The sequence below is a fragment of the Streptomyces sp. DSM 15324 genome (assembly GCF_001514285.1).
In the GTDB taxonomy this organism is placed as follows: Bacteria; Actinomycetota; Actinomycetes; order Streptomycetales; family Streptomycetaceae; genus Streptomyces.
Genome location: NZ_KQ949035.1, coordinates 1 through 56,511, shown reverse-complemented (window position 1 = coordinate 56,511; position 56,511 = coordinate 1). Strand labels below are relative to the sequence as shown.

Sequence of the window (56,511 nt, the reverse complement as noted above, 5' to 3'; positions counted from 1 at the left end):
CAGCAGGTCAACACCGGTTACGGCTGTGACGGCGGGTACGCTGGGAAGATGCTGGCCCGGGCCGACTTCGCGCAACCCGTGCCCGACGGCGTCAGCCCCTTCGACGCCGCCCCGCTGACCTGCGCGGGCGTCACGACGTACAAGGCGCTGAAGGTCGCCGGCGTGCGGCCGGCGCAGCTCGTCGCGGTGTCCGGCGTCGGCGGGCTCGGCCATCTCGCCGTGCAGTACGCGAAGATCGCCGGCGCCACCGTCGCCGCGATCGACGTCACCGACGAGAAGCTCGACCTGGCCGCCGAGCTCGGCGCGGACATCCTCGTCGACGCCCGCAAGGACGACGTGGGCGAGGTGCTCAAGCGGTACGGCGGCGCCCACGCGGCGATCGCGCTGGCCGTGGACGAGGCCGCCTTCTCCGCCGTCCATTCCGGTCTGCGGCGCGGCGGCAAGCTGGTCATGGTCGCCCTGCCCGCGCACGGCACGGTCCGCCTTCCCATCTTCGACACGGTCCTGGGCGGCACCTCCGTCATCGGGTCGATCGTCGGCACCCGCCAGGACCTCGCCGAGGTGTTCCAGCTGCACGCGGCCGGCCGCACCCGGGTCATCCACGAGATCCGCCCGCTGGAGAGCGTCAACGAGTCGATCGAGGCCGTGCTGCGCGGTGAGGTCAAGGCCCGGATCGTCTTCGACCTCGGGGCGCACCGGTGACGACCGGCGAACGGCCGGTCGTGGTCGGCGTGGACGGCTCCGCGCCGAGCCTGCACGCCGTGGACCGGGCCGCCGACGAGGCCGCGCTGCGCCGGGTGCCGCTGCGGGTGGTGTACGCCTCCCTCTGGGAGCGCTACGAGGGCACGGCGCTCGCCGGCGACCACAAGCCCGCCGAGGAGGTCAGGGCCGACGACATCGTGGCGGTGGCCGCCCGCCGGGCCCGCGAGCGGCGGCCGGAGCTTGCGGTGTCGGCCGAGGTGGTCGCCGAGGAGCCCGAGTACGTCCTGGTGCGGGAGGGGCGCGCCGCCTCCGCGCTGGTGCTCGGCACCCGGGGCCGCGGCAGCGTCCGCGAGCTGCTCCTCGGCTCCGTCAGCCTCGCCGTGGCCGCGCACGCGCACTGCCCGGTGATCGTGGTCCGCGGCGCCGGCGACGGCGTCGGCGCGGGGACCCACGGCCCGGTCGTGCTGGGCGTCGGAGCGCACGGCAAGGACTCGGCGGCGGTGCGCTTCGCCGTCGCGGAGGCGCGGCTGCACCGGGTGCCCCTGGACGCCGTACGGGCTTGGCGCTGCCCCGCGAGGGAGAGCGTGGAGCACCCCCTGCTGAGCGGGGAGCCGGCGCGCCTGCACGAGGAGCACGCCGCCGAGGCCCTGGAGGAGGCCCTGGCGGACGTCCCGGCCGACGTCGAGCTGCGCCGCCGTACCGTCGAGGGCCCGGCCCGTGACGTCCTCCTCGACGCCGCCCGGGACGCCGGCCTGCTGGTGGTCGGCGCCCGGCGCACCCACGGCCACCTCGGGCTCCAGCTCGGCCGGGTCGCCCACGGGGTCCTGCACCGGGCGGCCTGCGCCGTCGCGGTGGTGCCCGAACCGGAGTGATGGGCGCTCAGAGAGCCGCCGCGTGATCGGGGACGTACGTCCGCAGATCGCGCGGCGAGCGCTGGTAGCCGGTCGACGGCGGCCGCTGCGGCAGCTCCAGCACCGGCGGCGGCACCTCGTGGTACGGCACCGTCGACAGCAGATGGGCGATCATGTTCAGCCGGGCCGCGCGCTTGTCGTCGCTCTCGACGACGTACCAGGGCGCCTCGGAGATGTCGGTGTGCACCATCATCTCGTCCTTCGCCCGGGAGTACGCCTCCCAGCGGCTGATCGACTCCAGGTCCATCGGCGACAGCTTCCAGCGCCGCAGCGGGTCCTCCAGCCGGCGCCGGAACCGATCCTGCTGCTCGGTGTCGCTCACCGAGAACCAGTACTTCCGCAGCAGGATGCCGTCCTCGATCAGCATCCGCTCGAAGATCGGGCACTGGCGCAGGAAGAGCTCGTGCTCCTCCTTCGAGCAGAATCCCATCACCTGCTCGACGCCGGCCCGGTTGTACCAGGACCGGTCGAACAGCACGATCTCCCCAGCGGCCGGCAGATGCTCGACGTACCGCTGGAAGTACCACTGGGTGCGCTCGCGCTCGGTCGGCTTCGGAAGCGCTGCGATCCGGGCCACGCGCGGATTGAGGTGCTCGGCCACCCGTTTGATCGTGCCGCCCTTGCCGGCCGCGTCCCGCCCCTCGAAGACCACCACCAGCCGGACGCCGTTCGCCCGCACCCATTCCTGGAGCTTCACCAACTCCGTCTGGAGACGCAGCAGTTCCTTCTCGTACACCTTGCGCGGCAACTCCGCCGCCTTCTTGCCGGACATGGACGTCACGCTACCCGCCCGGGCGCCGGCCGGCGGGACCATCGGCGCGGGCAGGGGCCGACCGGCCCCTGCCCGCGCACGTCGCCGCGCGCGACGATCGAAGGGTCCCGCGCGGTGTCGTCGGACGCGGGAGCCGATCGTGGAGGAGGCGAACCGTCATGGCAGACAAGGTGCTGGTCACGTACGGGACGACCAACGGTTCGACGGCGGAGATCGCCGAAGCGGTGGCCGACGTACTGCGCAAGGGCGGGCTGTCCGTCGAGGCGCGCCCGGCGCGCGACGTCGCGAGCGTGGCCCCGTACGACGCCGTGGTGGTCGGCGGCGGGCTGTACGCCGGGCGCTGGCACAAGGACGCCCGCCGGTTCGTGCGGCGCCACCGCCGGACGCTGGCCGGACGCCCCGTCTGGCTCTTCAGCAGCGGCCCGCTGGACCCCTCGGCGTCCGAGCGGGACATCCCGCCCGTACGGGGGGTGCGGCGGGCGATGACGGGCCTGGACGCCCGGGAGCACATCACGTTCGGCGGGTGCCTCGAAGAGGGGGCCAAGGGCCGGGTGGCCAGGATGATCCTGCGCTCGGGCAAGGGCGGCGACTACCGGGACTTCGCCGCGATCGAGACCTGGGCGGACGGGATCGCCCGCGAACTGAACCGCTCGTAGGGCGTTTCGACCCATCGCCGCATCGCCGCATCGCCGCATCGCAGCATCCACACACCCGCACATCCCCGCATCGCACATCCCCGCATCACACCTGCACGCAACCGCGAAAGGACGTGACGGCCATGGCCGCCGAGCAGACACCGACGCAGGTCACCGAAGGACCACCCGCCGGAGATCTGGGCCGTCGGCTCGCCGCGCGGCGGGCCGTGCTCGGACTGTCGCTGGGGGAGACCGCTGAACGGGCCGGCATGGCCCCCAGCTACCTGGCCCATCTGGAGCGGCATCCCGGAGCCGCCCCGAACCGGGGCGCCCTGCTCAGCCTGGCGGGCGTGCTGGGCACCACGGTGTCGGCCCTCACCGGTGGCCACGCCGACCTCCCGCCCGGCACCGGACGGGCCGGGCACACGCCCGAGTTCACCGAATTGACCCGCACCGAGTGCGGTGATCTGCTCGCCACGCACGGCGTCGGCAGGCTGGCGGTGCCCACCGCTCAGGCGCCGGTGATCGTGCCCGTCAACTACAGCGTCGTCGACGGCTTGATCGTCTTCAGGACCGCGCGGGGCGCGACGCCGTCCCTGGCGGCCGGCTGTCCCGTCGCCTTCGAGGTCGACCGCATCGACGACGTGTTCAGCGAGGGCTGGAGCGTCCTGGTGCGCGGGCACGCCCGCATGGTGACCGACCTCGGCGAGGCACAGCGCCTCGCACGGCAGGTCCACAGCACCCCGTGGGCCGGCGGCCGGCGTGACGTCTGGGTGCGGATCCAGCCGTACGCCGTCACGGGGCGCCGCATCGGCCCGCTCGCGGTGCCCGAGGCGCCCGTGGGATGACACGGAGACGGAGCGACACCGCGGGGGATCGGTGCCGCTCCTGTACCCAGGGTCGTACGGAAAGTCCCGTCGGCCAAGTGCCGAACGTCCCGCTCCGGACGCCGGACGGCCCCCTGGCCGGTCGCGCCGGACGACCGGGCCCACCGGTTCCGCCCCGGTTCGCCGGGCACTACCGTGGCACATGATCGGACCGGTGGGTGTCCGGCGTGGTCAGGGGACCTGGAGGAGCGCAGGTGGGAAGCCCCGAGGAGGCCCGGGTTCGGCTGCCTCAACTCAGGCTCGACGAACTGCTGGAGGAGCTGCAGGCACGGCTGGACGCCGCCCGCGGCACCCGGGACCGGGTGCACAGCCTGCTGGAGGCGGTGCTCGCGGTCGGCCGGGAACTGGACCTGGAACAGGCGCTGCGCAGCATCGTGGAGGCGGCGGCGGTGCTGGTGGACGCCGAGTACGCGGCGCTCGGAGTGATCGGCCCCGACGGCAGACGACTGTCGGCGTTCCACACCGTCGGGGTCGGCGAGGACGAGATCGCCCGCATCGGCCCCTACCCGGAGGGGCACGGCATCCTGGGTGAGCTGATCCGCAACCCCGAGCCGCTGCGGCTGGCCAAGCTCTCCGAGCACCCCGCGTCGTACGGCTTCCCGCCCCACCACCCGCCCATGAACACCTTCCTCGGCGTCCCGATCCGGGTCCGCGACCAGGTGTTCGGCAATCTCTACCTGACCGAGAAGCGGGGCGGCGGCCAGTTCGACGAGGAGGACGTCTCCGTCACGCTCACCCTCGCCGTGGCCGCCGGTGTGGCCATCGACAACGCCCGGTTGTACGCGGAGTCCCGGCTGCGGGAGCGCTGGCTGGGGGCGAACGCGGAGATCACCCACAGTCTGATGTCGGGGGCCGAGCGGGCCGAGGTGCTCGGTCTGATCGCCGGGCGGGCCCGCGAGATCACGGGTGCGGCGCTGGCCGTGGTCGCCATGCCCATGGAAGAGACGGGATCCCTCACCGTGGAACTCGCCCTCGGCGCGCAGGCGGAGGCGCTGCGGGGCCTGGTCCTGCCGGCCGGGGGCAACCTCATCGGCGAGGCCTTCTCCACGGTGACCGCCGTGATCAGCGCGGATGTCACCGAGGACGAGCGCATGTCGGCGGGCCCCCTGCGCCTCACCGGGCTCGGTCCGGCGGTGGCCGTCCCGGTGGGCACCGGGGACAGCGGCGCACGCGGTGTCGTCCTGCTGGTCAGGGCGTCCGGGGACACCCCGTTCACCGAGAAGGAGACCGAGCCGCTCCAGGTGTTCGCGGGGCAGGCGGCGATCGCGATGGAGCTGGCGGAGCGCCGCCAGGACGCCGAGCGGATCGCCGTTCTCACCGACCGCGACCGCATCGCCCGCGATCTGCACGACCTGGCGATCCAGCGGCTGTTCGCCACCGGTATGACGCTCCAGAGCGCGGGCCGTTTCATCGAGCATCCCGAGGCCTCCGAGCGGGTCGCGCGGGCGGTCGACGACCTCGACGAGACCATCAAGATCATCCGGTCGACGATCTTCGGCCTGCGCACCCGTGACGGCGCCGGCGGCACCGGGCTGCGCGCCCGCGCCGTCCGGGTGGTCGGCGAGGCGGCCCCTGTCCTGGGCTTCGCCCCCAGCGTGCGGATGGAGGGACTCCTCGACACCGACGTCCCCAAGGAGGTCGCCGACCATGTCGTGGCCGTCCTCTCGGAGTCCCTCACCAACGTCGCCCGCCACGCGCGCGCCGACCGCGCCGAGGTCGTCCTCGCGACCGACGGCCGCGAGGTGCGCCTGTCGGTCACGGACAACGGCGTGGGCATCCCGGACGGCGGCCGCCGCAGCGGGCTGCGCAACATGGCCGAACGCGCCGAACAACTCGGCGGCACCTTCGAGCGGACGCGGCCCGCCGAGGGCGGCACGTCACTGCTGTGGCGGGCACCGCTGTAGCTGTAGCTGTAGCTGTAGCCGTGGCCGTGGCCGTGGCCCGGCGGTCCTCGTCGGGGCCGGTGACTCAGCTGATCACCCGGTGCGCGGCGCGCTCACGCCAGGTCCACCCAGGTGCCCGTCGCGGCGGACCGGGTCATCGCCTCCAGCGCGGCGGCGCTGCGCACCGCGTCCGTGAGCGTCGTGCCGTACGGCGTGTCCTCGGCGATCGAGCGCAGGAAGCGGTACGCCTCCACGACCTTCAGGTCGTCGTAGCCCATGGCGTTGGCGGCGCCGGGCTGGAACGCGCCGTACTCGCCCGCGCCGGGGCCCACGTACACCGTGCTCACCGGCTGGTCCTGGTACGTCGTGCCGCGGCTGACGCCCAGTTCGTTCATCCGGCGGAAGTCCCAGAACACCGCTCCCTGGGTGCCGTGCACCTCGAAGCCGTAGTTGTTCTGCTCGCCGACCGAGACCCGGCAGGCCTCCAGGACACCCCGGGCGCCGGAGTCGAAGCGCAGCAGGCAGTTGACGTAGTCCTCGTTCTCCACCGGGCCCGGCTCACCGCCGCCGCGGCTGTGGCCGGCCGTCGCGCCGGTCGGACGGGCCCGCTCGGGGACGAAGACCGCGGTGTCCGCGGTGAGGGAGGCGATGTCGCCGAGCAGGAAGCGGGCCAGGTCGACCCCGTGCGAGGCGAGGTCGCCCAGGACCCCGCTGCCGCCGCGTGCCCGCTCGTAGCGCCAGGTCAGGGCGCCCTCGGGATGGGCCGCGTAGTCGCTGAAGAGCCGGAGGCGGACATGGGTGACCGTGCCGATCTCGCCGGAGACGATCAGCTCGCGGGCGGCCTCCACGGCCGGCGCGTTGCGGTAGTTGAAGCCCACGGTGCCCTGTACGCCCGCTCCGGCGACCGCGTCGGCGACCGCCCCGGCGTCCTCGGCGGTCAGGCCCACCGGCTTCTCGATCCAGATGTGCTTGCCGGCCCGGGCCATGGCGACGCCGATCTCCCGGTGCAGGAAGTTGGGCGCGGTGATGCTGACCGCCTGCACACGCGGGTCCGCGGCCACCTCCCGCCAGTCCCGGGTGGTCGAGGCGAATCCGAACTGCGCCGCCGCCTCCTCCGCCCGGCCCGGCACCTCCTCCGCGACCAGGATCAGCTCCGGGCGCAGGCCCAGGTGTGGATAGTGGTGGGCGATCCTGGCGTACGCCTGGGTGTGCACCCGTCCCATCCAGCCGAACCCCACGACGGCGACACCGAGCGTGCTTGCCATGACACCCCTTCGTGTTTTTGGACCGTTCCACAAGCCGACGTGCCTCACCCTGGGCCGCGAAACCCGCAGGTGTCAACCCTGTGACCATCCTTTGACAAGCCGGTCACCCTGTGGAACGGTCCACCGCATGAGACCTCCGACGATCCGTGACGTGGCCGATCGCGCCGGGGTGTCGAAGTCCCTGGTCTCCCTCGTCCTGCGCGGCTCCGAGCAGGTGCGCCCCGAGAAGCGGCAGGCCGTGCTGGCCGCCGTCGAGGACCTCGGCTACCGGCCCAACGCCGCCGCGCGCAGTCTGAGCGAGCGCCGCACCCGCTCGGTCGGGGTCCTCCTGAACGACATGCGCAACCCCTGGTTCGTGGAACTGCTGGACGGGCTGAACTCCCGGCTCCACGACAGCGGTCTGCGCATGCTGCTCGCCGACGGCCGCCTCAACCGCCGCCTCGGCGAGGACCTCACCCGCACCTTCACCGAACTGCGGGTCGACGGACTCGTCGCGGTCGGCACCCTGCCCCCCTCCGAGGCGCTGCGCGCCGCCGCCACCCACGTCCCCACCGTGGTGGCGGGCGCCCGCGAGCCGGATCTGCCCCGCGTCGACGTCGTCGCCGGCGACGACGAGCACGGCGCGCGGCTGGCCACCGAGCACCTCGTCGGCCTCGGTCACCGCCGTATCGCCCACATCGCGGGGCAGGGCGTCGTCGGCGCACTGCGCCGTCGCAGCTTCGAGACGGTCATGGCCCAACACGGGCTCGCGTCGGACGCGACGGTGGAGCAGGGCGACCTGACCGAGGAGGGCGGCTACCGGGCCATGGTCCGGCTGCTCAGCGCCCCCGAGCGGCCGACGGCCGTCTTCGCCTTCAACGACATCGCCTGCGTCGGCGCCCTCTCGGCGGCCGAGGAGTCGGGCCTCCGGGTCCCCCGGGACCTCTCCCTCGTCGGCTACGACAACACCTACCTCTCGCGGCTGCGCCACCTCTGGCTGACCACGGTGGACGACGCCAGCCACGACATCGGCCGCGCCGCCGCCCAGCACCTCCTCGACCGCATCGAGGACCCGGCCCGCCCGAAGCGGACCGTCCTGTCGCCGCCGACTCTGGAGGTGCGGGGCACGACCGCCCCTCCCGCACGGCGGGGGCGCGACTCGGGCGAGCGCTTTCCCCGCCGATGACCGAAAACGATCAGGAGCTTTACTGCGACCAAGTTGCAGGTACGCCTGGCGGGCAGAAGGGTGGGACCCGTAGCCGTCCCCCTCAGGAAGTCAGCCCTCGCGATGACCCTCAAGTCGCCCCCCGGCGCCGCGCCCTGGCACCGTGTCCGCACCGCGCTCACCCGTGAGGAGTGGGCGAGAGCCGGGGGCATGGCCGCCTTCGTGCTGGCCCTGCACGTCATCGGGTGGTTCACCCTCGTCGTGATCGTGGCGCCCGAGCACCACAGCGTCGGTACGCAGTCCTTCGGCATCGGGATCGGCGTCACGGCCTACACGCTCGGCATGCGGCACGCCTTCGACGCCGACCACATCGCGGCGATCGACAACACCACGCGCAAGCTGATGCACGAGGGACGGCGCCCGCTGTCGGTGGGCTTCTGGTTCTCCCTCGGCCACTCCAGCGTCGTCTTCGCCCTGGCCGTCCTGCTGTCCCTGGGCGTCAAGGGCCTCGCCGGCCCGGTCGGCGACGACGGCTCCGCGCTGCACGACGTCACCGGCCTGATCGGTACGACGATCTCGGGGACCTTCCTGTACCTCATCGCGGCCGTCAACCTGGTCGTCCTCGCGGGGATCTGGAAGGTCTTCCGGCAGCTGCGCTCGGGCCGTTTCGACGAGGCGGCACTGGAGGAGCGGCTGAACAACCGCGGCTTCATGAACCGCCTCCTCGGCCGCTTCACCAGGTCCATCACCGAGCCGTGGCAGATGTACCCGCTCGGCCTGCTCTTCGGCCTGGGCTTCGACACCGCGACCGAGATCGCCCTGCTCGTCCTCGCGGGCTCCGGCGCCGCCTCCGGGCTGCCCTGGTACGCGATCCTCTGTCTGCCCGTCCTCTTCGCCGCCGGCATGTCGCTGTTCGACACCCTCGACGGTTCGTTCATGAACTTCGCCTACGGCTGGGCCTTCTCCCAGCCGGTCCGCAAGGTCTACTACAACCTCACCGTCACCGCGCTGTCGGTCGCCGTCGCCCTGGTCATCGGCACCGTCGAACTCCTCGGCCTGCTCGCCGAGCGGTTCCGTCTCCACGGCGTCTTCTGGGACTGGGTCCTGGGCCTCGACCTCAACACCGTGGGCTTCGTCGTCGTGGGCCTCTTCCTGGTCGCCTGGGTGATCGCGCTGGCCGTGTGGAAGGTGTGCCGCATCCAGGAGAAGTGGACGGCGGGGCCGCCCGGCGAGGTGGAGTACCCGGCGGAGGCGTAACCGTACGTCCGGCACCGGCCGCGGGGCCGAGCCGCCCCGGCACGTCGGTCCGGGCCGGGGCGGTCCGCCGGGTTACCGTCGGCGCGTGGATGGTGATCGCCGAGGGTGGGGGCCGTGTCTGCTCAGCGGGGCGGTGTTCGCCGTCTGCATGGCCGGCACCACCCTGCCGACCCCTCTCTACCCGCTGTACCAGGAGAAGTTCGGGTTCTCCGAGCTGACCGTCACCGTCGTCTACGCCGTGTACGCCTTCGGAGTCATCGGCGTGCTGCTGCTGACGGGCAACGCCTCCGACACCGTCGGCAGACGCCCGGTCCTGCTGGCGGGACTGGGCTGCGCGGCGGCCGGCGCGGTCTGCTTCCTGCTCGCCGGAGGGCTCGGCGCCCTGTACGCGGGCCGGCTGCTGTCGGGTTTCTCGGCCGGACTGTTCACCGGCGCGGCCACGGCGTACGTGATGGACCTGGCGCCCCGCGGCGGCTCCTCACGGGCCACGTTCGTGGCGACGGCCGCCAACATGGGCGGGCTCGGCTGCGGTCCGCTGCTCGCGGGAGTGCTCGCCGAGTACGCGCCCTGGCCCCTGTACCTGCCGTTCGCCGTGCACCTCGTCCTGGTCGCCGCCTCGGCCGTCGCCCTGATGTGGCTTCCGGAGACCGTGCGCGAGCCACGGCCGCCCGGCTCGGTGCGGCCGCAGCGGCCCGGACTGCCCCGGCGGGTGCGGCCGGTGTTCGTACCCGCGGCGATCGCCTCCTTCGCCGGGTTCGCGCTGTTCGGGGTGTTCACCTCGGTCAGCCCGGCATTCCTCGCCGAGTCCCTGGACGTGCACGACCACGCCGTGAGCGGGGCGGTCGTCGCCCTGGCCTTCTTCGCCTCGACCGCCGGACAGCTGGCCGTCGGCCGGGTCGGGGTGGGACGTTCCCTGCCGATCGGCTGCGCCGTGCTCTTCGCCGGCCTGGCCCTGCTCGCCGGCGCCCTGCGCTGGGACCTGCTGGTGCTGATCGTGCTGAGCGCGGTCGTCGGCGGGTTCGGCCAGGGACTGGCGTTCCGCGGGGCCCTGTCCGCGGTGGCCGGGGCCTCGCCCGCCGAGCAGCGCGCGGCGGTCATCTCCACCCTGTTCGTGGTGGCCTACGCCGGTATCTCGGTGCCGGTGATCGGGGTGGGCGTGCTGACGGTCCCCCTCGGTCTGGAGGGCGCGGGGCTGGTGTTCATCGCGTGCATGGCGGCGCTCGTCACGGTCGCGGCCGGCTATCTGCTGCGACGCCCGGTGCCGGCGCAGACCTGAGCGCGACCCGCACCACCTCAGGACGCGGGCCGCAGTCCCACACCCGAGGCGACACCGCGCCGACCACCGGCCCACGGGCCGACGACCTCACCCCGCCTGTCGGCTCCGGCCCGGTCGGCCCAGCGGTGTGCTCACCGGAGGTGGTCCGGTGGGTGGGCGGGTGTGTTCCGGTGGGGCCGCTTCTCGGTGGCCGGAGCGGCCCCCGCCGGGTCCGGGCGGAGCGCGAGCACGGCCCGGTCGTCGTCGTCCTTGTCGCCGGTGCGCGCCGACCAGCGCTCCGAGTCGGACCGTACGAACGCCACCACCGCTTCCGGGTCAGGGGCACCCTCCCCGCGGAAGCGCTCGCCGAGCCGGCGCAGGACCGGATAGAACGCGCCGTCCGCGTCGCGCGCCTCGCTCACCCCGTCCGTGTGCGCCAGCAGCACCTCGCCCGGCGCGAGCGGATGCACGGTCGTCGCGGCCCCGCCCGACACCAGGGCCCCCAGGCCCAGCGGCAGCCCCGGCTCCGTGACCAGCCGCCGCGCCTGCGGCCCACCGACCACCAAGGGCGCCGGATGCCCGCGGTCGACGATCCGCACCTCGCCGCCGCCCGGCGGGAACTCCAGCACCAGCGCCGTCACGAACAGCTCGGGGTCGCCGTCCTCACCCGCCGGGCTGTTGCGGGCGATACTCAGCTCCAGCCGCTCGGCCAGCCCGCTCAGGCTCCGCCACTCGTGCGCCGACACCCGGAAGCTGCCCAGCACCGCGGCCACCGTCTGCACCGCGCCCAGCCCCTTGCCCCGGACGTCACCGATGATCGCCCGCACCCCGAACGGCGTCTCGCACAGGTCGTACAGGTCCCCGCCCACCAGCGTGCCGCCCTCCCCGGCCTGGTAGAACCCGGCCGCGCGCACGGGACCGAGCCGGCGCGGCACCGGACGCAGCAGGGTCCGCTGCATGGCCTCCGCGACCGAGTGCGCCCGGATCAGATGCCGCCGGGTCCGCTCCCGCTGCCGGGCCAGCGCGACACTGGCGACCCCGATGAGGAGCGTCCCGACGTACACGGCGACATGGTGCTGCTCGGCGAAGTGGCCGGGACGGCGGGCCGCCGTCCACATCTGCAGGCCGAGACAGACCACCGTCGACAGCGCCGTCCCGCGCGGGCCGCGCGTCGCGGCGGCGAGGGGCGGTACGGCGATCAGAACGGAGCTCACCGGCTCCTGGCCCCGCACGAGCGCCTCCACCAGGACGTCGACGGCCACCGCGATCAGCGGCAGCCACCACACCCACCCCCGCCGCGGGGACGGCGGCCGCAGCGCGGCGTCGAGGCTGTCGCGGGACACGGCGCGCCCCTACCTTCCGAGGCCGTGCGGGCCGGGCGCCCCCGGCAGGGCCGCCTCGACCCGGGAGAGCTGGGCGGTCAGGCTCAGCAGCCAGACCTCCAGGTCGACGAGGGTGACCAGGGGAGGGGCCGGCGTGGGCGGGGTCCGCGGCCGCGCCTCCTTCGGCGGCGGTCGCTCCCCGTCGCACCGCGCCGCGAGCCGCTCGACCGTCCCGGCTGTCGCCCGGGCGTCGGCCCACGCCCGGCGCACCGCGTCCGGCGGCAGACCGGCCGAGGGCAGGTCGAAGCGGGGCAGCCAGTGGGCGCCGAGCAGGATCTGATGGGTCGCGACGAGGACGCCGTGCCAGTCGGCGCCGGGTTCGGCCCGGGCCGCCGGTTCACTGCGGAACTGCGCGTACGCGGACTCCGCCAGCCGCATCCGGTGCAGCGCGGGGAACGTCGACGGGGGCGGCGCGGAGCCCGGCGGCACCGCAGCCAGTGCCGCGGCGGTCGCCCGGATCAGCGACGCGCACTCCCGCAGCAGCCCGGCCATGGTCCGCCGTACCTCACGCCGGGCCCCCGACGGCCACGCCAGCAGCGCGCACAGCAGACCGATGAGACTGCCCGTGACCACGTCCACGATCCGCGCCTCCGCCAGCCGCCAGGTGGCCGGCGTGATCTGGGCGAACGCGGTCGCCACGACCAGGGTGAACAGCGCCTGTGCCCACGCGATGCCGAGCAGCGGCCCGACCGAGAACGCGATCAGCATCCCCGGCGCCAGGATCGCCGCATAGGCGTCGGTGTGCTCGCCGAGGCCGATCAGCAGCGCGCCCGCCGCGACGGCGCCCACCAGGTTCCCGGCCACCGCCTGCCGCATGGCCGCCCAGGTCTCCCCGACGGTGGTCCGGCTCAGCGTCAGCACCGCCAGCAGCACCCAGAACCCGTGCGTCAGATCGAGGGACCCGGCCACCAGCCGGGCCGCGCCCAGGGCCAGGGCGATCCGCAGCGCGTTGTGGAACTGCACCGAGCGGACGGTCAGGTTGCCGGCGAACCGGCGCACCCACAGCCGGGCCGTCGGCGCGTCGGTGTACCAGAACAGCTCCCGTGGCTCGATCGGCGCGGTGCGCCGCCCGTCCAGGGCGACCCGTACGGAGATCTCCAGCGCCCGCACCGACTCGGCCACCCCCAGCAGCGCGGCCTGCCGGCGCAGCACCGCCGCCGTCCCCGGCCCCTCGGTGCCGGTCCGCGGCTCCTGCCGCATCCGCATCCGCTGGAAGGCGCCGATCGCCTCGTCCAGCCGCCGCGGCACCGGCGCGAGGCGTCCCGTGCGCAGCGCCTCGGCACCGTCCGCGCATCGCGCCGCCACCTGGGGCAGCAGCCACCTCGACGCCCGGTCGCCGGGCCGGCCGCCGCCGAGCAGGTGGTGCAGTTGTCCCGTCTCCGTCAGACGGGCCAGCTGTTCCAGCAGCCGGCGGGACGCCGAGCCGGCCTGGGCGAGGCCCCGCGCCGCCCGGCCCGGGCCCGCCGGACGCTCGGCGGGCGGGAACACCGACAGCCGGAGCCGCTCGCCCTCGGCCCGCAGGGTCGCGGGCGGCAGCCGGGTCCGGCCCGCGAGGGTGTCGCCCGCGATCGCCGCGGCCCGCGCCACGCCCGAGCGGTACGTCGCGTCCCCGGGCCGCGGCAGCAGGACCACCTCGCACAGCGCCAGCAGCACCACCCCCGTGCTGAGTCCCGCCAGCCGCAGCCCCAGGGTCTGCGGTGCGTACGGCGGGAAGCAGGCCAGGATGTAGAAGAGCTGGAGCCCCGGCGCCGCCCCGGCCGGACGCGGCCCCGCGACGGCGGCGAACGCCAGCAGGAAGCCGACGACGAGCATCCCGAGCACCGCCGCCCAGGTCCGTACCGCCAGCGCCGTCCCCAGCGTCACCAGCGCCAGGCCCACCGGCAGCGCCTTCAGCATCACCTCGGCACGCTGCCGCCCGGAGCCGGGTACCGCGGACAGCAGCCCGAGGGCGATGGGCCCGAACAGCGCGTACAGGGCGAGGACCGGCTCGTCGAGGCCGTACAGGAAGGCGTAGAAGGCCGTGGCCGACGCCACCGTCACCCGCACCGCCCGGTGCAGGATCCCCGCCCACCCCGCGGCGGCCAGGAGGGTGCCGATCCGGGCGGTCGGCGAAGCCTCAGCGGGCATGGGCACGTTCCTCTCGGGCCGACGCCCCCGAGGCATCGCGGGCGGGGCGGACACGCGCCCCGCCCCCCATTGTCGGCCGCCCCCGTGGGGGCCGCAGCCCGGCCCGCCGCACGGGGGGCGGGCCCCGCGCAGCCCCGTTGACGGGCCGCCCCTGCGGCCTACGCTCACTGCGAGGGCCGGGCCGCACGGGGCGGGACGGCGACACGGCGGAGGAAGGCGAGCGAGGGGGGCTCATGATCTGGTCACGTCGGCGGCGCGGGCCGGCGGCGCCCGGGCTGCCGCTGCCCGGCGGCTGCGGGGAGCGGAGGCACACCCTGCGCACCGAGCGGCTGCTGCTCTACACGCCGCGGACCCAGCTGGATCTCGTGGTCTGCCGGGCCGCCGGCGCCGACCCCGAGGCCCAGCGCTGGCTCGGCTGGGACGACGTGGGCGTGACGGCCGATGAGGGGGTCCGCGACGCCCTGGTCCGGCTGCGCCCCGCCGACGCCGGTGTCCGGCCCCCGCTCCCGGGGATCGCGCGGCTGCTGGCCCGGCCCTTCGAACCCGCCCCGGGACAGGCCCACGTCCTGGTCGCCGTCCGCCGCGACGACGGCCGCTACGCCGGGTGCACCGAACTGGCCCCCGACACCGGCGAGATCGGCGGCTGGCTCGCCCCGCACGCCCGCGGCCTCGGGCTCGGCACCGAGCTGTTCCGGGCCGCCGCCCTCCTCGGCCACGACCACCTCGGACGGGACGACGTGCGGGCGGGCTACGAGCCCGCGAACACCGCGAGCGAGCGGGCCCTGCGCGGGGCCGGGTTCGTCACGGCCGACGGGCCGCCCCGCCACCGGCTGGGCAACGGCCGGGTGATCGACGCCCGCTGGCTGCGGCACGCCTCGCCGACCCCGCCCCGCCGCTGCTCCGGCGCCCCGCCCGCGGCTACAGCGCCCTAGCCACGAGCAGCGCCACGTCGTCGTGGTCGTCGGGGTGACGCAGGCCGTACAGCAGCAGGTCGCAGATTTCCTCCAGCGGCCGGTCCGGCTCGTCCAGGAAGGCCAGCAGCACCGCGAGGCGGTCGTCGATGGAGTGGTGCCGCGTCTCGACCAGACCGTCCGTGTAGAGGACGAGCGCGTCGCCGGGCGCCAGCTCGGTCGTGGTCGTCTCGAACGGGACCCCGCCCACCCCGAGCGGGGCACCCGGCGGCAGGTCGAGCAGCACCGGGGGGTGGCCGGGGCCGGCCAGCGCGGGCGGCATGTGTCCCGCGTTGGCGATCCGGCACTGCCGGGTACGGGGGTCGTACACCGCGTACAGGCAGGTCACGATGTAGTGCTCCAGATCGCAGGTGATCTTGTCGAGGTGCTGGAGCACTTCCCCGGGATCGAGGTCGAGGTCCGCGTAGGCGCAGGTCGCGGTGCGCAGCCGGCCCATGGTCGCGGCAGCGTCGATGCCGTTGCCCATGACGTCACCGACGACCAGCGCGGTCTTGTCGTCGGTCAGCGGGATGACGTCGTACCAGTCGCCGCCGACCTCGCTGGTCGCCTGGGCGGGCTGGTAGCGGGAGGCCAGGTCCAGCCCCGCGTGGTGCGGCGGATGGTCGGGCAGCAGGCTGCGCTGGAGGGTGAGCGCGGTGTTGCGCACGCTCTCGAACCAGCGGGCGTTGTCGATGGCCACCGCGGCCCGGCCGGCCAGCTCACCGGCCAGGACGACGTCGTCCTCGTCGAAGGGGAGCGGATTGCGGGTGCGCTTGAGGTCGAGGGCGCCGAGCACCTCGCCGTGGGCGATCAGCGGCACCGCGAGGTACGAGTGGACACCGGCCCGCGCCAGCAGGGCGCCGGCCTCGGCGTCCCGGGCGATGCGCGGGATGTCGGCGGCACCGACATGACGTACCAGGACCGGCCGGCCGGTGTGGACGCACAGGGTGACCAGACGGTCCCCGTCGTACGCGGTCACGTCCCCGGGGGCGTCGGCGGCGCGCAGCGCCACGGTCGGGTGGGCGGCCTTGAGTGCGAGGGCACGGAAGAGTTCCGGGCCGTCGTCCGGTCTGCGGGAGCGGCGGCAGGCCAGGGCGGAGTCGAGAACGTCCACGGCGACCACGTCGGCGAGCTGGGGGACGGCGATCTCGGCCAGTTCACGGGCGGTCTGGTCCACCTCCAGCGTGGTGCCGACCCGGGTGGACGCCTCGGCGATCAGGGCGAGCCGCCGCCGGGCCCGGTCGGCCTCGGCCGCCGCCCGGTGCCGTTCGGTGACGTCGACGACCGAGGCCGCCGCGCCCAGCACCCGCCCGCCGGGGTCCTCCAGCCGGTAGAAGGAGAGCGACCAGGCGTGCTCGCGGTCGGGATCGGCGGGCGGCCGGCCGACGTGGTACTGGTCGAGCAGCGGCGTCCCGGTCGTGAGCACCTGCCGCAGCGCGGACTCGATGGTCCCGACGTCGGGCAGCGGCAGCGCGTCCCGCAGTCGCCGGCCGATGTGCTCCTCGGCGGGGATGCCGTCGATGCGCTCCAGCGCCGGATTGACCAGCAGGTACCGCAGATCGGGGTCGAGGAGCGCCAGCCCGATCGGGGACTGGTCGATCAGCCGCTCGCACAGCGCGAGGTCGGTCTCCACCCGCTGGAGCAGGGTGTGGTCGGCGGCGATGCCGAGCGCGTACACATCCCCGAGGTCGTCCTGGAGCCGCATGTTGCGGAACTCCATGAGCTTGCTGCTGCCGTCCTTGTGCCGGATGGGGAACGTGCCGGCCCAGCTCCGGCCGGTCTCCAGCACCTCCGCGAACAGCCGGACCACGGCCTTCAGATGCCGGGAGTGGATGAACAGCCGCGCCGCGTACTTTCCGAGGGCCTCCTCGGCGGTGTAGCCGAACAGCTCCTCCGCCTGCGGGGTCCAGAACACGATCCGTCCGTGGACGTCCAGCACCATCGCGGACACGCTCAGCATGTCCAGCAGACCGGTGGGCGGAGGTGCCTTCGCCGCCTCGGCGCCGTACACGTCCTCCTCGGAGGGGAAGGGTTCGGCCGTCATCGCCCACCTCCTCCCTTCCATGCTGCGCCCGCCGACGGCGTCCGGGAAGCGCCGGGCACCGCGCGGTTCCCGACCGTGCGCCGCCGCCGGACAGGCAGCACCATGGGTCGTGCAAGGGAGGGCCCGATGGACTCTGCGCGAGAAGCCACGGATGCTGCGCGAGAGGCGCCCGGCACCCCTCCGGCCCAGCCGCGTGATCTCCTCGACGCGTCGACCGACGCGGCGGCGGTCGTGCGGGCGGACGGTGTCGTGCTCGGCTGGACGCGGGGCGCCGCGGCCCTGCTGGGCCGGCCGGCGGCGGACCTGGTGGGCCGCTCCGCCGCGCGGCTCGTGGCGGCCCCGGGGGACCCGGCTCGGGGCACGGGCGTCGCCGCGCACTGCCGCGCGGGCACGGGGTGGAGCGGTCAGCTGTCGGTACGGCACCGTGACGGCCGTGCCCTCGACGTGGACCTGCGCGTCTCCCCGACGTCCGGGCCCGGGCCACCCGCCAGGTCGAGGCCTGGGGGCTGGCGGACCTCGCGATGACCTCGGAACTCATCGTCAGCGAGCTGGTCACCAACGCCGTGCGCTACGCGACCCCGCCCATCCGGCTGAGGCTGCTCCGCGACACCCGGCTGACCTGCGAGGTCTCCGGCGCCAGCAGCACCGCTCCCCGGCTGCGGCACGCCCGCAGCCTGGACGAGGGAGGCCGCGGCCTGTTCCTGGTGGCCCAGCTCGCCCACCGGTGGGGTTCGCGCTACCCGGGCGAAGGAAAGATCATCTGGGCCGAACAGGAGATCACCCACCGACCGGGCGCGCCCGTCCGCCCCACCCGCTGTGACCTGCTGTGACATCCCCCACCTGCTCTTGCCCGAGCGTGGAGCGCTTCCCTACGTTCGAACCATGTCCCACCACGGCCCCACCCCTCCCGGCGCACCGTTCGACTGGTCGGTCGACCTGAGCGCGCACGAAATGCTCCGGCGGGCCCATGTCATGGCCGCCCTCGGCGCCGACTGGGACCCGGTCGAGGCGCTGCGCGGGGAGGAGGCGGCGTACGCACTGCTCTACTCCGGCCTCAGCCCCGAGCAGCAGCGCATCCACGACGAACTCGTCGCGGCGGGGGTCCTGCCGCCCCGGGGAGACGGGCATGCTGCCGCTTGACCCCCAGGCCGACCCCGGCCGCCGTGCCTGGGTGGCCTGCCCCCGCTGCAACGACCAGCAGGGCTGCGCCACCTGCGAGGAGCGCCGCACCTGCGCCACGCACTGGCGCTACCTGCTCTCCAACGTCGGCAGCCTGCTGCACCTCCAGTGCCCTTCGTGCACCCACGTCTGGGACCACGAGACCCACTTCGGCGCCACCCGCACCCCCTGGCAGCGCATCACCAGCGGCCTGCGCCACCCCTGACGCCCGCCGAGCGGCACCGATCGCCCCACCTCGGCGGCGCCCGGCCGACGTCCGCGGCGTTCGCTGACCTCCGCCGACCGCAGCCCGCAAGCGACGCGTCCCCCGCGCGGCCGGGCGGCCGCCCTCCGCCCGGTGAGCACTGACGCCCGAGCCGCGCCCGCTGGGGGCGGTGGTCTTCGTCGGCTGTGGTTTGTTGGCGGTGCGTCGCCCGGCGGGGCGGGTTTGGCGGCTGGCTGCGTGGTGCGTTCCTGTGTCTGCCGGGTGAGCTGGGACGGCTGAGTGGCGCCGGCTTTCGGCGGTGGTCTTCGTCGGCTGTGGTTTGTCGGCGGCGCGTCGCCCGGCGCTGCCGGTGGCCGCCGTACGCGCGGTGCGCCCCCGTGTCTGCCCGGCGAGCCCGGACGCCCGAGCCGCGCCCGCTTGCGGCGGTGGCCTTCGTCGGCCGTGGCCTGTCGGTGGTGCGTCACCTGCGCGCGGCCGGTGGCGGCCGGGCCGCGCGGTGCTTCCCCGTGGCCGCACCGTCGTGAGCCCGGACGGCCGAGTCGCGTCCGCTTTCGGATGACCCGGCCGTCTGTCGCCGGGGACGGTCGACGGCGTTGACGGAGGATCGCCCCCGGCGGTCATCCCCGCCTGCCGCCCGTCCGCCCGGAGGCAGCCGTGCACATCCTGCTCGTAGCCAGCGCGTTCAACAGCCTGACCCAGCGCGTCCACGCCGAGCTGCGCGACCGCGGCCACTCGGTGGCGGTCGAACTCGCCCTGCCCGACGGCTCGTTGCCGGACGCCGTACGGCGCCACGCACCGGACCTCGTCCTCGCGCCGATGCTGCGCACGGCGATCCCCGAGGAGGTGTGGACGGCGTACCCCTGTCTCGTCGTGCATCCCGGCCCGGCCGGCGACCGCGGACCGTCCTCCCTGGACTGGGCGATCCACGAGGGCTTCGACGAGTGGGGCGTCACCGTGCTGCGGGCCGACGCCGAGATGGACGCCGGCGACGTGTGGGCCTGCGTGCCCTGCCGGGTCCCCGAGGTGGCCAAGAGCGACCTGTACCGGGGCGAGATCGCCGACGCCGCCCTGCGGGCGGTCCTGCTCGCCGTGGACCGTTTCGCCGGGGGGACGTACGTACCGCTCGGCCAGGACCCGGCCGGCGCGGCCGACCCCCGGCTGCGGACACGCCCGTACCTCGACCAGGGCGTCCGGCGGATCGACTGGGCCGTGGACTCCACCCGGACCGTGCTGCGCAAGCTGCGGGCGGCGGACTCCCAGCCCGGTGTGCTCGACGTGCTGTTCGGCGAGGAGTGGTACCTGCACGGCGGTCACCCCGAGGACCGGCTGCGCGGCCGTCCCGGTGACCTGCTGGCCACCCGGGCCGGGGCGATCTGCCGGGCCACCGCCGACGGCGCCGTGTGGATCCCCGAGCTGCGGCTGCGGCGGCTGCGCGGGGCGCCGCCCACCTTCAAGCTGCCCGCCGTGCTCGCCCTGGCCGACCGGCTGCCGCCGCTGCCCGACCGCCCTCCGCCCCGGCTGCCCGACGCCCGGGAGCGCGGCTGGTCGGACATCCGCTACCGCGAGGAGGGGACCGTGGGCTTCCTGTCCTTCTCCTTCCCCGGCGGCGCCATGAGCACCGAGCAGTGCCGGCGCCTGCTCGACGCCTACCGGGAGGCCTGCGACCGGCCGACCTCGGTGCTGGTGCTGGGCGGCGCGCGCGACTTCTTCTCCAACGGCATCCACCTCAACGTCATCGAGGCCGCCGCCGACCCGGCCGCCGAGTCCTGGGCCAACATCAACGCCATCGACGACCTGGTCGAAGCGGTCCTGACGACCACCGACCGCCTGACCGTCGCGGCCGTCGCGGGCAACGCCGCCGCGGGCGGGGTGATGCTCGCCCTCGCCGCCGACGAGGTCTGGTGCCGCTCCGGCGCCGTACTGAACCCCCACTACCGCCTGATGGGCCTGTACGGCTCGGAGTACTGGACCCACACCCTCCCGCGCCGGGCCGGCCGTGCCGCCGCCGCCCGCCTCATGAGCGAGGCCCTCCCCGTGAGCGCGGCCGCCGCCCGCCGCCTCGGGCTCGTCGACCGGCTCGTCGACCGGGCCCCGGACGCCTTCGCCCCCGAGGTCGCCGAGCTGGCCGCCCGCCTGGCCGCCCTGCCCGCGACGGCGGCCAGGATCACCGCCAAGAAGGCGGAACTGGACCGGCTCCAGAGCCTGACCCCGCTGTCCGGCTTCCGGGACCGGGAGCTCGCCCGGATGCGGGAGACCTTCGACGACCCCAACGCCCCCTACCACGCCCTGCGCCGGGCCTTCGTGCACAAGAAACGCCCCGCCCACACCCCGCGGCACCTCGCCCCGGCTGCGCACACCGGGCCGACCCCCTCCGGGGCCGACGTCACCGCAATGGCCCCCGATCGTGTCTCACCCGGACCGAACCGCTGGTACGAAGAAACCTGATGGCCGAAATGCAGGCCTTTGTCCCTCACCTCCCCAGGAGGCGGTCCCCATGAGCCAGGCGACGCCGAACACGGTCGGCGCTGCGGACGCCACAGGCGCACCCGCCGACGAGACGCCCACCATCCACGTCCTGTGGATCAACGCCGGGCTGAGCTGCGACGGCGACTCGGTCGCGCTGACCGCGGCCATGCAGCCCAGCATCGAGGAGATCGTCCTCGGTGTGCTGCCCGGCCTGCCCCGCATCCAGGTGCACTGGCCCCTCATCGACTTCGAGTGCGGGCCGGTCGGCGGCTCCGACACGTTCATCGAGTGGTTCTTCAAGGGGGAGCGGGGCGAGATCGACCCGTTCGTGCTGGTCGTCGAAGGCTCCATCCCCAACGAGGCGATCAAGCCCGAGGGCTACTGGTGCGGCTTCGGCGACAACCCCGAGACCGGCCAGCCCATCACCACCAGCGAGTGGATCGACCGCCTCGCGCCCAAGGCCCTCGCCGTCGTGGCCATCGGCACCTGCGCCACGTACGGCGGCATCCACGCGATGGCCGGCAACCCGACCGGCGCGATGGGCGTCCCCGACTACCTGGGCTGGGACTGGAAGTCCCACGCGGGCATCCCGATCGTGTGCGTCCCGGGCTGTCCCATCCAGCCCGACAACTTCGCCGAGACGCTCACCTACCTGCTCTACCAGGCCGCCGGGTCCGCCCCGATGATCCCGCTCGACGACAAGCTGCGGCCGACCTGGCTGTTCGGCGCCACCGTGCACGAGGGCTGCGACCGGGCCGGCTACTACGAGCAGGGCGAGTTCGCGACGACGTACGACTCGCCGAAGTGCCTGGTCAAGATCGGCTGCTGGGGCCCGGTCGTCAAGTGCAACGTGCCCAAGCGCGGCTGGATGAACGGCGTCGGAGGCTGCCCGAACGTCGGCGGCATCTGCATCGCCTGCACCATGCCCGGCTTCCCCGACAAGTTCATGCCGTTCATGGACGAACCGCCCGGGGCCAAGGTCTCCAGCACGGCCAGCGGCGCGTACGGCGCCGTCGTCCGCAAGCTGCGCGACATCACCGCGAAGACGGTGGACAAGGAACCCAAGTGGCGCCGCAGCGGCGAGAAGATCACCACCGGCTACCGGCCGCCCTGGTGACGCCCTCCCGCAGCCGAACCGAGTGACCCGCTTCTGCTTCGTGCACCCCCCCACACCCGAACCCCCCGCGCAACGAAGGGCACGGCAACGACCATGGCAAGGACGACGGCGGCCGGAGACGGCACCGGTCTGGTGGAGATGTCCTGGGACCCGATCACCCGGATCGTGGGCAGCCTGGGCATCCACACGAAGATCGACTTCAAGCAGAAGCGGGTCGCGGAGTGCTACAGCACCTCGTCGGTGTTCCGCGGCTACAGCGTCTTCATGCGCGGCAAGGACCCCCGCGACGCCCACTTCATCACCAGCCGCATCTGCGGCATCTGCGGAGACAACCACGCCACCTGCTCGGTGTACACGCAGAACATGGCGTACGGCGTGAAGCCCCCGCACCTCGGTGAGTGGATCATCAACCTCGGCGAGTCCGCGGAGTACATGTTCGACCACAACATCTTCCAGGAGAACCTGGTCGGGGTCGACTACTGCGAGAAGATGGTCCGGGAGACCAACCCCGGCGTCCTCGAACTCGCCGAGCGCACCGAGGCCCCGCACGCCGCCGAGCACGGCTACCGCACCATCGCCGACATCATGCGCTCGCTCAACCCGCTCGAGGGCGAGTTCTACCGCGAGGCCCTCCAGGTCAGCCGGTACACGCGCGAGATGTTCTGCCTGATGGAGGGCCGCCACGTGCACCCCTCCACGCTCTACCCGGGCGGCGTCGGCACCATCGCCTCCGTGCAGCTGTTCACCGACTACCTGAGCCGCCTCATGCGGTACGTCGAGTTCATGAAGCGGGTCGTCCCGCTCCACGACGACCTGTTCGACTTCTTCTACGAGGCCCTGCCCGGCTACGAGGAGGTCGGCCGCCGACGCGTCCTGCTCGGCTGCTGGGGCGCCCTCAACGACCCCGAGTACTGCGACTTCACGTACGCCAACATGACCGACTGGGGCCGGCGGATGTTCGTCACCCCCGGTGTCGTCGTCGACGGCAAGCTCGTCACCAACGACCTCACCGCGATCAACCTCGGCATCCGCATCCTGCTCGGCAGCTCCTACTACGAGGACTGGCAGGGCCAGGAGCAGTTCGTCACCCACGACCCGCTCGGCAACCCGGTCGACCCGCGCCACCCGTGGAACCAGCACACCATCCCCGCCCCGCAGAAGCGGAACTTCGACGACAAGTACAGCTGGGTGATGTCCCCGCGCTGGTTCGACGGCAAGGACCACCTCGCCCTGGACACCGGCGGCGGCCCCATCGCCCGCCTGTGGTCCACCGCGCTGTCCGGGCTCGTCGACATCGGGTACGTCAAGGCCACCGGGCAGAGCGTGGTCATCAACCTGCCGCGCACCCTGACCAAGCCGGAGACCACCTTCGAGTGGAAGATCCCGAAGTGGTCCAACGCCCTGGAGCGCAACCGCGCCCGCACCTACTTCCAGGCCTACGCCGCCGCCGTCGCCCTGCACTGCGCGGAGAAGGGCCTGGAGGAGGTCCGCGCCGGACGCACCCAGACCTGGGAGAAGTTCGAGGTCCCGGACGAGAGCATCGGCTGCGGCTTCACCGAGGCCGTCCGCGGTGTCCTCTCCCACCACATGGTGATCCGCGACGGCAAGATCGCCAACTACCACCCGTACCCGCCCACCCCCTGGAACGCCAGCGTCCGCGACTCCTACGGCACCCCCGGCCCGTACGAGGACGCCGTGCAGAACACCCCGATCTTCGAGGAGAACCCCCCGGAGAACTTCAAGGGCATCGACATCATGCGCGCCGTCCGCAGCTTCGACCCCTGTCTGCCCTGCGGCGTCCACATGTACGTCGGCGGCGGCAAGACCGTGAAGTCGATGCACGTGCCCACCGGCCTGAGCGGACTGGGCGGATGAGCGCGCCGACCGCGGCACGCCCGGTGACGGCCGAGCGGACCGGGCGCCGGATCGAGGAGGTCCTGGACCGGCTGGCCGCGACCGGCGAAGGCGCCGCCGCGGCCGAGGAACTCGTCCGCTCCCTCATGGAGCTCTACGGCACCGCCCTCGCCCGCGTCGTCGAACTGCTGGACCCCGCGCCCGGCGGGCCCCTCGCCGAGCTGCTCGCCGACGACCTCGTGGCGAGCCTGCTCGTCCTGCACGACCTGCACCCCGAGGACCGCGACACCCGCATCGCCCGCGCCCTCGACGGCGTCCACGACCCCCGGCTCGAAGTGGTCGGCTTCGAGGAGCACAGCGGCACCCTGCGGCTGCGCGCCCGGGCGGGCGGCGGCTGCGGCTGCGGCTCGGCCGGGGACGCCGCACGGGCCGCCGAGACCGCCCTCGCCGGCCTCGCCCCCGAGGTCAGGGCCGTGGACGTGGAGACCACGCCCGCCGGCCCCACCCTCCTGCAGATCGGCACCGCACCGACGGGGGCACGATGAGCACGACCACCCCCGGGCTGCGGAGGTTCCTCACCGAACGTCCCCCGCAGCCGGAGCGGTGCGAACTGTGCGCGGCGGTGGTGCCCGAGGACCACCGCCATCTCGTCGACACCGAGCGGCGCTCCCTCGCCTGCGCGTGCACGGCCTGCGCGGTGCTGATGGAACAGCCGGGCGCCGCCGCGGGCCGCTTCCGCGCGGTCCCGGCCCGCTACCTCGCCGACCCGGGACACCGCCTCGACGAGCGGGCCTGGGAGGCGCTGCAGATCCCGGTCGGCGTCGCCTTCTTCTTCCGCAACGCCGCCCTCGACCGGCTCGTCGCCCTCTACCCGAGCCCCGCCGGAGCCACCGAGAGCGAACTCGACCCGGACACCTGGACCGCGGTCCTCGGCGACAGCCGGCTCGCCGGCCTCCTCGAACCCGACGTGGAGGCACTGCTGCTGCGCCGCACCGACGACCACGTCGACTGCCACCTCGTCCCGATCGACGTCTGCTACGAACTCGTCGGCCGGATGCGCCTGTTGTGGCAGGGCTTCGACGGCGGCCGGGAGGCACGCGCCGCGCTGGACGCGTTCTTCACGGACGTGGCGCGCCGCGCCCGCCCCCTTCAGGAGGCGGGCCGCTCATGACGGAGTTCTCCTTCACCTGCACCGGCGTGCGCGCCGACCGGTACGCGGCCGGGCCGACGCTCGTCTTCCGGCTGCGCGTCACCGCGTCCGGCGACACCCCCGTGCACGCCCTCGCGCTGCGCTGCCAGATCCGCATCGAACCCGCCCGGCGCGGCTACGACGACCGGGAGGCCGACGGCCTCAAGGACCTGTTCGGCGAGCGCTCGCGCTGGGGCACCACCCTCAACCCGGTGCAGTTCGCCCAGGTCCCGCTGATGGTGACCGCGTTCACCGGGGAGACCGAGGCCGACCTCGTCGTCCCCTGCACCTACGACCTGGACATCGCCGCCACCCGCTACCTCGCCGCCGTCACCGACGGCGAGGTCCCGCTGCTGATGCTCTTCTCCGGCACCGCCTTCACCGGCTCCGGCGGCTTCCGCGTCGAACCCGTCCCCTGGGACCGCGAGGCCCCCTTCCGGATGCCGGTGGCCACCTGGCGGGAGATGGTCGAGCAGCACTTCCCCGGCTGCGGCTGGATCCGGCTGCCCCGCGACACCATGGACGCCCTCCTCGCCTACCGCTCCCGGCACGCCCTGCCGTCCTGGCAGGCCACCGTCGAGGCACTGCTCGACGGGGAGACCGCGGATCAGCCCGAGAGCCGCGACCCGCTGCGCGCGCTCACCGCCCTGACCGGGAGGACCGACCCGTGACCGTGACCGCGTTCGCCCCCGGGACCGAGGAGCGCTTCGCCGTCGCCCGGCAGGTGGCCGACGCCGTCCTCTTCGAGGGCTATGTGCTCTACCCGTACCGCGCCTCGGCCGCCAAGAACCGGCTGCGCTGGCAGTTCGGGGTGCTCGTGCCGCCCGCCTGGGGCGCCGGGCGCGAGGAGCACGACTTCCAGCACACCGAGTGCCTGATGGAACCGAGGAAGGACGCCACGCTCTCGGTCGAGGTGCGCTTCCTGCACGCCCGCCGGCGGACCGTGCAGCGGGCCCGCCCGGACGGCGGCTGGGACACCGTGGCCGAACTCCGCCTCGACGACCGGGTGCTGGTGCCCTGGGACGAGGGCGGCGAGGAGCGCGTCGCCCTCGTCGTACCGGTCGAGGAGTTGCTCGGGGACGGCGTCACGCACCCCTTCCGGCTCCCGGCCCGCGAGGACACCGAACCGGTCCTCGACACGGCGGGCCGCACCGTCGGCCGGCTGCACCGGCGGTCCGAGGAGATCCACGGGAGCGTCCGGCTGTCCGCCCGCGAACTCGACGGCCCCTACCGGACACTGCGGCTCACCGCCGTCGTGGAGAACACCAGCGGCTGGGTGCCCCCGGAGGGCCGGGCGGCCGACCGGGACGCGGCCCTGCCGCACTCCCTGGTGGCCACCCACCTCCTCATGGCCCTCAGCGCCGGATCGTTTCTGTCGATGACCGATCCCCCGGAATGGGCCAGGGGCGCCGTCGCCGCCTGCCGCAACCTGCACACCTGGCCCGTCCTCGCCGGCGAACCGGGCAGCGGCGACCTCGTGCTGTCCTCCCCGATCATCCTGGAGGACCACCCGGCGATCGCACCGGAGAGCCCCGGCGCCCTCTACGACGCCACCGAGATCGACGAGATCCTCGCCCTGCGCACCGCCGCCCTCACCGACGAGGAGAAGCGCGAGGCCCGGGGCACCGACCCACGGGCGGCCGCCGTGATCGACCTGGCGGACTCGATGCCGGCCGAGGTGCTGGAACGGCTGCACGGCGCCGTGCGCGGCCTGCGCGAGGTCACCGGGGAGACCGGCTTCCCGGACGAGCACGGCGTGACGCGCCCCGACACCCCCTGGTGGGACCCGGCGAGCGACGCCGGCTTCGACCCCGAGCACGACACCGTCGTGGTGGGTGACCGGCCCGTCGGCAGGGGCGACCGCGTCGAACTGCGGCCCGGCCTGCGCCACACCGACGCCCAGGACCTGTTCCTGCACGGCCGGGCGGCGACCGTCGAGGCCGTACTGCACGACGTCGACGGCACGGTGCACCTCGCCGTCACCGTCGACGGCGACCCCGGCGCCGACATCCGCCGCGAACAGGGCCGCTATCTCTACTTCCAGCCGGACGAAGTCGTACCGCTGGAGGCCGGACCATGACCCGCACCCTCGTGGCCGGCATCGGCAACATCTTCCTCGGTGACGACGGCTTCGGCGTCGAGACCGCCCGCCGGCTCGCCGGGGCCCGGCTGCCGGAGGACGTCGAGGTCGCCGACATCGGCGTCCGCGGGGTGCACCTCGCCTACCGGCTCCTCGACGGCTACGACACGCTCGTCCTCGTCGACGCCACGGCCCGCGGCGGGGCACCGGGGACGCTCTACGTCATCGAGCACGAGGGTCCCGGCGCCGACCCCGGCGCGGTGCCGGTGATCGACGGCCACCGGATGACCCCCGACACCGTCCTGGCCCTGCTGGACACCCTCTGCGCCGGCACCGGCGGACGACCACCCCGGCGCACCGTGGTCGTCGGCTGCGAACCGGCCTGTGTGGAGGAGGGCATCGGACTGAGCCGGCCGGTGTCGGACGCCGTGCCCGAAGCCGTACGGCTGATCGAAGAGCTGCTGCGGGACGGCGAGCCGTCCGCGGCACCGGCCGGGGCCGCCGAGGCCCCGCCGGCGAGATGAAGGAGAGACGGATGAAGAAGATCGTCATCGGGGGAGCCGCCGTCGCCGCGGTGGCCGCCACCGCAGCCGTCGCCGCCGAGCTGTTCCCCGACCTGCGGCGCTACCTGCGGATCCGCCGCATGTGACCCCGGGCGGCCGGGCCCCGGCCCCGCGACGCCAGGACGGCCGCGCGGTTGCGTCGAACGGGCGTAGCCGCCGACCGGTGACGGCGCGGCGGGCCGGGTGCCCGGGCGCCCCCGCCTCTAATGAACCCCGGCGGGGGGCACGCCCACGCCCGGGAGGTCCGAGACCGATGCACGAGATGTCCGTCGCCCTGGCCGTCATCGACCAGGTGACCGAGGCCGCCGAGCGCGCCGGGGACGTCACGGCGGTCCGCTCGGTCCGGCTCCGGGTCGGCGAACTGGCCGGGGTCGCCCCCGACGCGCTCTCCTTCTGCTTCGAACTGGCCTGCGCCGGGACCCTGCTGGAGGGCGCCGAACTCGTCACCGAGCCCGTGGCGGGCCGGGCCCGGTGCACCTCCTGCGCGCACGAATGGGCCGTCGGCATGCCGCCCCGGCTGACCTGCCCCGGCTGCGGCGGCACCCGGACCGACCTGTGCGCCGGGCGGGACCTGCAGATCGCCGCCGTCGAGTGGGAGGACGGCACCCCCGCGCCCGCCGGCGCACCGATCCAGGAGGAGTGCTGAACCATGTGCCGTGTCGTCGACCTGCGACAGGCCGTGCTCGCGAAGAACGACGCGAGCGCCCACATCCTGCGCGACCGTCTCACCGCCGGTGGCACCACCGTCGTCAACCTGCTCTCCAGCCCCGGCAGCGGCAAGACCGCGCTGCTGGAACAGGAACTGCTGCGGGCCCGCGAGCGGTCCGTGCCCGTCGCCGCGCTCACCGCCGACCTCGCCACGGAGAACGACGCGGCCCGGCTGGCCCGTTCGGGCGTTCCCGTCAAGCAGGTGCTGACCGACGGACTGTGCCATCTGGAGGCGGGCATGCTCGCCGGACACCTGGACGGCTGGCTGCCCCCGGACACCCGGCTGCTGTTCGTGGAGAACGTCGGCAACCTGGTCTGCCCGGCCTCCTACGACCTGGGGGAGACCCTCCGGGTCGTCCTCGCCTCCGTGACCGAGGGCGAGGACAAGCCGCTGAAGTACCCCACCGCCTTCGGGCTCGCCCAGCTCGTCGTAGTCACCAAGACGGACCTCGCCGAGGCCGTCGAGTTCGACGAGATCGCGTTCCGCGCGCACGTGGAGCAGGTCAACCCGGGCGTGGAGATCGTGATGACCTCGGCCCGCCGGGGCAGGGGCGTCGGCGCGCTGCTGGACCGGGCGCTGGCCGCGGCGGAGGGCGCCCCCGTCCACACGCCGGTCATGGCCCGCCAGACGCACGGTCACGCCCACGATCACAGCCACAGCCACACGCACGACGGCGCTCCTCCGCTCGGGGACGTGGCCGACGTCCTGGCCCGCACCCACCCGTGACCGCTCCCGCCTCCCCGGACGTCGTCACCGGCGACGGGCCGCTGCGCCGCCGGGTCGTCGTCCGGGGGGTGGTGCAGGGCGTGGGCTTCCGGCCGTACGTCTACGGCCTCGCCACCGAACTGGCCCTGGTCGGACATGTCACCAACACCCCGGAGGGCGTCGTCGCCGAGGTCGAGGGCAGCGCCGCGGCCGTGACCCGGTTCTGCGAACGCCTCGCTCCCCAGGCGCCCCCGCTGGCCGTGGTGGAGTCCGTGCACCACCAGGAGGTGCCCGTCATGGGCGGTGAGGCGTTCACCATCCTCGCCTCCCGCACCGGCGGCCCGGCCCGCACCCTCGTCTCCCCGGACACCGCCACCTGCGCCGACTGTCTCGCCGAACTGGCCGACCCCGCCGACCGGCGCCACCGCCACCCCTTCGTCAACTGCACCCACTGCGGCCCCCGCTTCACCATCGTCACCGGGCTCCCCTACGACCGGGCCCACACCACCATGGCCGGCTTCCCCCTGTGCGCCGACTGCGCCCGGGAGTACGGCGACCCGGCCGACCGGCGCTTCCACGCCCAGCCCGTCGCCTGCCCGGCCTGCGGGCCACGGCTGCGGCTGGTCACCCCGGGCGCGTCGGGGGATCCGGGCGCGTCGGAAGATCCGATCGCCGGGGCCCGGGCCCTGCTGGCCCGCGGTGCGATCCTGGCCGTGAAGGGTCTCGGCGGCTACCACCTGGCCTGCGACGCCACCGACGAGACCGCCGTCGCGCTGCTCCGCCGGCGCAAGGCGCGCGGCGACAAGCCCTTCGCCGTCATGGCCCGCGGGACGGCCGACGTCGAGCACCTCGTGCGGATCGGCCCCGAGGAGCGGTGCCTGCTCGAAGGCGGCGTCCGGCCCGTGGTCCTGCTGCGGCGACGCCCGGACCCGGCGTACCCGCCGGGCGCCCTTCGGCCCGCCGACGCCGTCGCGCCCGGCAGCCCCGACCTCGGTGTGCTGCTGCCGTACACGCCCCTGCACCAACTGCTGCTGGGCCTGCCCGGCGATCCGGACGGCCCCCGGCTGCTCGTCATGACCAGCGGCAACGTGTCCGGGGAACCGATCGTCACCGACGACACCGAGGCCCTGGAGCGCCTCGCGCCCCTGGCCGACGCCTGGCTCGTCCACGACCGGCCGATCCAGGTGCCCTGCGACGACTCCGTGGTCCGGGTCTGCGACAGCGAGCCCCTGCTGATCCGCCGCTCGCGCGGGTACGCGCCCCTGCCGGTCGCCCTGCCGCTGCCCGTCCGCCCCGCCCTCGCCGTCGGCGGGGACCTGAAGAACGCCTTCTGTCTCGGAGCCGGCCGCAAGGCCTGGCTGTCGGCGCACATCGGCGACATGGACGACCTGCGCACCCAGGGCGCGTTCGAGGGCGCGGTGGGCCAGCTGGAGTCGATCACCGGCGTACGGCCCGGGCTCCTGGCCGCCGACCGGCACCCCGGCTACCGCTCCGCCGGCTGGGCCGCCCGCACCGCCGGCGGGCGGCCCGTGACCCGGGTCCAGCACCACCACGCCCATGTCGCCGCCGCGATGGCCGAGCACGGTCTCGACGGCACCCGTCGGGTGATCGGGGTCGCCTTCGACGGCACCGGCCACGGTGACGACGGGGCGGTGTGGGGCGGGGAGTTCCTGCTCGCCGACTACGACGGCTTCACCCGCTTCGGGCACCTCGCGTACGTTCCGCTGCCCGGCGGCGACGCCGCGGTGCGCCGCCCGTACCGCATGGCGCTGTCCCACCTGCGGGCCGCGGGCCTCGACCGCTCGGCCGACCTGCCCTGTACCGCGGCCTGCCCGCCCGACGAACTCGGCATCCTGGAAAAGCAGTTGGAGCGCGGACTGCACTGTGTCCCCACCTCCAGCATGGGTCGCCTCTTCGACGCGGTGTCCTCCCTCGCCGGGGTCTGCCAGGAGGCCGGGTACGAGGCGCAGGCCGCCGTCGAGCTGGAGGCGGCCGCCCTGCACGCGCCCGCCGCGGACCGCACCGCCTACGACTTCGCCCTGTGCGAACCCGGGCCGGGTGAGGGCGGGGCCGTACGGGCCGATCCCGCGCCCGTCCTCGCGGCCGTCGTCCGCGACCTGCGCGCCGGGCACACGGCGGGCACGGTCGCGGCCCGCTTCCACCGGGGCGTGGCCGCTCTGGTGCGCCGCATGTGCGCGCTGGCCCGGGACCGCCACGGTCTCGACACGGTCGCCCTCACCGGCGGCGTGTTCGTCAACACGCTGTTGTCCACGGCCTGTTCCGCCGCGCTGCGCGAGGACGGCTTCACGGTCCTGCGGCACCGTCTGGTGCCGCCGGGCGACGGGGGCCTGGCGCTGGGCCAGCTGATGGTGGCCGCGCGGACGACACCCACCGACTGACCCCATCCACAGCGAGGAGAGGCCCATGTGCCTGGCGGTACCCGGCAAAGTGCTCGACATCGAGGAACGCGACGGCACCCGGATGGCCACCGTCGACTTCGGCGGCGTCGTCAAGGAGGTGTGCCTGGAGTACCTGCCCGACCTCCGGGTCGGCGAGTACGCCATCGTCCACGTCGGGTTCGCCCTGCAGCGGCTGGACGAGGAGTCGGCCCGGCAGACCCTGGAGCTTTTCGCCGAACTCGGCATGCTCCAGGAGGAGTTCGGCGACGCCTGGGAGATGGCGGCGGCCGAGGCGGGCCGGGACGTCGTACGGGAGGCGGGGCAGTGAGGTACATCGACGAGTTCCAGGACCCCGACCTCGCCCGCCGGCTCCTCGACGACATCCACGCCACGGTCACCCGGCCCTGGGCGCTGATGGAGGTGTGCGGCGGCCAGACCCACAGCATCATCCGGCACGGCATCGACCAACTCCTGCCCGAGCAGGTCGAGTTGATCCACGGTCCGGGCTGCCCCGTCTGTGTGACCCCGTTGGAGGTCATCGACAAGGCGCTGGAGATCGCCTCCCGCCCCCAGGTGATCTTCTGTTCCTTCGGCGACATGCTGCGGGTGCCCGGCACCGGCCGGGACCTGTTCCAGGTGCGCGGCGAGGGCGGGGACGTACGCGTGGTCTACTCACCGCTCGACGCCCTGCGGATCGCCCAGCAGAACCCGGACCGCGAGGTGGTGTTCTTCGGCATCGGCTTCGAGACGACGGCGCCGCCCAACGCCATGACGGTCCACCAGGCCCGCACACTCGGCATCCGCAACTTCAGCATGCTGGTCTCGCACGTCCGGGTGCCCCCCGCCATCGAGGCGATCATGTCCTCGCCGACCTGCCGGGTGCAGGGCTTCCTCGCCGCCGGGCACGTGTGCAGCGTGATGGGCACGGGGGAGTACCCCGAGCTGGCGGAGCGCTTCCGGGTGCCGATCGTCGTGACGGGCTTCGAGCCGCTCGACATCCTCGAAGGCGTACGCCGGACCGTACGGCAGCTGGAACGCGGTGAGCACACCGTCGACAACGCCTACGCCCGCGCCGTCCGCCCGGACGGCAACCCGGCCGCTCGGGCCATGCTGGAGGACGTCTTCGAGGTCACCGACCGCGCCTGGCGGGGCATCGGGGTGATCCCCGGCAGCGGCTGGCGGCTGGCCCCGAAGTACCGCGACCATGACGCCGAGCACCGCTTCTCCGTGGAGGACATCCGGACGGAGGAACCGGCTCAGTGCCGCAGCGGGGAAGTCCTCCAGGGGCTGCTCAAGCCGCACGAGTGCGCCGCCTTCGGCACCCTGTGCACCCCGCGGACCCCGCTGGGCGCCACGATGGTCTCCAGTGAGGGCGCCTGCGCCGCGTACTACCTCTACCGCCGGCTGGACCTGCCGGCCACCGCTGCGGTCCGGGAGGCGACCCCCGTTGTCTGACACCACCGATCTCCCCGCTCCGGACATCGAGGGGTGGACCTGCCCGGCGCCCCTGCGCGACCGGCCCCGGGTCGTGATGGGCCACGGCGGCGGCGGGGTCCTCTCCGCCGAACTCGTCCAGCAGATCTTCGCCCCAGCCTACGGCGGCGAGGCGCTCGCCCAGCTCGGTGACTCCGCCGTGCTCTCCCTCGGCGGCGCGCGGCTGGCCTTCGCCACCGACTCCTACGTGGTGCGCCCCCTCTTCTTCCCCGGCGGCAGCATCGGCGACCTGGCGGTCAACGGCACCGTCAACGACCTCGCCATGAGCGGCGCCCGCGCCGCCTACCTCTCCTGCGGGTTCATCCTGGAGGAGGGCGTCGAACTCGACACCGTCACCCGGGTCGCCGAGGCGATGGGCGCGGCCGCGCGCACCGCCGGGGTGGAGGTGGCCACGGGGGACACCAAGGTGGTGGAGGCCGGCCACGGCGACGGGATCTTCGTCAACACGGCCGGCATCGGGGTCGTCCCGGCGGGCGTCGACCTGCGGCCGCAGCGGGTCGTCCCCGGGGACGTCGTGATCGTCAGCGGTGCCATCGGCGTCCACGGTGTGGCGATCATGAGCGTCCGGGAGGGCCTGGAGTTCGGGGTGGAGATCGCCAGCGACTGCGCGCCGCTCGGCGGCCTGGTCGAGGCCATGCTCGCCGTCACCCCGGACCTGCACGCGCTGCGCGACCCCACCCGGGGTGGCCTGGCCGCCGCGCTCAACGAGATCGCGGCGGCCTCCGGCACCGGGGTGGTCCTCACCGAACGCGCCGTCCCGGTCCCACCGGCCGTGGCCAACGCCTGCGCCATCCTCGGTCTGGACCCCCTGTACATCGCCAACGAGGGCAAGCTCGTGGCCTTCGTGCCACGCGAGCACGCCGACGCGGTCCTCGCGGCGATGCGGGCCCATCCGCTCGGTCGGGACGCCGTGATCGTCGGCGAGGCCGTGGAGGCCCACCCCGGCATGGTCGTGGCGCGCACCGGGCTGGGCGGCACGCGGGTCGTCGACCTGCCGATCGGGGAGCAACTGCCCCGCATCTGCTGACCCGTTCGGCGGAGGACCACCCGCCTGGTGGTCCTCCGCCGGGAGCCCGAATACCCTGCCCACGCCGTAAAACGTGTTAAAAACCGATATGACCGGATAGCTGGCCTAGGGTGATCCCGTGCGCGGAATCCTTTTGGCCGGAGGGACCGGCTCGCGACTGTGGCCCTTGACTCGTTCGGTGTCGAAACAACTGCTGCCGGTCTTCGACAAACCCATGGTCTATTACCCCCTGTCCACGCTGGTGATGGCCGGCGTCCGGGAGATCCTCGTCATCACCACGCCCGAGGACCAGGGCCAGTTCCGTCGGCTGCTCGGTGACGGAAGCCATCTCGGCCTGCGGCTGGAATACGGGGTGCAGAAACGCCCGGAAGGCATCGCCCACGCATTCGTGCTGGGCGCCGAATTCCTCGGCGGGGAATCCGTCGCCCTCATTCTGGGCGACAACATCTTCCACGGCAGCGGACTCGGCACCCGGCTGGCCCGGCACGAGGATCCGGTGGGCGGCCGGGTGTTCGCCTACCAGGTCGCGAACCCCTCGGCGTACGGCGTGGTGGAGTTCGACGACCGCGGCCGTGCGGTCTCCCTGGAGGAGAAACCGGCCCGCCCCCGGTCCCGCTACGCCGTCCCCGGCCTGTACTTCTACGACCATCGCGCCGTCGACATCGCCCGCGCCCTGCGGCCCAGCGCCCGGGGCGAGTTGGAGATCACCGATCTCAACCGCGTCTATCTGGAGGCGGGCGAACTCCAGGTCACCCGGCTCGACCGGGGCACCGCCTGGCTGGACACCGGGACGTTCGCCTCCCTGGTGCAGGCCTCGGAGTTCGTCCGGGTCATCGAGGAACGCCAGGGCTTCAAGGTCGGCTGTGTCGAGGAGGCGGTCTGGCGGGCCGGACTGATCGACGACGACCGGCTGCGCGAACTGGCCCGGCCGCTGCTGAAGAGCGGATACGGCCACTATCTGCTGGCGCTGCTGGAGGACGGCCGGCCCCTCGTCCCGGCCCGGCCGGACCGGGGGCTCGGCGGTGCGAGAAAGGTGAGCACGAGAAAGGTGAGCCCATGAGAGCGCTCGGGATCGAAGGGGCGTGGGTGGACACGCCCCGGGTGTTCGCGGACGACCGGGGCCGCTTCCACGAGTGGTTCAGGAGCGAGACCTTCCGCGCGGCCGTCGGGCACGCGTTCACCTTCGAGCAGGCGAACTGCTCCCGCTCGGTGCGCGGGACGCTCCGCGGTGTCCACGCCGCGGCCGTCCCGCCCGGCCAGGCGAAGCTCGTCACATGCGTCGGCGGCGCCGTCCTCGACGTGGTGGTCGACATCCGCGTGGGTTCCCCGACCTTCGGCAAGTGGGAGGCGGTACGGCTGGACGACACGACACACCGCTGCGTCTATCTCTCGGAGGGACTCGGTCACGCCTTCATGGCGCTGGAGGACCATTCCACCGTCGTCTACCTCTGTTCGCGGGGATACGCACCGGACCGCGAATTCGGGATCGACCCGCTCGACCCGGCCCTGGCGATCGCGTGGCCCGACGACCTCACCCCGGTCCTCTCCGCCAAGGACGCGGCGGCGCCGACCCTGGCGGAGGCCGAGCGGCGGGGGCTGCTGCCGTCCTTCGAGGAATGCGTGGCCTTCCGCGGCAGTCTGTGACGCCGCTCGGGTGATCCTCGTGGTCGAGACGGGTCCTCGATTCGTCATCTTTTCATAGCGGTGGAAGGGATGAGGTTGTTCACGGCGGGGCCGATGCACGCGAAGTGCGCGCCGCCGTCTGATTCCCGTCCAACGTGAGGAAGGTTCTCTTGAACCGTAGAACGATCCGAATGGCGCGCCTGAAATCCGTCACGATGGTGACGACGGGCGCGGCCGCGGTGGCACTGAGCGTGATTCCCAGCACGGTGGCCATCGCCGACGCGATGCAGCGGCCGGACGCCGGTCGTCTGGTCATGCAGAAGGTTCCCGAGGGGGTGTCCGAGGCGGCCGTGGCCGACGCGATCCGCCGCGCCGGTTCCGACGGCCGGGCACCGGTGCAGTCGTACGGCGGCCCCACGGCCGGCAGCGACCGCGACCCCCACCACCAGCAGGGCGCCCGAGGACCCCAGGGCCCCAGAGGCCCGCAGGGCCCCAAGGGCCACCCGGGCAGGCCCGGCAAGCCAGGAAAGCCTGGGCCGCAGGGTGCCCAGGGCGCTCAGGGTGCCCAGGGTGCGCAAGGACCCCAGGGTGCTGCGGGCGAGACCGGCGGCACGGGTGTGCAGGGCGCTCAGGGAGCGCAGGGAGCCCAGGGAGCCCAGGGAGCTCAGGGTGCGCAGGGTGCTCAGGGTGCGCAAGGAGCCCAGGGCGCGCAGGGTGCTCAGGGTGCTCAGGGTGCGACTGGCCCCGCGGGCCTGAGCACCTACATCGTGGCCGCGTTCTCCGGTGCACCGGGCAACACGGCGACCGCCAACTGCCTGCCCGGGGACATCGCCACAGGTGGCGGCTTCATCGCGGGCAACGGCTCGCGGCTGTCCAGCCAGCCGGTCGGCGCCGTGGGTGCTGCGGCCACGGGGTGGCAGGCCACCCAGAACGGCGACGGCAACGGGATCACTGCCTTCGCGATCTGCGTCGACCTGCCGTGACGTGCCGGTGAGGTGTGCGGTCCAGCCGTCCACCTCGCCTGGAGCAGAGTGACGGCGCCCCGTGGGGCAACGGCCTCGTGGGGCGCCGTCGCCCTCGTCGCCCGCTGTCCCTGTCGGGCCTCCTGACCTGCTGCCCCCGGCCCCCTTCCTGGAGGACTCGTGCGTCCCACGGTCTGCCTGAACATGATCGTCAAGGACGAGGCCCCGGTGATCCGCCGGTGCCTCGAATCCGTACGCCCCATGATCGACCGCTGGGTCGTCGTCGACACGGGCTCGACCGACGGCACGCAGGACGTCATCCGCGAGACCTACCGGGACCTGCCGGGGGAGCTGCACGAGCGCCCCTGGAAGGGGTACGACGGGAGCCGCACCGAGGCGATCGAACTCGCCCGGGTCGGCGCGGACTACCTCCTCTTCGTGGACGCGGACGACGTCATGACACTCGAGCCCCGCTTCCGTATGCCGGAGCTGACCGAGGACGCGTACCGCGTCGACATCCGGTACGGTCCCTTCCGCTATTGGCGGCCGGCCCTGGTCTCGACGCGCCTGCCGTGGCGCTACCGCGGTGTCCTGCACGAGTACATCGACTGTGGCTCGCGGTACAGCCTGGGGACTCTCGCAGGCGCCGAGATGGTCATCCTCGGGGGCGGCGGCCGCCTCAGGAAGGAGGGCACACGGGCGAAGTACCTTCGCGACGCGCAGATCCTGGAGCAGGCCCTGCTCGACGAACCCGGGAACGCCCGCTACGCCTTCTACCTCGGTCAGAGCCTGCGCGACGCCGGTGAACTGGAGCGGGCGCTCGACGCCTACGACCGCCGAGCCGACATGGGAGGTGAGGAGGAGGAGACCTACTGCGCCCGCCTCTGGGCCGCGCGGCTCGCGGAGAGTCTGGAGCGGCCCTGGACGCAGGTGATGGACCGCTACCTCCGTGCGTACGAGACCCGGCCCTCACGGGCGGAGGCCGTCGGCGACCTGGCGCGGCTGTGCCGCACCAACGGCCCGCGCTGGCCGCTCGCCCACCTGTTCGCCCGTCAGGCGGCCCGCATCCCCTTCCCGCAGGACGACCTGCTCGTCGAACCCGGCTGGTACGAATGGCAGGCGCTCGACGAACTCGCCGTGGCCGCCTACTGGGTGGGCGAGTACGAGGAGTGCAGGGACTGCTGCGAACGCCTCCTGGAGAGCGGCCGGCTGCCCGCCGAACACCGTGAGCGGGTGACCCGGAACCTGGAGCTGGCCCGGGGTCACCTCGGCATGACCGCGCTCGTGGGGGTCTGAGCCCCCCGCACGAGAGCTACACCAGCAGCTTCCCCCCGCACCGAGCGGCGCCCTCCTTCATCGCGATGAGGTTGGCGACCACGTACGAGATGTCCTTCTCGGTGTGCCACTCGCTGGGGAAGTAGGTGACCAGCCGGGAGGACTGGAAGCGGGCCTCGATGTCGGGGACGAAGGTGCGGTACTGGTCGTCCGTGTAGTACCAGAACGAGTTCTCGTTGTAGTAGGCGACGTGCGTCGGGTCCTGGTACGCGCCGCGGCCGTCGGAGCTGGCCGTCAGGGTGAGGAGCATCCCCCCGGGCGCCAGCAGCCGGTACAGCTCGTTGATCAGCGGCACCTTCGCGGGGACGTACTCCAGGAAGTTCACCGCCCGCACCAGACCGACGGAGTCGTCGGGCAGGTCGAGCCCGCCGGGCAGTGTCGCGACGATGTCCACGCCCTCGCCCGCCCGCCGGTCGACGCCGGTGTACCCCGGCGGCTTGCGGCCCGCCGAGCCGAGGTCCAGGGCGAGCAGCCCGCGCCGCAGCGTCCAGGCCAGCGCGTTGGCCTCGATGTACTTGTCGTACAGGGCCACCGTCTCGCGCTGGATGTGCGCGTTGATCTCCGGCTCGCACTGCGTGTTCGCCCGGTGCACCCGCTGGAGGTACAGACAGCGGTCGATGTGGTGGAAGTCGCCGAGGTGGAACAGACGGCACATCAGGTCCTGGTCGTCCAGGACGGTGCGCGTGGCGTCGTACCCGCCGGACTTCTCGTAGATCTCCCTGCGGAAGGCCCGTACGTGGTTGGGCGCGTACCAGATGTAGGCGACGTTGTGCGGCGTCGGCGCGAGCGAGACGACCTGGAGCAGCCGGCGCCCGTCGACGTCCACGTCCTCGTACTGCCAGCCGAACGTCTCGTCGAAGCGCGTCTCGTCCCGCCCCCCGTCCTCGGTGATCTGTGCGGTGTTGCTGTACACGAGGACGGCCTCGGGATGCGCGTCGAACGCCTTGCCCAGCTCCGCCAGACAGGCCGTCGCCAGCAGGTCGTCGTGGTCGAGTTCGACGAGGATCTCGCCGCGGGCCAGCTCGCAGGCCCGGCGCTTGGCGGCGCCGACACCGGACACCTCGTCCGCGATCACCACCCGGATCCGCTCGTCGGGGTACTCCGGCCGCCAGCGGGCGCCGTTGTTGAGCAGGACGATCCACTCCCAGTCCGGACACGTCTGCGCCTGGAGCGTCGCCAGGCACTCGTCGAGGAAACGCGGGCGGTGGCTGGGGGTGAAGACGGAGAACCTCGGGGTGGCGGTCGACGGCGTCATCTGCTGCTCCCTGCGTGGCTCGGGACGGATGTGGCGACGCCGGTGACATCCCGGAATCCCGCAGGTAGGTGGCCTGGGTCGCAGTGGTCCGCAGCCGGGCAGGCGCCGTTTCCGCCGAGGGTACGAGCCGGCCCGGACACCGGCGCCGTACGGCGGGCGGCGGGGGCTGCGGACCACCCGAATGCACGCACACGGCGGGCCGGGGCGCGGATGAAGGCCGTCGGCGGTGCACCGGGGTGCGTTCCCCGGCGCACGCACTGCTCGCCGTCGTCGAGGGGAAGGCGTCGGCCGGGTCAGGCCGGGGCCGTGATCTCCCGCTTGAGGATCTTGCCGCTCGGACCGGTCGGGAGTCTGTCCATCAGCCAGATCTCCCGGGGGTACTTGTACGCCGCCACCCGCTCCTTCACGAATGCGCGCAGCTCGTCCGGGGTGGCCCGGGCGCCCGGGCGCAGGACGACCGCCGCCGCGATCTCCTCGCCCAGACGCGCGTGGCCGACGCCCACCACGGCGGCCAGCGCCACGGCCGGGTGCTCGTGGAGGACCTCCTCGATCTCCCGCGGGTAGACGTTGTAGCCACCCCGGATGATCATGTCTTTCTTGCGGTCGACGATGTAGAAGTAGCCGTCCTCGTCCTGCCGCGCCAGGTCGCCGCTGCGCAGCCAGCCGTCGGGGACGGCCGCCGCCGTCTCCTCGGGGCGGTTCCAGTAGCCCTTCATCACGTTCGGGCCCCGGACGGCCAGTTCGCCGACCTCGCCCGCCGGAACGTCCTGCCCCTTCTCGTCCAGCAGTCGCACCTCGACGTCCTGGATCGGCGTGCCGATGGACCCCGCCTTGCGGGGACGGTCCGGGTGGTTGAACGTCACCACCGGGCTCGTCTCCGACATGCCGAAGCCCTCCAGGACCGCGCAGCCGAACCGCCGCTCGAAGCCGTGCAGGATCTCCACGGGCAGCGAGGCGCCGCCCGAGACGCACATCCGCAATGTCGACACGTCCGCCTCCGACGGGTGCTGGAGCAGCGCGGCGTACATGGTGGGCACCCCCTCGAAGACCGTGGCCCGGTCGCGGGAGATGGCGTCCAGCACGGCCTGCGGCTCGAAACGCGGGACCAGCGTGAGCGAGGCACCGGCCCGGACGGCCACGCTCATCGTGCAGATCTGGCCGAAGATGTGGAACAGCGGCAGACAGCCCACCACCACGTCGTCCGCGGTCATCCGCTGCACCTGCACCGTGTTGACCTCGGTGTTGTGGCGCAGCCCGCCGTGGGTGAGCGCGGCCCCCTTGGGGCGGCCCGTGGTCCCGGACGTGTACAGCAGCACCGCCACGTCCTCGTCGTCCGTCCGCGCCACGTCCGGCAGCGGCTCGTGCCCGGACAGCAGCCCGGCGAAGGCGGCGGGCTCCACGGCCAGCTGCCGCACCCCGGCCGCCGCCGCACCCTGCGCGCCCTCGCCCGGCGCCTGGTGCCACTCGAACAGCAGGCTCGCCCCGGAGTCCGTGAGGTGGTACTCCGTCTCCCGCGCCTTCAGCAGCGGGTTCAGCGGGACGACGACGGCCCCGGCGCGCAGGACGCCGTAGTAGAGGACGACGAACTCGGGGACGTTGGGCAGCATCAGCGCCACCCGGTCGCCCGGGCGCACCCCCTCGGCCCGCAGCAGGGCGGCGGCACGGGCAGTGGCCCGGTCCAGCTCCGCGTACGCCACGATCCGCTCGCCCAGCCGCAGGGCGGGACGGTCCGGCTGCCGCTGTGCCGTGTCCACCAGAAAGCCCGCCAGATTGGCCATGCCCGCCTCCACGCGTCTCACCGCTGAAATCCGCCGTACACGTGAACGACATGGTGCTGGCGCATCCGGCGGCGCCCTATGGCCCGGGGGACAGCATCCGGGCACCGGGTTTGTGCTCCGGGACAAGAAGGCCGGTCTAAGCTGCGGCAATGGACCTCTGGGGTGTGACGTCCGCGCTCCACGCGCGGCTGCCGGAACTCGGCGAGCGGATGGCGCGGCGCATCCGCTCCGCCGTTCCCGCCTACCAGGACGAGTCACTGATCCCCTTCGACTCGCTGCGCCGCTCCTGCGCCGCCAACGCCGACCTCGTCCTGAGCCACTTCCACCGCACCGACACCCCCGACCCCCGCCCGGCCCGGGACACCGGCCGGGTCCGCGCCGAGCAGGGCATGCCGCTCGCCGACACCCTGCACGCCTACCGGATCGGCTTCGAACTGCTCTGGTCGGAGATCATCGAGGAGTCCCGCACGCACCCCGAGGTCACCGACGCCGTGCTGGTCACCCGGTCGGCGGAGATCTGGGCGCTGTTCGGCCGCTACGCGGAGGCCGTGGCGGCGGCCCACCGGGAGACCGCCGCCGAACTGACCCTCCAGCGTGAGGCCCGCCGCTCGGCGCTGGTGGAAGCCCTGTTCACCGGCGTCCTCGCCGACCGCACCACGCTGTGGGAGGCCGCCCGCGAGCTGGGTCTGCCCGAACAGGGCCCGTTCGCGGTCGTCGCCGCGGCCGCCGGTGCCCCCGGCGAGGAACCCCTCAGCGGCATCGAGGCCGCACTGCGCCAGGCGCGTCTGCCCTCTGCCTGGCGGCTGCTGCCGCACCAGCAGATCGGCGTGGTCGCCCTGGCCGCCCCGGGGGCCGAGGACACCTGCCTGCGCGCTCTGCGCCGCTCCCGCGCCCGGGTCGGTGTCAGCCCGGGCTTCCTCTCGCTGCGCGACACCCCGCAGGCCCTGCGCTTCGCCCGGCTGGCCCTGGCCGGACTGCCCGGGACCGGGCCCGGCGTCGCACGCTTCGACGACAACCCGCTGGCCATGCTCGTCGCCGCCGCGCCCGCCGAGGCGGCCCATCTGACGGGGGTGGTCCTCGGACCGGTGCTCGCGCTGCCCGCCGGGGAACGGGCCCGGCTGCTGACCACCCTGGAACACTGGTTCGCCGCAGCGGGCTCCGCCGCCGACACGGCCCGCACCCTCTTCGTCCACCGCAACACCGTCCGCTACCGGCTGCGCCGCGTCGAGGAACTCACCGGCCGCTCCCTCTCCGACCCCCGTACGACAGCGGACCTCGGCGCCGCCCTGCTCGCCGTACGCACCTCGGGGCCGGGGCCGGGGCCGGGCGCGCCGCCCGCCGGGACCCCGCAGGACTGAGCCCTCAGGTGTGCCAGACACCCGTGAAGTCGATACGGCCGGACCAGTCGGGGTGGTCTATCAGCGGGTTGCGGTTGCCCTGGATCTCGGCGGCGGCCGCGTTGCGGTGTTGCTCGTACTCGCTCACCGGCTCGCTGTCGTGCCAGGTCAGCAGGGTGGGCAGCCGCTCCGCCGGGAACTCCCGCGGCGCGTCGCCGACCAGCCCCGGGTAGCGCAGGAGGAAGTACAGGGTGGCCCGGGCGACGGGTCCCTTGCCCTGCTCCGGCTCGAATCCGTCGTCCTCACGCCTCCCGCAGGCGTCCCGCACCGCCTCGCGCACCTCGGGGAAGTCGATGTAGGGGAAGTTGCCCCGGAAGCTGTTGCACCCGGCCTCGCACGCGAACAGATGGTGCAGATCGCCCCGCATCGGCTCCTGCTTGGCGAACCACGACTGCGGCACGACGTGTTCGCAGTTGAACGGCATCGCCTCCTCCAGCGCGTCGAACTCGGCCTCGAACTCGGCCGGGCCCGCCGTGCTCTCGTGCAGCAGCAGCTCCCGGACCCGGGTCAGCCGGCCCTCCGCGACGGCGGCGTCGGCCCGGATGAACTCCTCCGGTGCGAAGTCCCGCCCGGAGTAGACGCCGTGCAGCCGCCCGTCCTGGTGCAGATCGACCCACGGATACACGAGCCGGATCGGCTGGTACCTCGGGCGGGGCGCGTGGGTCCGCTCCAGCAGACCGGTGAGCGCGCGGCGCAGCGCGTCGCCGTCCAGGTCGCCGACGCCCGCGTAGTAGGCCTCGCGGGCGGCCTGGTCGGCGGTCCGGTCGTAGTACGGCCGGTCCTGGGCGAGCCGGAGGTTGACCAGGGCGGCGGTGACGTCCCTGCCGACCGCCGAGGCCGTCTCCGACGGGGCGGCGGGCGGCGGCCCGGCCGGCGGCGCGAGCGGAGTGGCCGGAGGAGGGGGCGCGGGGACGGGCGGCACACCGTCGGCGCCGACGGCCGGCGCCGCGTACGTCGGCGCCGCGTACCCGGACGGACCGAGGCCGACGGTGACCCACAAGGGCACGGTCAGCCGCGTGGTGCCGTCGGCGACGCGGGCCGCGCCGATCCCGTCGGCCGCGGCCCCGTCGGCGGCGGTCGAGTCCGGCGGCGCGCTCTCGGGCGGTGCCACGGGAACAGCGGGTACGGCCGGTACGGCCGGTGCGGCCGGTGCGGCCGGCTCCGTGGCGAACACCTCGTCCCGCAGCCTCGCCGTCTCCCCGCCCGGGCTCATGGCGTGCAGGGCGCCCAGCACCCGGCTGATCCGCACCCCCTCGTTCGCCTTCCACGCCAGCCGCGCCTCGCCCATGTCCGGCTGCCAGACCGTGCCGTCCACGCTCAGCGGTCTGCCCTGCTCGTCGGTCCTCGGCACGGCCGAGTGGTGCAGGGCCACGACCTCCCACTGGTCGTTGAAGACCGGCGAACCCGACGATCCCGGCTGGGTGTCGCTCTCGTAGTGCAGGAAGTCGTCGAGCACGTCCACGACCCGGTTGTCCCGCAGCGCCAACTGCTTAGGCTCGCCCCGGGGGTGCTGGACGATGTTGACGGACTCGCCGATGACGACCTTGCCCGGTGCCTCGCTGAGCGCGAGCCGTCCGTACGACGCCAGCGCCTCGCCCCGGAGGCCGCGCGGCGCGACCGCGACCAGGCTGAAGTCCAGCCGCTCGTCGGTGACGAAGAACCGCTGCGGCTCCAACCCGAACACGGCCGGCACGAGCGGACCGCCGCCGACGCCGTCCTGGAAGCCGAACGCCACCTCGCTGCGGGCCGCCTCCTCCTGACCGCCCAGCACGTGGTGGTTGGTCAGCAGCAGCGCGGAGGAGACGAGGAAGCCGGTGCCGTGACCGCCGCCGGGCCCTCTGACGGTGATGCGGCCGACCGGGCGCGCGGCGAGGACGCCCTCCTCCAGGAACGCGACGGGGGTGAGGTCGTTGCGCCCGATCAGCCGCTCCAGGCCCAGCAGCTCTCGGCCGAAACGGTCCGGAGGCAGCGACAGGGTGCTCCCCGCGGTGGCCGCCGGATCCGACGGCGCCCGCTCGATCGCCCGGGCCAGCGACCAGTCGGCGCCGAGCCGGGCCAGCCGCTTGCCGACCCGCTCCGGATCGTCGGCGTACAACACCCCGCTGGTGGCGAGCACCGCCTTGTTGCGGTCGCGCCGCTCGGTGCGGTCCGTGTAGCGCCGGGCGGCCCACGTCAGCTGGGAGAGGTAGTCCGAGGCGCGCCGGGTGCGCGGTTCCGTCGTCATGGTCCGCCTCCTCGGCCTTCACGGACCGAAAGTCCGCTACGACGGGTGTACGAGGATGGTCATGACCTCCTTGTCATCATCACCTTTCGGGGTGGTTCACGCCAATCGGGGCCTCAGTCGCTGCCGCGCAGCGCCACCCAGGTGGCGTGGGCCACGACACCGTCGGTCGACAGGCTCTTGGCTGCCTGGAACGCGCGCACCGCGCTCGTCGTCTCGGGGCCGAACTCACCGTTCACACCGCCGCTTCCGACGCTGTAGCCGCGCGCGGTCAACATGCACTGCACCTGGAACACCTTGTTGCCGCTGTCTCCTTCGCGCGTCTTCCCGTTGCCGTTGTAGTACGCGCAGTCGGTGTTCCACGGCTGCGAGGCCGGCGGTTCGGCCGCCGGGGTCGTGGCGTCCGCGCTCGGCGAAGCGGAGGTACCGGTGTCGGTGCCCGTGCCCGTGCCCGTGCCCGTGCCCGTGCCGGTGGTGGTGGAGGAGACCGGGGCGCCGGGGGTGCTGCCGGCGGTCGTCGAACCCGAGGCCCCCGGCCGCGCCGGGTCACGGCTGCCGCCGACATCCGCCCGGCCGTCGGCGGAACCCGCCACCGAGGCCCGGTCGGGCACACCGGACGCCCCCGGCTGGGCGACGCCGCCGGGCAGTCGGCCGGGTGCCGCGCCGGACGCCGTCTCCATGTCCTGGGGCGGGGCCGCGGTGGTCCCGCCGTCCGGTTGAAGGAGGACGAGCCCACCGGCGGCGACCGCGCACAGCGCGACCCCCGCTGCCACGGCCATCCCGCGCCTGCGGCGGGTCCACCGACGGGATCCGCTCGGCGGTAAGGCCGCTGACGCCGCTTCACGAGGGGCGGAGCCGGGCGGCTGCTCCGACGCGGCGGCCCTGCCGGGCGCGGCGTCCTGGCCTGCCGTGTCCGGCACCGCGGACGATGCCGCGGACGACGCCGAGGGACCGGCCGACCCGACGGAAGCCCGGCCGACGGCGGACGGCGCTGACTTGATGCCGGCGCCGGTCAGGGCCGACCCGTCACCGGCGCCCCTGAGGGCCGCCCCGGCAGCGGCGCCCCGGAGAGACGGCCCCTCACCCGACCCCGCGCCTGACGGCCCGTCATCCGCGCCCGTGACAGCCGACCCGTCACCGCCGCTGGGCACCCCCGACGAGCCGTCAGCGGCGGACAGCGCCGACGCGTCACCGGCGTGCGACCGCGCCGGTACGGCATCCGTCCCGAACCGCGACGCGGAGTCGGCGGCGGACGGCACCGAGGAGGACAGCGGAGCGCGCTCGGCGTCGAACGGGTCCACCCGTGCGGCGGCCACGCCCGCGGGTGCCGGGCGGCCCAACGGGCCCGGCGCGGTACGGGAGGCCGAGGCGGGCCGGCCCGCGGGGAGCAGGCGGACCGCTCGCTCCACGGGGACCCGGTGCAGCGTCTCGTACGCCTCCTGCCGGGCCAGCACCTCGCCCTGGAGCGGCTCGGGCCAGTCGTCCGCGCCGGTGTGCGCCGCCCCGAACGCGACCAGTTGACCGGCGGTGGGCCGCAGCCCGGGCTCCTTGGCCAGGCACTGGGCCATCAGCGCGGCCAGCTCGGGGTCGGCCGCGGCGAGCGCGCCGGTCACCTGCGGATCGGGCTCCTCGAACGCCACCCGGTGCATCACGTCGACCCCGGTGCCGTCCCCGAACGGGGCCCGCCCGGTGACCGCGTACACCAGGCTCCCGGCGAGCGAGAACACGTCCGAGGCGGCGTCGCAGTGGCCCGTCCTGAGGTACTCCGGCGACATGTAGGCCGGGGTGCCCACCCGGTTCCCCGTGCCGGTGAGCGCGCTGGCGTCCGCCGCCTTGGAGATCCCGAAGTCGATCAGATGCGCGCCCTGCACGGACAGCAGCACGTTGGACGGCTTGAGATCCCGGTGGACCACCCCGGCGGCGGACAGGGCGGCCAGCGCCCGCCCCAGATCGGCGACCAGCCGCCACACGCTGGCGGCGGGCAGCGCGCCACCCCCGCGGACGGCCTCCGTCAGATCGAGGCCCGGGATGTACTCGGTGGCCATCCACAGCAGTTCGTCGTCGAAGCCCGTGCCGCACAGCCGGGGCGCGTACGGCGGGCCCAGCCGGGCGTGCACCGCCGCCTCCCGCTCGAAACGGCGCTGGAAGCGGACGTCCTCGGCGTACTCCGGCCGGATCACCTTCACCGCGAACAGTCCCGGGCCGTCGTCGGCGGCCCGGGCCAGGTACACCCGGCCCATCCCGCCGCTGCCGAGCAGCGCCAGCGGCGCATAGGGGCCGACACGGCCCGGATCCCCGACCCGCAGGGGTGAGGCGCCGGTCTGCCGGAGTGCGGCGGCCTCGGCCGCCATGGCAGTCGGTGGGGTCGGCCGCTGGTGAGTCACGGAACTCCCGAAGTGATGTTCGCCGTACGCCTGTTCGTTCTAGGGCGTGAGCAAAGAGGCTAACTCAGTCGTCGCCTGTGCTCAGGCTTTCAAACACTTCCGTAATCGCTCGGTCACCCGCCCCCGGTGCGGCCCGTCTCCCGTCCCGGGCCGCACCGCCTCCCGGTCCGGTGCCCTCCGCCCCTCAGGCCGTCGATCCCCGCCCCGCGCCGAGCCGTTCGAGCAGTCGCTCGCGATGGAGGGCGGCCACGGGGCCGATCAGGTCGGGGTGGCGCAGCAGGACCGCCGCCCGGCGGTCGTGGTCGTCGGGAGCGAGCAGACGCCGGAACCCCACCGGCGTTCCGCGCCCGACGGCACCCCTGGTGAGGCGGGCCACCGCTCGCGCGGCCAGTTCGGGATCGGTCAGGAGGCCGGCCGCCCAGCTCGCCACGACCTCGTCGACCCAGCAGCGCCAGGCCGGATCGTCCGGGTCCGCACCGGTGCCGCTCAGCCGGTCGAGCCCGGCCGAGCCCCCCGGCCCCGTGCCCCCGCCGGGTGCCGCACCCGTCACCGTCGGATAGCGCAGCCGGGCCGCGACGGTGACCGCCTGGCGGGCCTGCGCCTCGCACAGGGCGGCGGCGAGCGCGCCACCGGGAGCGGGAAAGGCGCGCGTCAGCCACAGCGTGGTCGCGGCGACGATCGGGGCGAGTTCAGCGAGCACGGGGGACCGTCCGGGCGTGAGGGTTCTCGCGAAACGGTAGCGGAGCCCGGCGCGGTCTCTCGACGTGTACTTGGCGTGGCGGCTCGATGAGACTGCCTGGCGAGCATCGGTCCGCAGCTTCGGCCGGGTCCCCCCGAGGGTCCGTTGCGTCACGCAGGCCAGGAAGGACGGCGGTGTCAGTGGTGCGCCGTAGGGTGCCGGGCATGACGACAGACGGCATGTCCGCGGCCCTGGATCCCATCTACATCCGGCTCGTTGCGGAGCGCGGAGACGTCCTTGCGCAGGCACGGGGGGAGGCGGATCGGGTGGGCCGTCTGCTGGAGCAGCTCTACCACGCCTCCGGCACCACCGACCAGGACGTCGAGCCAGGCTTCTTCTCTCGTCCCGCCTCGCGCCAGGGCCGCCCCCGCAGGTGAAGGCGGGGTCCGTGTCCGGCCGAGCCGACAGGCAGAGGACCGCCGCCCACGGTTCCGCGGCAGACCGCGACAGCGTCCCGGAGTTCCCGGGGCCAGCGGTCAGGGCGGCGACCGTACGGCGGCACGTCTGTTCGCTGCCGCAGTCCGTGGCCGTCTCCTCGCTCGTCTACGGCGCTGTGAAGAGCATCGGGAAACGCAGGCCCAGCCACGGTCTGCGGCCCCAGACGACGACCTTGGCGCGGGCCATGACGGTGGTGGCGGACCAGCGGCCCAGGGCGAGGAGGAGGAAGGCGACGGGGTCGATGGCTATCGTGCAGTCGGGCCGCCGGGGCGGGGCGTCGGTGACCGTGGGCACGCCGTCCGCGAAGGTGACGGCGAAGCGGTCACGGCCGATCCGCAACCGATAGCACGCGTGGTGGCCGACCGCGCCGGCGTTCACGACACGCGGCATGGCCAGTCGCATGAAGGGCAGCGTGAACGCGACCACTTCCCGGTTGACCATGTGGGGCCCGCCCAGCGCGACGGCGATGTCGTACCCGTGCCCGAGCAGGTGCGTGAGCAGGTACGAGCCCAGGGCGGCCAGGTCCATCGGCCCCATCGGCGTCAGCACCGCCTCCCGCGGACCGCGGCCGGCCGCGGCCGCGACGAAGGCCCGGGCGCTGTCCGCGATCTCCGCGCCGAGGAATGCCGGATCCCGCTGCGGGAAGAGGGCCAGAGCCGCCCGGTTGGCCGCCGCGAGGCCGCTCGGCGTCCCATCGCCGTAGGGGCGGTCCTCGCCCGCCCCGATGTCCGCCATCAGCTTCCCTGCCAGCGCGAGGTGCGCCGCCGCCTCTCCCACCGTCCACTCCGCGCCCCGCAGCGGCGTGTGGGGGTCGGCCGGCCGGAGCAGTTCCGCGATCCGGTCGGCAGTGGCGACAATGGCATCCTCGGGTGTCATGAACGCGATCGTGTCGGTGCCCGGACCTGCTGTCCAGTGCCCCGTCGGGATGGGCAGCAGCTCATCGTCGCCCCTGCTCCGCCGGTCCCCGGACCGGTCTGGTGGGCGAGGGTGATGGCGTCGAGTCGGGTGTCGGAGACGGTGATCACGGGCTGTCGCCCGCGTGATCCGCGGCCGTACTGACGGTGTCCGTGGGTTGCGTGAGGAGGCGACGCCTCGCGCTTTCGAGCGCCCGCTCCAGCTGGTCAGAACATCCGCCGGTTCGTCACCGGCGGTGGCGCCCCGCACGCCGTCGTGCAGCCGAAGGGGCGGTGGATCAACCACCTGCACACCCAGCTCCGCTCGGTCGAGTCCGCTCTCGACGTGATCGCCGACCCTGGCGACGCCGGCCCCGCCAGGACCGCTCGCACATCCCGGCCGCCGCCGGCTCACCGAGCGAAGCGACGTCCTAGCCGGTCACGAAGGTCGTCACGCTTCGGGCGGGAAGCTGGCCTGTGAAGGAGCCGCCGGACATGCTGACCCTGCCCTGCGGCGCGAGGTTCCTGCTTGCGTCCGTCAACCAGGACGACACGCCGGACGAGGTGTTGTTGCGCAGGGTGAACGGCTGACTCACCGGCGAAGCACCCTTGTTGATGGCGACGATGACCACCTGGGAGCCCCCACCCCTGTACGCCGAGGTGTAGACGCCCGCCTGGGGATTCGGGGTCGCGTCGATCCGCACATGTCCGGGGCGGACGAACTTCGAGAAGTGCGCCATGTTGGCACCGCGCTTGCTGATGCGACCGTCTTCCCGCATGGGCCCGTAGCCGCGCCGGATGTACCACCACACGTACGCCTGGAACTCGCCGTCCACCATGGCACGGTGGATGTGTTCTGCCACGTCGAGCGCCTGGGGCCAGAGGTCGGCGGAGTCGCTGCTGTTGGGGTGGTAGACCTCGGTCATCCAGAGCTCTTTGCCCCCGCCTCGTTGCTTGAACAGGGGGTAGGGGAAGTTCCCGTACGGCGTGCCGTAGAGGTGGGCCCCGAGGATGTCCAGGTTGGCAAGGGCCTGGGGGTCGTTGAGGATCGGGTCCGAGAAGCTCTTCACGTACTGGAAGGACTCCGGAGCGATGACCTTGGTGCTGATGGAGCCGGCGTTCTCCCGCAGGAAGCGGATCATCTCGTTCGGAGTCCACCACGTCCAGTCATGCGCGTAATCGGGCTCGTTCTGCACCGAGATGGCATACAGGCTCACCCCGTTGTTCTTCATGAACCCGACGAAGTCGTTCAGGTGCTGCGCATAGGCGCCGTACATGGTGTACCGGAGCCGCCTCGCGTCGGTCTGGCTGCCGTGGACGAAGGTCTCGACCATCTGAGCGGGGGGATTCCACGGTGACGCGATGACGGTCGCACCGAGCTCGGTCGCCCGCCGTGCCGTCGCCACTTCGCGGGTCCAGTTCGCGCGGTCCTCGTGGACGGGGATTCTCAGCACGGAGAACCCCAGCTGCCCCTCGCTGTTGCCGAATGCCGTGTCTCTCTGGGCAGGCGTCAGGTCGGAGACCCAGACCGTGTGGTTCATGCCGCCGAAGCCCCGGATCGTCTGCCGTGCCGCCGAGGGGTCGACGATCACGGTGGCAGCCGCCGCGGACGGCGTCGGGGTCATCAGGACCGGCAGGGCCCCCATCGTAGCCAGAACAGACCTCCGGCTCGGGGAGCCCGGCCCGCTGGTCATGGATTCGTTGCGACGTAACGTCATCGCTCCTCCTTCTCCTTCTTCTGCACGCGTCTTCCGGCCACCGGCACTCATCGGGAGGGAAGGCGTCGCCGGGTGTCCGCGCTCGAGCTCTGCGGTCGTGCGTACGTCCCTCGTGATCACCCGCGGGGCGACCGCGTTCAGGGCGTGGTCAGCTCGAAGCGATGGACGGTCACGGCGCCGCCGAGTGCCTGGGTGGCGTGGTTGAAGATGGCGTAGCGGTAGCCCATGAAGAACTGCCAGGCGCTGTTGAGGGTGAAGGCGGGGCCGAGGGTGGTGTAGGTGGTGCCGTTGGTGCTGTAGGAGAAGCGGGCCTGGCGGCCGGTGCCGGGGCGGATGTCGGCGGCGGCGCGCAGCCAGACGCGGGTGCCGGTGATGGCCGCGGAGGCACGTTCGGTGCCGGTGCTGGTGGTGTTCCAGTTGCTGTCCATGGTGAGGCCGTCGACCATGACCAGGCGCGTGGTGCCGTTGTCGCGCTTGAGGCCGATCCAGGCGGAGGAATCGCGGAGCATGGCGAGGCCTGCTCGGTCGCCGTCGCGCATCTGGGCGTGGTCGAGGGTGACGGTGGCGGTGGAGGTGGGGCCCTGGATGCGGTGGGTGACGGTGTTGCGCGCGGCGTAGAGGTCGTTGGTGACGGTGGCCGTGCTCAGGCGTAGGCCGTTGTTGACGGACCATCGGCCGTTGTCGGGGTTGTGGTTCCACTCCCAGGCAGGTCTGAGGGTGGCCCCCTGGAAGGTGTCGACGCCGGTGAGGGGTTCGACCTGGCGGGGTGGCGGAGGGAGGTCGGGGGTGGTGTAGGAGGTGCCCCAGGCGCCGTTCACGAGTTGCAGTTGGGGCCAGCCGTCGGATGTCCAGGTGACGGGGGCGAGAGCGGGGACACGGCCGCCGGGGTAGGCGTCGACGAAGGCCATGTAGTACCACTGGCCGTTCTGGCTCTGGACGAGTCCGCCCTGGTGGGGGACGCCGCCGCCGGAGATCGGACCTGGCAGGTTGAGGAGGACCTGACGCAGGGTGTAGGGGCCGAAGGGACCCGAGGTGGACTTGAGGATGTACTGCCCGTTGGCCGGGCGGGTGACGAAGATGTAGTAGTTCCCGTTGATCTTGTAGAAGCGGGAGCCCTCCAGGGTTCCGATGCCGGCGGGGGTGGAGAACACCTGCTGGGCGCGGACCTGACTGCGGCCGTCCGGGGAGAGTTGGGCGACGCTGATCTGGGTGTTGCCGTAGGCCACATAGAGGGTGTTGTCGGTGTCGACGAGCAGCCCGGCGTCGTAGTAGACGTACGGCAGGTCGGCGTGGCGGTTCCATGGGCCCTCGACCGACGTGGCGGTGTAGATGTAGGTGCGGGCGAAGTCGATCTGGCCCAGCCAGTAGAACGTGCGGTCGCTCGCACGGTAGGCCAGCGACGACGCCCAGATGCCCCTCACATAGCCACGCCCGCCGTTCAGGTCGTACTTGGCCCCGAAGTCCAGACGTGGCACCGAGTGACCGGCGAACTCCCAGTTGACCAGGTCGTAGGATCGCAGGATCGGCGCACCTGGCGAGTAGTGCATCGTCGAGGCCGAGTAGTAGTACGTGTCACCGACCCGGATGATGTCGATGTCGGCGAAGTCCTGCCAGATCACCGGATTCGTGAACGCGGCGGCCGCGGCGTGGGGCACCTGGGCGGCCGCACGGGCCGAAGCGGCGTGTGCTGACTGGGCGTCGGCCAGCGGCATCGCGGCTCCCGCCACCAGTCCGGTGGCGGTGGTCAGTATCCCTCGGCGGCTGGGGAAGTGAGGCTGCGCGGATGCGGACATGGGCATCACTCTTCTCCGCGGGCGGGTGGGAAGGCCGGGGGCACCCCGTGGCGTACGGCTGCTGCTCCGAGCGCCTGGACCGTCTCCATCGAGCGCTCACTTCGGGCGTCCGTACGATACGGGAGCGCTCCCCTTACGGTGCGTGCAGAAAGATCCCTCTTCATCGCAGGCTCCCGAGCGAATGATTTTGGGGAGTTCTACCGATCGTTGTGGTGTGAGAGGACCGTAGAAGTGCGGCCCTGCGCCGTCAACCCCCTTGTGTGACAGGAGAGTTCACTTCGAAAGGGATCGGAACCGGCCAGTACACTGCCCCCATGTCCTCAGACGACGGCCGCAAGGGCGAACCGCTGACCCTCGCGCAGATCGCGAAGCGCGCAGGGGTCTCCGTGGCCACGGTCTCCAAAGTGGTCAACGGGCGGGCCGACGTGGCCCCCGCGACCCGCTCGCTGATCGAGGACATCATTCGTCGGTACGGGTACCGGCGGCAGAAGGCGGCGGGGCCCGCTGCCCTGCTCGAACTGGTCTTCCACGAGGTGCGAGGCCCCTACCCGACCGAGATCTTCCGCGGTGTCCAGCGGGTGGCCGGGGAGCACCAGCTGGCCGTGGTGGTTTCCGAGCTGCGGGGCAGACACACCCCGGAGCAGGACTGGGTCGCGGGCGTGCTGGCACGCCGCCCGACCGGTGTCGTCTCGGTGTTCTCAGGACCCAGCGATGAGCAGGCCGAACAACTGCGCAGCCGGGGCATTCCGTTCGCACTCGTCGACCCGACCGGGTATCCCGACTCCGACGCTCCGTCGGTGAGCGCGAGCAACTGGAGCGGCGGGCTGTCGGCGACCCGGCACCTGCTGGAGCTCGGGCACCGGCGCATCGCCGTCATCATCGGGCCGGAGCACGCCCTGGCCGGCCGGGCCCGGCTGGACGGCTACCGGGCCGCCCTCGACATGGCCGGCATCCCGATCGACCCCGACCTCGTCCGCGTCGGTGACTTCCAGATCGTCGACGGCCTCAAGCACACCCGGGACCTGCTGCGCCTCCCGGAGCCGCCGACCGCGGTCTTCGCCGGCAACGACGGCCAGGCGCTCGGCGTCTACCGCGCGGCCGTGGAGGCAGGGCTACGTGTTCCCGAGGACCTGAGTGTCGTCGGATTCGACGACCTCTTTCCGAGCCAGTGGCTCACCCCGCCACTCACCACCGTGCGCCAACCGCTCGCCGACATGGCCGCCACCGCCGCCGGTATGGTGATCGCCCTCGCCCAGGGCCGACCGCTTAGGCGAAGGCGTGAAGAACTCGCCACCGAGCTCGTCGTCCGTGAGAGTACCGCCTGTTTCAGGGGCTGACGTCCGAAAGTTGTCGGAGCGGGTGACTCGGCCGAGGCGAGCAGCCGGTGGCGATGGCCGACCCGCGGCGGGACTCCGCGACGGCCAGGAGCAGGGTCTCGACGAGAGCCTGGACGAGACCGGCCCGCCGGGCCGCCCGGTGGTCCTCGATCCACGGCACTGCCCGTAGGGCAGGGGAACCCGGCCGCCGTGGGTATCGACGGTAAAGGCCGGCGCCGCCGCATGCGAGGACAGCCCCGGCCTCGGAACGTCCCCGTATCCGGCTCTTCCGGGCCAACCTGCCTGCCGGGTGACCGGACTCAGTCGGCCCGCTGAGTGACGGGCTCGCGCCCCGTCGGCCGCGGTGCGGTGGTCCGGCGTTCCTGGACCTGCGCGTAGGCCACCAGCCCGAGCAGGACGCCCAGGAGCACGGCCGAGGACCCGGCGGTGCCGAGGTCCAGGCCGCCCTTGGCGACCGGCTTGGTCAGGAAGTCACCCGCGGTGGCGCCCAGCGGGCGGGTAAGGACGAAGGCGATCCAGAACAGCAGCACGTTCGGCACCACCGGCACCTTCATCAGGGCGACGAGCACAGCAAGCGCCCCGCTCACGAGCAGAGCGCCACCTGCGTAACCCAGCCCGGAGCTGTCGGAGAGGAAGTCACCCATGGAGGTGCCGAGCGTGTTGGAGACGAGGATCGCCGACCAGAACAGTGCCTCGCCGCGGAAGGTGACGATGTCGCGGATCTGGAAGGTCATCCCGGTCATCTTCCAGACGGCGAAGATGACCAGCAGGATGGAGATGAGGATCGCTGCCCCGGTGGGGTAGCCGAGGCCGAGACCCTGCGGTCCCCAGCCGAGCGAAGTGGCACCGCCGGAAAGGAACTTGGGGCTCGCGTCACGGTTCATGAAGTCGGACATCGTGGTGCCGGCCATGCTGGTCGACAGGATCACGGTCCAGTAGAAGAACGGGTTGTAGCGGCTGGACCTCAGCTGGACGACCAAGGTCACCACGAACAGAAGGAACAGGGCGATCGTGGTAAGGAAGTAGCCGAGCCTCAGGGTCTGGGCGAAGAGGTCGCCGGCTGTCTCGCCGAGGGTCGTCGCGGCGATCTTCATGATCCAGAACGCCAGAGTGACCTCGGGTAATTTCTTCATCACTGACTTGGTCGCGCTCGCGACGTCGAGATCAGTGAACATTTCCGGTTGCTGCACGGTGGGGGGCTCCGATTCGGTCGTACGGCACAACGCCCGCCCAGAGATGGGGGCGAGCGCCCTGTGCCATGGGGCGACCTCGAAGAGTGATCGCCGGAACCGATCTTGGCAGCGTCAGCCTGAACGCATCCTGAACGCAGGCCGCGCCCCTGCTCAGGCCGTGTGCCGGGTGGCCGACTGCGACTGCGCCCACTGGTGACGACGGCGGGAGCCAGTCCTGCGCATCGCCGGTGCGGGACTTGGGCGAGGGATGGAAGCGGTGGCCGTAGACGAGGGACTGCGGCGAGACCAGGTAGAGGTCCCAGGCAGGGTTGCGGTCGCGCGGTGACGCAGGAGGGAGCGGATGGTCTCGCGGCTGTGGTGGTGACCGCGCAGTCGCGGGCCAGTTCACGCACCTCCACGTCGCGTAGTCCCGAGAGGTATGCGATCACGTTCAGCCGGCCGTACGCAGCTGGGTCAGCGCGGCGGCGAGGGAGAGCGCGTCGAGCCGGCCCCGCCAGGGGCGGCCGGTGACGGCCAGGGCGAGAGGGGGGTGCCCAGGCCGCCGCTTTCGTACCCTCGTCCTCAGCCGCCTGCCACCGGCCTGGAGCCGATGGCTGCGCAGGCCGCCTTCTTCGTGGGGTAGCCGTCCGCCGGGTAGATCACCGGTCCGCCGAGTTCCCCATGGCTGTCGGCGGCGGAGGACTCGCCGCTGTCGGGCTGCGCGTTGGGGAAATAGCAGGCCGCGAACCGGGCCGGCTTGGGTGTCTGCGGCACTGTGCCCTGTGCGGGCCGGTTCCACATCCCGTCCCAGGCCGCCGCGCACGAACGCGCCGCGTCCTGCGGATCGAAGTCCTTCATGGCTTTGAGCGGCAGTTGACTCAGGTCCGCTTCGGGCGACAGTGTGCGAGCACACATGACATTGCGTCCGTTGTCGCCCCATGGCCCGAATGTGGCCACGGCAGCCGTGGTGGCGCCCCCGAGGAGGGCGGCTGCGACCGCACCCACCATGAACAGATGCCGGCGCCTCCCGGAACCGGCCGTGGCAGGTGGCTGCTCGGTCCGTCGCAGGATCTCCTGCAGCACGGCCTGGCCGGCTTCGGAGACCGCCCAGCCGTCGGTTCCGTCGCCGGCGGGGCAAAGGGCACGGACGGCGGCGAGGTCGGGCGCCTGGCCGTGCTGGGTGACGGTCTGCTTCATGCTGACTCCCGCTGGGTGAAATGGGGCTGGGAAAGAAGGTCATGGGCCGGTTGTGCATGGTCCGCACA

General features: G+C 73.3%; 49 protein-coding genes and 1 pseudogene (1 of these 50 only partly in view). 35 read left to right on the top strand and 15 right to left on the bottom strand.

From position 1 onward, the window contains the following. Both AQJ58_RS33020 and AQJ58_RS33015 read left to right on the top strand, forming a co-directional pair. Positions 1-702: the 3' portion of a zinc-dependent alcohol dehydrogenase gene (locus AQJ58_RS33020; RefSeq protein WP_067256834.1), read on the top strand. Its footprint begins 321 nt before the window's first position; 702 of the gene's 1,023 nt are visible here — the last part of the coding sequence; its start codon lies beyond the left edge, outside the window; it ends in the stop codon at positions 700-702. Next, complete coding sequence (locus tag AQJ58_RS33015) at positions 699-1,574, top strand: universal stress protein (RefSeq protein ID WP_067256832.1); 876 nt, start codon at positions 699-701, stop codon at positions 1,572-1,574. Before AQJ58_RS33020 ends, AQJ58_RS33015 begins: the two co-directional genes overlap by 4 nt. Before the next feature lie 7 nt (positions 1,575-1,581). On the opposite strand, the gene ppk2 is transcribed toward AQJ58_RS33015, so the two are convergent. Then, complete coding sequence (gene ppk2, locus AQJ58_RS33010; RefSeq protein ID WP_067256831.1) at positions 1,582-2,385, bottom strand: polyphosphate kinase 2; 804 nt, start codon at positions 2,383-2,385, stop codon at positions 1,582-1,584. A 158-nt stretch (positions 2,386-2,543) separates the two neighbouring features. Between ppk2 and AQJ58_RS33005 the strand changes: the two genes are divergently transcribed. The 3 genes from AQJ58_RS33005 to AQJ58_RS32995 all read left to right on the top strand — a co-directional run bounded on the left by AQJ58_RS33005 (position 2,544) and on the right by AQJ58_RS32995 (position 5,811). Continuing rightward, positions 2,544-3,041, top strand: coding sequence for a flavodoxin domain-containing protein (locus AQJ58_RS33005; RefSeq protein WP_067256829.1), 498 nt, complete (start codon positions 2,544-2,546; stop codon positions 3,039-3,041). A gap of 122 nt (positions 3,042-3,163) precedes the next feature. Further along, positions 3,164-3,868 (top strand): helix-turn-helix domain-containing protein, encoded by a 705-nt coding sequence (locus AQJ58_RS33000; protein ID WP_107122215.1) that lies wholly within the window; start codon positions 3,164-3,166, stop codon positions 3,866-3,868. Between the two features lie 233 nt (positions 3,869-4,101). Beyond that, positions 4,102-5,811, top strand: coding sequence for a sensor histidine kinase (locus tag AQJ58_RS32995; protein ID WP_067256826.1), 1,710 nt, complete (start codon positions 4,102-4,104; stop codon positions 5,809-5,811). A gap of 92 nt (positions 5,812-5,903) precedes the next feature. Here AQJ58_RS32995 and AQJ58_RS32990 read toward each other — a convergent pair whose 3' ends face one another. After that, entirely contained in the window at positions 5,904-7,055 is a 1,152-nt protein-coding gene (locus AQJ58_RS32990; protein ID WP_067256824.1) for a Gfo/Idh/MocA family protein, read from the bottom strand. A gap of 127 nt (positions 7,056-7,182) precedes the next feature. Between AQJ58_RS32990 and AQJ58_RS32985 the strand changes: the two genes are divergently transcribed. From AQJ58_RS32985 to AQJ58_RS32975, 3 genes are all read left to right on the top strand, one after another. Further along, positions 7,183-8,220 carry a LacI family DNA-binding transcriptional regulator gene (locus AQJ58_RS32985; RefSeq protein WP_067256822.1) on the top strand — a complete coding sequence of 346 codons (1,038 nt, stop codon included), beginning with the start codon at positions 7,183-7,185 and terminating at the stop codon, positions 8,218-8,220. A gap of 102 nt (positions 8,221-8,322) precedes the next feature. Further along, the gene (locus AQJ58_RS32980; RefSeq protein WP_067256821.1) at positions 8,323-9,456 is read left to right on the top strand and encodes a Nickel transporter NicT; all 1,134 of its coding nucleotides are present in this window, start codon (positions 8,323-8,325) and stop codon (positions 9,454-9,456) included. Positions 9,457-9,541: 85 nt separating this feature from the next. Next, positions 9,542-10,732, top strand: coding sequence for an MFS transporter (locus tag AQJ58_RS32975; RefSeq protein ID WP_067256819.1), 1,191 nt, complete (start codon positions 9,542-9,544; stop codon positions 10,730-10,732). A 131-nt stretch (positions 10,733-10,863) separates the two neighbouring features. Here AQJ58_RS32975 and AQJ58_RS32970 read toward each other — a convergent pair whose 3' ends face one another. Together AQJ58_RS32970 and AQJ58_RS32965 are read right to left on the bottom strand one after the other, a co-directional pair. Then, a complete protein-coding gene (locus AQJ58_RS32970; RefSeq protein WP_234360367.1) occupies positions 10,864-12,054 on the bottom strand; it encodes a PP2C family protein-serine/threonine phosphatase in 1,191 nt (396 codons plus the stop codon). 9 nt (positions 12,055-12,063) lie between these two features. After that, the gene (locus AQJ58_RS32965) at positions 12,064-14,220 is read right to left on the bottom strand and encodes an FUSC family protein (RefSeq protein ID WP_079079391.1); all 2,157 of its coding nucleotides are present in this window, start codon (positions 14,218-14,220) and stop codon (positions 12,064-12,066) included. 233 nt (positions 14,221-14,453) lie between these two features. Between AQJ58_RS32965 and AQJ58_RS32960 the strand changes: the two genes are divergently transcribed. Beyond that, positions 14,454-15,152: a GNAT family N-acetyltransferase gene (locus tag AQJ58_RS32960; protein ID WP_067256818.1), complete on the top strand. Its 699-nt coding sequence runs from the start codon at positions 14,454-14,456 to the stop codon at positions 15,150-15,152. Here AQJ58_RS32960 and AQJ58_RS32955 read toward each other — a convergent pair. Beyond that, complete coding sequence (locus tag AQJ58_RS32955) at positions 15,139-17,214, bottom strand: SpoIIE family protein phosphatase (protein WP_079079390.1); 2,076 nt, start codon at positions 17,212-17,214, stop codon at positions 15,139-15,141. The genes AQJ58_RS32960 and AQJ58_RS32955 overlap by 14 nt on opposite strands. A gap of 102 nt (positions 17,215-17,316) precedes the next feature. On the opposite strand from AQJ58_RS32955, the gene AQJ58_RS32950 reads away from it, so the two are divergent. From AQJ58_RS32950 to AQJ58_RS32840, 23 genes and pseudogenes are all read left to right on the top strand, one after another. Continuing rightward, complete coding sequence (locus AQJ58_RS32950) at positions 17,317-17,739, top strand: PAS domain-containing protein (RefSeq protein ID WP_079079389.1); 423 nt, start codon at positions 17,317-17,319, stop codon at positions 17,737-17,739. Beyond that, positions 17,685-18,044 (top strand): annotated as a pseudogene (locus AQJ58_RS32945) (ATP-binding protein); the annotation flags it as partial. The gene AQJ58_RS32950 and the pseudogene AQJ58_RS32945, both read left to right, overlap by 55 nt. Before the next feature lie 52 nt (positions 18,045-18,096). Continuing rightward, positions 18,097-18,354, top strand: a complete 258-nt coding sequence (locus AQJ58_RS32940; protein ID WP_067256813.1) for a DUF6400 family protein — start codon at positions 18,097-18,099, stop codon at positions 18,352-18,354. Next, positions 18,341-18,598 carry a hypothetical protein gene (locus tag AQJ58_RS32935; protein ID WP_067256812.1) on the top strand — a complete coding sequence of 86 codons (258 nt, stop codon included), beginning with the start codon at positions 18,341-18,343 and terminating at the stop codon, positions 18,596-18,598. The genes AQJ58_RS32940 and AQJ58_RS32935 overlap by 14 nt, the downstream gene beginning before the upstream one ends. Before the next feature lie 654 nt (positions 18,599-19,252). After that, complete coding sequence (locus tag AQJ58_RS32930; RefSeq protein ID WP_067256810.1) at positions 19,253-21,043, top strand: hydrogenase maturation protein; 1,791 nt, start codon at positions 19,253-19,255, stop codon at positions 21,041-21,043. A 49-nt stretch (positions 21,044-21,092) separates the two neighbouring features. Next, positions 21,093-22,181, top strand: a complete 1,089-nt coding sequence (locus tag AQJ58_RS32925; protein ID WP_067256809.1) for an NADH-quinone oxidoreductase subunit B family protein — start codon at positions 21,093-21,095, stop codon at positions 22,179-22,181. 93 nt (positions 22,182-22,274) lie between these two features. Further along, positions 22,275-24,056, top strand: coding sequence for a nickel-dependent hydrogenase large subunit (locus AQJ58_RS32920; RefSeq protein WP_067256807.1), 1,782 nt, complete (start codon positions 22,275-22,277; stop codon positions 24,054-24,056). Then, entirely contained in the window at positions 24,053-24,580 is a 528-nt protein-coding gene (locus AQJ58_RS32915; RefSeq protein WP_067256806.1) for a hypothetical protein, read from the top strand. The genes AQJ58_RS32920 and AQJ58_RS32915 overlap by 4 nt, the downstream gene beginning before the upstream one ends. Beyond that, complete coding sequence (locus AQJ58_RS32910; RefSeq protein ID WP_067256804.1) at positions 24,577-25,206, top strand: DUF5947 family protein; 630 nt, start codon at positions 24,577-24,579, stop codon at positions 25,204-25,206. Before AQJ58_RS32915 ends, AQJ58_RS32910 begins: the two co-directional genes overlap by 4 nt. Next, a complete protein-coding gene (locus AQJ58_RS32905; protein ID WP_067256802.1) occupies positions 25,203-25,895 on the top strand; it encodes a DUF6084 family protein in 693 nt (230 codons plus the stop codon). Before AQJ58_RS32910 ends, AQJ58_RS32905 begins: the two co-directional genes overlap by 4 nt. Continuing rightward, a complete protein-coding gene (locus AQJ58_RS32900; RefSeq protein ID WP_067256801.1) occupies positions 25,892-27,304 on the top strand; it encodes a hypothetical protein in 1,413 nt (470 codons plus the stop codon). Before AQJ58_RS32905 ends, AQJ58_RS32900 begins: the two co-directional genes overlap by 4 nt. Further along, on the top strand, positions 27,301-27,828 hold the full coding sequence (locus AQJ58_RS32895) for a hydrogenase maturation protease (RefSeq protein WP_067256799.1): 528 nt from the start codon (positions 27,301-27,303) through the stop codon (positions 27,826-27,828). Before AQJ58_RS32900 ends, AQJ58_RS32895 begins: the two co-directional genes overlap by 4 nt. 11 nt (positions 27,829-27,839) lie before the next feature. After that, on the top strand, positions 27,840-27,953 hold the full coding sequence (locus AQJ58_RS46055; protein ID WP_420712198.1) for a DUF6893 family small protein: 114 nt from the start codon (positions 27,840-27,842) through the stop codon (positions 27,951-27,953). 167 nt (positions 27,954-28,120) lie between these two features. Beyond that, a complete protein-coding gene (gene hypA / locus AQJ58_RS32890; protein ID WP_067256797.1) occupies positions 28,121-28,513 on the top strand; it encodes a hydrogenase maturation nickel metallochaperone HypA in 393 nt (130 codons plus the stop codon). Positions 28,514-28,516: 3 nt separating this feature from the next. Next, on the top strand, positions 28,517-29,302 hold the full coding sequence (gene hypB / locus AQJ58_RS32885) for a hydrogenase nickel incorporation protein HypB (RefSeq protein WP_067256796.1): 786 nt from the start codon (positions 28,517-28,519) through the stop codon (positions 29,300-29,302). Next, positions 29,299-31,680 (top strand): carbamoyltransferase HypF, encoded by a 2,382-nt coding sequence (gene hypF / locus AQJ58_RS32880; protein WP_067256794.1) that lies wholly within the window; start codon positions 29,299-29,301, stop codon positions 31,678-31,680. The genes hypB and hypF overlap by 4 nt, the downstream gene beginning before the upstream one ends. Before the next feature lie 25 nt (positions 31,681-31,705). Then, on the top strand, positions 31,706-32,008 hold the full coding sequence (locus tag AQJ58_RS32875; protein WP_067256792.1) for a HypC/HybG/HupF family hydrogenase formation chaperone: 303 nt from the start codon (positions 31,706-31,708) through the stop codon (positions 32,006-32,008). Continuing rightward, entirely contained in the window at positions 32,005-33,135 is a 1,131-nt protein-coding gene (hypD, locus tag AQJ58_RS32870) for a hydrogenase formation protein HypD (RefSeq protein WP_067256790.1), read from the top strand. The genes AQJ58_RS32875 and hypD overlap by 4 nt, the downstream gene beginning before the upstream one ends. After that, entirely contained in the window at positions 33,128-34,201 is a 1,074-nt protein-coding gene (gene hypE, locus AQJ58_RS32865) for a hydrogenase expression/formation protein HypE (RefSeq protein ID WP_067256788.1), read from the top strand. Before hypD ends, hypE begins: the two co-directional genes overlap by 8 nt. A 118-nt stretch (positions 34,202-34,319) precedes the next feature. Next, positions 34,320-35,261 (top strand): glucose-1-phosphate thymidylyltransferase RfbA, encoded by a 942-nt coding sequence (rfbA, locus tag AQJ58_RS32860; RefSeq protein WP_079079387.1) that lies wholly within the window; start codon positions 34,320-34,322, stop codon positions 35,259-35,261. After that, on the top strand, positions 35,258-35,845 hold the full coding sequence (gene rfbC / locus AQJ58_RS32855) for a dTDP-4-dehydrorhamnose 3,5-epimerase (RefSeq protein ID WP_067256786.1): 588 nt from the start codon (positions 35,258-35,260) through the stop codon (positions 35,843-35,845). The genes rfbA and rfbC overlap by 4 nt, the downstream gene beginning before the upstream one ends. 170 nt (positions 35,846-36,015) lie before the next feature. Then, positions 36,016-36,807 (top strand): hypothetical protein, encoded by a 792-nt coding sequence (locus AQJ58_RS41820; protein WP_079079386.1) that lies wholly within the window; start codon positions 36,016-36,018, stop codon positions 36,805-36,807. A 159-nt stretch (positions 36,808-36,966) separates the two neighbouring features. After that, on the top strand, positions 36,967-38,082 hold the full coding sequence (locus AQJ58_RS32840; protein ID WP_107122214.1) for a glycosyltransferase: 1,116 nt from the start codon (positions 36,967-36,969) through the stop codon (positions 38,080-38,082). A gap of 16 nt (positions 38,083-38,098) precedes the next feature. Here the strand turns inward: AQJ58_RS32840 and AQJ58_RS32835 are convergent, their stop codons facing one another. Then, entirely contained in the window at positions 38,099-39,376 is a 1,278-nt protein-coding gene (locus tag AQJ58_RS32835) for a glycosyltransferase (protein ID WP_067256780.1), read from the bottom strand. 293 nt (positions 39,377-39,669) lie between these two features. Further along, positions 39,670-41,154 carry a long-chain-fatty-acid--CoA ligase gene (locus AQJ58_RS32830; protein ID WP_067256778.1) on the bottom strand — a complete coding sequence of 495 codons (1,485 nt, stop codon included), beginning with the start codon at positions 41,152-41,154 and terminating at the stop codon, positions 39,670-39,672. 149 nt (positions 41,155-41,303) lie between these two features. Here AQJ58_RS32830 and AQJ58_RS32825 point away from each other — a divergent pair, with 149 nt between their 5' ends. Further along, positions 41,304-42,512 (top strand): PucR family transcriptional regulator, encoded by a 1,209-nt coding sequence (locus AQJ58_RS32825; RefSeq protein WP_199844743.1) that lies wholly within the window; start codon positions 41,304-41,306, stop codon positions 42,510-42,512. 4 nt (positions 42,513-42,516) lie between these two features. Here the strand turns inward: AQJ58_RS32825 and AQJ58_RS32820 are convergent, their stop codons facing one another. The 3 genes from AQJ58_RS32820 to AQJ58_RS32810 form a co-directional block, all read right to left on the bottom strand. Next, on the bottom strand, positions 42,517-44,775 hold the full coding sequence (locus AQJ58_RS32820) for an endonuclease (protein WP_067256776.1): 2,259 nt from the start codon (positions 44,773-44,775) through the stop codon (positions 42,517-42,519). 113 nt (positions 44,776-44,888) lie between these two features. Further along, on the bottom strand, positions 44,889-47,123 hold the full coding sequence (locus AQJ58_RS41815; protein WP_079079385.1) for a protein kinase domain-containing protein: 2,235 nt from the start codon (positions 47,121-47,123) through the stop codon (positions 44,889-44,891). A gap of 217 nt (positions 47,124-47,340) precedes the next feature. Then, positions 47,341-47,856: a hypothetical protein gene (locus AQJ58_RS32810; RefSeq protein WP_067256774.1), complete on the bottom strand. Its 516-nt coding sequence runs from the start codon at positions 47,854-47,856 to the stop codon at positions 47,341-47,343. 203 nt (positions 47,857-48,059) lie between these two features. Here AQJ58_RS32810 and AQJ58_RS32805 point away from each other — a divergent pair, with 203 nt between their 5' ends. Further along, entirely contained in the window at positions 48,060-48,272 is a 213-nt protein-coding gene (locus tag AQJ58_RS32805; protein ID WP_159056359.1) for a hypothetical protein, read from the top strand. A gap of 166 nt (positions 48,273-48,438) precedes the next feature. Here AQJ58_RS32805 and AQJ58_RS32800 read toward each other — a convergent pair whose 3' ends face one another. The 3 genes from AQJ58_RS32800 to AQJ58_RS32790 all read right to left on the bottom strand — a co-directional run bounded on the left by AQJ58_RS32800 (position 48,439) and on the right by AQJ58_RS32790 (position 52,737). Further along, positions 48,439-49,209 (bottom strand): maleylpyruvate isomerase family mycothiol-dependent enzyme, encoded by a 771-nt coding sequence (locus AQJ58_RS32800; RefSeq protein ID WP_067256769.1) that lies wholly within the window; start codon positions 49,207-49,209, stop codon positions 48,439-48,441. Positions 49,210-49,657: 448 nt separating this feature from the next. Next, positions 49,658-50,944 carry a glucuronoarabinoxylan endo-1,4-beta-xylanase XynC gene (locus tag AQJ58_RS32795; RefSeq protein WP_067256767.1) on the bottom strand — a complete coding sequence of 429 codons (1,287 nt, stop codon included), beginning with the start codon at positions 50,942-50,944 and terminating at the stop codon, positions 49,658-49,660. Between the two features lie 137 nt (positions 50,945-51,081). After that, positions 51,082-52,737 carry a glycoside hydrolase family 43 protein gene (locus AQJ58_RS32790; protein WP_067257107.1) on the bottom strand — a complete coding sequence of 552 codons (1,656 nt, stop codon included), beginning with the start codon at positions 52,735-52,737 and terminating at the stop codon, positions 51,082-51,084. A 314-nt stretch (positions 52,738-53,051) separates the two neighbouring features. Here AQJ58_RS32790 and AQJ58_RS32785 point away from each other — a divergent pair, with 314 nt between their 5' ends. After that, the gene (locus AQJ58_RS32785) at positions 53,052-54,074 is read left to right on the top strand and encodes a LacI family DNA-binding transcriptional regulator (RefSeq protein ID WP_067256765.1); all 1,023 of its coding nucleotides are present in this window, start codon (positions 53,052-53,054) and stop codon (positions 54,072-54,074) included. A gap of 299 nt (positions 54,075-54,373) precedes the next feature. Here the strand turns inward: AQJ58_RS32785 and AQJ58_RS32780 are convergent, their stop codons facing one another. Together AQJ58_RS32780 and AQJ58_RS32775 are read right to left on the bottom strand one after the other, a co-directional pair. Beyond that, the gene (locus AQJ58_RS32780; RefSeq protein WP_107122213.1) at positions 54,374-55,249 is read right to left on the bottom strand and encodes a COG4705 family protein; all 876 of its coding nucleotides are present in this window, start codon (positions 55,247-55,249) and stop codon (positions 54,374-54,376) included. 579 nt (positions 55,250-55,828) lie between these two features. Then, positions 55,829-56,443, bottom strand: a complete 615-nt coding sequence (locus tag AQJ58_RS32775; protein WP_067256762.1) for a hypothetical protein — start codon at positions 56,441-56,443, stop codon at positions 55,829-55,831. Positions 56,444-56,511 lie beyond the last annotated feature (68 nt).

Excerpts from the sequence above, each read along its gene's own strand:
- hypB (WP_067256796.1), top strand. The coding sequence starts at position 28,517 with ATGTGCCGTGTCGTCGACCTGCGACAGGCCGTGCTCGCGAAGAACGAC.
- AQJ58_RS32910 (WP_067256804.1), top strand. The coding sequence starts at position 24,577 with ATGAGCACGACCACCCCCGGGCTGCGGAGGTTCCTCACCGAACGTCCC.
- AQJ58_RS32920 (WP_067256807.1), top strand. The coding sequence starts at position 22,275 with ATGGCAAGGACGACGGCGGCCGGAGACGGCACCGGTCTGGTGGAGATG.
- AQJ58_RS32950 (WP_079079389.1), top strand. The coding sequence starts at position 17,317 with ATGGGTCGTGCAAGGGAGGGCCCGATGGACTCTGCGCGAGAAGCCACG.
- AQJ58_RS41820 (WP_079079386.1), top strand. The coding sequence starts at position 36,016 with ATGGCGCGCCTGAAATCCGTCACGATGGTGACGACGGGCGCGGCCGCG.
- AQJ58_RS46055 (WP_420712198.1), top strand. The coding sequence starts at position 27,840 with ATGAAGAAGATCGTCATCGGGGGAGCCGCCGTCGCCGCGGTGGCCGCC.
- AQJ58_RS32895 (WP_067256799.1), top strand. The coding sequence starts at position 27,301 with ATGACCCGCACCCTCGTGGCCGGCATCGGCAACATCTTCCTCGGTGAC.
- hypA (WP_067256797.1), top strand. The coding sequence starts at position 28,121 with ATGCACGAGATGTCCGTCGCCCTGGCCGTCATCGACCAGGTGACCGAG.
- AQJ58_RS32940 (WP_067256813.1), top strand. The coding sequence starts at position 18,097 with ATGTCCCACCACGGCCCCACCCCTCCCGGCGCACCGTTCGACTGGTCG.
- AQJ58_RS32830 (WP_067256778.1), bottom strand. The coding sequence starts at position 41,154 with ATGGCCAATCTGGCGGGCTTTCTGGTGGACACGGCACAGCGGCAGCCG.
- AQJ58_RS32960 (WP_067256818.1), top strand. The coding sequence starts at position 14,454 with ATGATCTGGTCACGTCGGCGGCGCGGGCCGGCGGCGCCCGGGCTGCCG.
- AQJ58_RS33000 (WP_107122215.1), top strand. The coding sequence starts at position 3,164 with ATGGCCGCCGAGCAGACACCGACGCAGGTCACCGAAGGACCACCCGCC.
- AQJ58_RS32925 (WP_067256809.1), top strand. The coding sequence starts at position 21,093 with ATGAGCCAGGCGACGCCGAACACGGTCGGCGCTGCGGACGCCACAGGC.
- AQJ58_RS32775 (WP_067256762.1), bottom strand. The coding sequence starts at position 56,443 with ATGAAGCAGACCGTCACCCAGCACGGCCAGGCGCCCGACCTCGCCGCC.
- AQJ58_RS32955 (WP_079079390.1), bottom strand. The coding sequence starts at position 17,214 with ATGACGGCCGAACCCTTCCCCTCCGAGGAGGACGTGTACGGCGCCGAG.
- AQJ58_RS41815 (WP_079079385.1), bottom strand. The coding sequence starts at position 47,123 with ATGGCGGCCGAGGCCGCCGCACTCCGGCAGACCGGCGCCTCACCCCTG.
- AQJ58_RS32820 (WP_067256776.1), bottom strand. The coding sequence starts at position 44,775 with ATGACGACGGAACCGCGCACCCGGCGCGCCTCGGACTACCTCTCCCAG.
- AQJ58_RS32780 (WP_107122213.1), bottom strand. The coding sequence starts at position 55,249 with ATGTTCACTGATCTCGACGTCGCGAGCGCGACCAAGTCAGTGATGAAG.
- AQJ58_RS32875 (WP_067256792.1), top strand. The coding sequence starts at position 31,706 with ATGTGCCTGGCGGTACCCGGCAAAGTGCTCGACATCGAGGAACGCGAC.
- AQJ58_RS32990 (WP_067256824.1), bottom strand. The coding sequence starts at position 7,055 with ATGGCAAGCACGCTCGGTGTCGCCGTCGTGGGGTTCGGCTGGATGGGA.
- AQJ58_RS32965 (WP_079079391.1), bottom strand. The coding sequence starts at position 14,220 with ATGCCCGCTGAGGCTTCGCCGACCGCCCGGATCGGCACCCTCCTGGCC.
- rfbC (WP_067256786.1), top strand. The coding sequence starts at position 35,258 with ATGAGAGCGCTCGGGATCGAAGGGGCGTGGGTGGACACGCCCCGGGTG.
- AQJ58_RS32790 (WP_067257107.1), bottom strand. The coding sequence starts at position 52,737 with ATGTCCGCATCCGCGCAGCCTCACTTCCCCAGCCGCCGAGGGATACTG.
- AQJ58_RS32795 (WP_067256767.1), bottom strand. The coding sequence starts at position 50,944 with ATGACGTTACGTCGCAACGAATCCATGACCAGCGGGCCGGGCTCCCCG.
- AQJ58_RS32800 (WP_067256769.1), bottom strand. The coding sequence starts at position 49,209 with ATGACACCCGAGGATGCCATTGTCGCCACTGCCGACCGGATCGCGGAA.
- AQJ58_RS32915 (WP_067256806.1), top strand. The coding sequence starts at position 24,053 with ATGAGCGCGCCGACCGCGGCACGCCCGGTGACGGCCGAGCGGACCGGG.
- AQJ58_RS32825 (WP_199844743.1), top strand. The coding sequence starts at position 41,304 with ATGGACCTCTGGGGTGTGACGTCCGCGCTCCACGCGCGGCTGCCGGAA.
- AQJ58_RS33005 (WP_067256829.1), top strand. The coding sequence starts at position 2,544 with ATGGCAGACAAGGTGCTGGTCACGTACGGGACGACCAACGGTTCGACG.
- AQJ58_RS32785 (WP_067256765.1), top strand. The coding sequence starts at position 53,052 with ATGTCCTCAGACGACGGCCGCAAGGGCGAACCGCTGACCCTCGCGCAG.
- AQJ58_RS32905 (WP_067256802.1), top strand. The coding sequence starts at position 25,203 with ATGACGGAGTTCTCCTTCACCTGCACCGGCGTGCGCGCCGACCGGTAC.
- AQJ58_RS32835 (WP_067256780.1), bottom strand. The coding sequence starts at position 39,376 with ATGACGCCGTCGACCGCCACCCCGAGGTTCTCCGTCTTCACCCCCAGC.
- AQJ58_RS32980 (WP_067256821.1), top strand. The coding sequence starts at position 8,323 with ATGACCCTCAAGTCGCCCCCCGGCGCCGCGCCCTGGCACCGTGTCCGC.
- AQJ58_RS32985 (WP_067256822.1), top strand. The coding sequence starts at position 7,183 with ATGAGACCTCCGACGATCCGTGACGTGGCCGATCGCGCCGGGGTGTCG.
- AQJ58_RS32935 (WP_067256812.1), top strand. The coding sequence starts at position 18,341 with ATGCTGCCGCTTGACCCCCAGGCCGACCCCGGCCGCCGTGCCTGGGTG.
- ppk2 (WP_067256831.1), bottom strand. The coding sequence starts at position 2,385 with ATGTCCGGCAAGAAGGCGGCGGAGTTGCCGCGCAAGGTGTACGAGAAG.
- AQJ58_RS32805 (WP_159056359.1), top strand. The coding sequence starts at position 48,060 with ATGACGACAGACGGCATGTCCGCGGCCCTGGATCCCATCTACATCCGG.